The following is a 57,671-nucleotide window of genomic DNA, read 5'->3' as shown; positions in this document are numbered from 1 at the left end:
AAATACGGCATAGGTTAATCCGATCCACAGCCTTCTCACATCCGTCTCCCCCTCTGCTGAACCGTATTGATGATCCATAAGATGAGGAACGACAGCGTAAGGAGCATAACGGATACGGCTGCGGCCCCTGCCGGGTTGTCACTCTCGATTTCTCCGAAAATGAATACGGAGGCAATCAAGGTTCGTCCAGGGATATTTCCGGCTACCAATACGACTGCGCCGAACTCGGCAAGCGCTCTGGAAAATGCCAGCATCCCTCCGCTGATAATGCCGGGCAGCATAGAAGGCAGAATGACCTTGAAAAAGGTTGTAGTCTTGGATGCTCCCAGCGTATAGGCCGCCTCTTCCTCAAGCGGATCCAGCTCCTCCAGCAACGGCTGAACCGCCCGAATGACGAACGGAAACGTGACGAACAGCATGGCAATCACGATGGCCGGCTGATGAAACACGATCTCGAAACCCAGCTTCTCCGCTGCCTCGCCGATCAGACTTCCAGGTCCCAGTAAGAGCAATATCATAAGCCCTCCGACCGCGGTAGGAAGGGCAAAGGGCAAATCCACCAGACTATTGAGCAGCGTTCTTCCCGGAAAGCGGTATTTTGTCAGCACCCAGGCGATCATCGTTCCGATAAGCACGTTGATCAAGGTAGAGATCAAGCCAAGCTTGATCGTTAGAAGCACGGCCTTCCAGGCGATCGGCTCCACGATGCTCTCGGCGAAATGGCTCCAACCGGCAGAAAAAGACTGTACATATACGCCAAAAATCGGCAGCACGATCAGGGCAAAAAAATAAAGCAGTACCGTGCTCCGAAATCCCCAAGTCCATCCCTTATGGCGTATCCATGTTGTCACAATGCACCCCTCCCGCCTCCGGAACTTATTTCCGGTCGACTCGTACGCAGAATTCATCTTTATATTTCCTATTTGTATACTTGGTTTTTTTGCTTAAACATACTTTACCAAATGCGGAATCCGATCGTCAATCCATCTTTTGCAGTTTATAGGGTAAAATAATAATAAATATGGAAAAAGTTGAGGAGGTTCTTATTTTGCTGTTTACAGGGGAATTACGTACGCAGGGACGGGACGAGTTGAGGGATATCACCCGGGAGGTTGCTTCCTTCGTGAAGCAAAGCGGGGTTCAGCAAGGGACAGCGCTGATCTACTGCCCTCATACGACGGCAGGCATTGCCATTAATGAGAATGCCGATCCGGACGTGAGACGGGATGTGCTGATGTCGCTGGATGAGGTGTATCCGTGGGAGCACCCCAAATACCGTCATGCCGAAGGGAATACGGCTTCCCATCTGAAATCCATCACATGCGGCCCTTCCCAGACCGTCATTATTCATAACGGACATCTGCTGCTCGGACGCTGGCAGGGCATTTATTTCTGCGAATTTGACGGACCGCGGCAGCGGCAGTACCATGTGAAGATCATGGAAGGCTAATTAAGCTTTCGGAGTATGCCATCAGAAAAAAGACAGGCATCATGCTAGAGCGTGATGTCTGTCTTGATGTTACATCAGGTGATTGACGTTTCAACGCAACATCGTTGTAATCCATTGAAGCATCAAGCGAAAACGGTACGGCAAAAACGGGGACTAGACCCGGCTGTACAAGCTTCGGCATAGTACCTTGATATGGGTGAGTGCGGCGGGTTTGATCTCTTCAAAACCGATCCGGTCCTGAATGTAATACGATATAAAGCCATGCAGCGACAAAAATAAAGTCAGCGGAACGGTGCGCCGCTCCTCCTCGCTATAGTTCTCCTCAAGCAAATATTGACGGACAAGCGTAGCGAACATTTCAAAACAACGCCCCTGCTCAGAGCGACAGTAGGACAGCAGCTCCTCGTCCCGGATCATGAACATGATCTCGTATTGGTACGGATTGTCCAGACCAAAACGGACGAACTCCAGCATCAGCTGCTCCAGCTTCGAAACTCCGTCACAGGGAGGCTTTCCCGACACTTCCAACAGCAAATCATTCAGATCATTGAAATCCTTCACGACAATGGCGTAGAATAGCTCCGCCTTTTCCTTAAAATGATAGTACAAGGAGCCGTGGCTATAACCCAGATGCTGCCCGATGCTGCGCATCGAAATGGCCCTGTAGCCTTTTGTTATAAACAAATGCCTGGCTGCTTCCAATATCCGCTCCCTGGACAACTCGCGTTCAACTGCTCTTCTTGCCATATTATTTTATTCCCCTTCAATAAAATAAAGCCGCTCTCCCTCCGTGATCAAGGACTGCCCCTGCGTCAAATCAACCATCCAGGCGATAAAGCTCTCCGCCTCGCCGTCCAGCGGCAAGCAGGTCAATGTCACTGTATCGGCAAAGCCCGTCTCTCCCATGCGGACACCGCGGTTGCGGAGCTCGTTCTCTACCTTCCCGAGCCAAGTATAATCCAGTTCCACGAAAACCTCCCGGTGGAGTACTCTCGTAATCGGATCCCCCGACTCAATGGCGGCAACCGCTCCGTCCGTATAAGCCCGAATAAGTCCGCCCGCACCCAGCATGATGCCGCCGAAATACCGGGTGACGACGATCGCTATATTTTTCCGCCCCTGGCTGCGGATCACTTCCAGAATCGGCTTGCCGGCCGTACCGCTCGGTTCCCCGTCATCGGACTGCTTCTGGATTTCGTCCCGCTCGCCGATCATGTAGGCGGAGCAGTTATGCGTCGCGTTCCAATGCTTCTTCTTGATGTCTTCAATAAATGCGATGGCTTCCTCCTCGGTCTCAACCGGCATCACATGACCGATGAATCGGGATTTCTTGATGACGATTTCCTTGGAGCCTGCCTGACGCACCGTCTTGTAACGATCCAACATGAATGAATAACCACCCCTTACTATCGGGCTCTCTTCCCCGAAGCGGCATAACAATCAATGCCCGCATATGGATGCAAACTTCAGCGGGTGAACCCGAGAACGAACAAATTACCAAGAAAGCAGTTCCCGGCACAAAAAATATGCCGGCGAACTGCTTTCTTCAGCGTCTTGCGTTAAAATTCCATGATGTGTCAGGTTTATTCGGAAAGTCTCGCTTCCAATTCGGCTTTTTCCTTCTCATATCCCGGTTTGCCAAGCAGAGCGAACATATTCTTCTTGTAAGCCTCTACGCCCGGTTGGTCAAACGGGTTCACACCCAACAAGTAGCCGCTGATACCGCATGCCTTTTCGAAAAAGTATACCAGATATCCGAACGAATAGGGAGTGAAATCTGGAATTGTCACAATCAAGTTCGGAACTTGTCCGTCCGTATGGGCCAGCATCGTGCCCTGGAATGCTTTTTTGTTGACGAAATCCAGCGTTTTTCCGGTCAAGAAGTTAAGGCCGTCCAGATCTTCCGGATCCGATTCGATCGTAATGTGCTCGGAAACGTTCTCCACCTGAATGACGGTTTCGAAGATATTGCGGCTGCCTTCCTGAATGAATTGGCCCATGGAGTGCAGATCGGTCGAGAAATCCACCGATGCCGGATAAATGCCCTTGAAGTCCTTGCCTTCGCTCTCGCCGTACAGCTGCTTCCACCATTCGGATACGAAGTGCAGGGAAGGCTCGTAGTTAACCAGAATCTCGATAGCCTTGCCTTTGCGATACAACGCGTTCCGAACAGCGGCATACTGGTACGCTTCGTTCTCGGCAACGTTCGGGCTGCTGTATTCCTTCGCAGCATCAGCCGCGCCTTGCATCATCTCTTCGATGTTGATGCCAGCGGTTGCGATCGGAAGAAGTCCCACGGCCGTCAGTACCGAGTAGCGTCCGCCTACGTCGTCAGGGATCACGAAGGACTCGTAGCCTTCCTCATTGGCAAGCTTCTTGAGTGCGCCCTTCGCTTGGTCCGTTGTCGCGTAGATCCGCTTGCGCGCTTCCTCCTTGCCGTATTTCTTCTCGAGCTCGGCACGGAAGATCCGGAATGCGATGGCCGGCTCCGTCGTTGTGCCCGATTTGGAGATTACGTTGACGGAGAAGTCCTTGCCCTCAATCAGATCAAGCAGATGCTTCACATAAGTGGAGCTGATGTTGTTGCCTGCAAAATATATTTCAGGCGTCTTGCGCTTGTCCTTCGGCAGTTCATTATAGAACGAATGGGACAGCATCTCGATCGCAGCGCGGGCGCCGAGATAGGAGCCGCCGATGCCAATGACGATCAGCACGTCGGAATCGCTCTGGATTTTAGCCGCCGCTTTCTGGATTCGCGCAAATTCTTCTTTATCATAATTCGTTGGAAGGTCGATCCAGCCCAAATAATCGGAGCCGGCGCCTGTGCCTTTATGTAGCTGCTCATGAGCGGTGCGGATCGGCTCCGCGAAATAATCCACCTCGTGTTGATTGACGAAAGTTAGTGCTTTACTATAATCAAATTTGATTTTTTTAGACATGCCTCTAAACCTCCTGTGAATTTAGGAATAGGATACTGTAATTTGATAGGGACCGCAAGGTCCGCAAGCGAACCGTCATGCATTCTTCATCGTTCCTTCGAATCCGGCAATCCGGCGCTTCCTCCGGTGAAGACTGGCTTCGGTTCGGAAACACGTGCTAAGATAGAATGGATCAGGAATCCATAAGCGAAGGTGATAGCTATGAAGAAAATCGGCTTTATCGGGCTCGGCACCATGGGCGCACCCATGGCAGCCAACCTGCTTAAACAGAATTATGACGTTACCGTGTACAACCGGACCAGTGAAAAATGCCGTCCGCTCGCCGAACAGGGTGCTTCCGTTGCGGATACCCCGCGCGAAGCCGCAGAAGGACAAGATGTCGTTATCACGATGGTAAGCAATGATGAATCCATCCGGGACGTCTTCTATGGCGAGAACGGTCTGCTGGGCTCGCTAAGGGAGGGCATGACCGTCATCGACTGCAGCACGATCTCCCCAAGCCTCGTCAAAGAAATTGCGTCCGCCGTTTCCGGACTTGGCGCATCCTTCCTTGACGCGCCCGTAACCGGCAGCAAGCCTGCCGCGATTGACGGAACGCTGGTCTTCATGGTCGGCGGCGATGCTGAGGTCATAGCGGCTCAGTCGGACCTATTCGAGACGCTTGGCAAAAAGGTTATCCACATGGGCGCGAACGGAAGCGGCGCGGTGGCCAAGCTCGCGCATAATACCATCGTCGGCATCAATAATCTGGCGCTTGCCGAAGGGTTCGCCATTGCCGCCAAATCCGGCATTCCGGCAGATAACTTCCTCGAGCTGGTTCAGCTCGGCTCGGCGGGCAGCAAAGCGGCTGAGCTGAAAGGCCGCAAAATTATCGACGGCGACTTCAGCAATCAATTCTCCTTGGCGCTTATGCTTAAGGACTTGAAGCTGGCATCCTCGCTCACCGACAGTGCCGGCATGCCGTCCCCGATGCTGAATCTGGCGAAGAGCCTGTTCCAGGCCGGAGCCAGCGAAGGCTACGGCGAGGAGGACCTGTCCGCTGTCGTGAAATGCTACGAGGCATGGATCGGCCAGAAAATCGGAGGCAAGGAGCTGCAATAAGCTCAAAGCCGAAATCAAAGCCGAAATCAAAGCCGAGCTCTAAATCCTCAAGTCATGCAATCAGCAAGCTCTAAGCTCTAAGTAAGCTTTAAGACAAGCTCAAAAGCAAGCTGAGGCAAGCTCAACGTCAGATTGATGCAAGCTGACATATAACGTAATAGCTGGCATCCACATCGTAACGGCTCGTTTCCCTAAGTATCCGTCAATGACACGCGGACCGGGGAACGGGTCTTTTTTTGTGTGATCGACCCACTAGCAAGAATCAGTGATCCCCTGCTGATTTACCGAGCGCGGCAGTCGAAGCTTCGCGCCTTGGATCAGGACGCCGGATAAGAGCAGCAGTAATCGGTAACGGTGCGGATCTCCAGCTTAAAGCTCGAGTTGCCCGGCACGTCGAAGGTGGCGCTCCCCTGAATCTCCCGCCATTCCTGCTCACCCGGAAGAAGAACCCGTAGATCGCCCGACAAGATCTCCATAATTTCCGGGCCGTCCGTGCCAAATTCGTAGCTGCCCGGCAGCATGATGCCCAGCGTTACCTTTTGGCCATCCTCCAAGACCACCGTGCGGCTCGTCACGTTCCCCTCATAATAAATGTTGGCTGCCTTAGTAATCGTAGCATTCTTGAATTGCGACATCGTTCTGCTCCCCTCCAAAATATGTAAAGCAAGATATATGACGACACCCGCATGAAGCGGGTGCCGGTTGATCCTATGGAGTTCGTTCTAAATGAATTACAGCAGCGCTTTGACGCGGCTGACGACATTTTCAACGGTGAAGCCATACTCCGCAATGACACGGTCGCCAGGTGCGGAAGCACCGAAGATGGAGATGCCGAGAATGTCGCCTTTTTCGCCGACGTAACGCTCCCAGCCGAACGGATGGGCCATTTCAACGGCAAGGCGGGCTTTCACGTCCGGAAGCAGGACGGAATCTTTGTAAGCCTGATCCTGGCTGTCGAACAGATCCCAGCTTGGCATGCTGATGACGCGGACATGGATGCCCTCTTCAGCGAGCGCCTCTTGGGCTTTGACCGCAAGCTGCACCTCGGAGCCTGTCGCGATGATTTGCGCCTGCACCTTGCCGCCTTTGGCATCGGATACGACATAAGCGCCGCGTTTGATGCCTTCGCGGGCGTTGTCTACCGTGCCTGCAAGAATCGGCAGGTTCTGACGTGTCAGCACGAGAGCAACCGGACGGTCCGTATTTTCAACCGCATAAGCCCATGCAGCCGACGTTTCGTTGGCATCCGCCGGACGGATCACGGTCAGGCCTGGGATAATGCGCAGGGACGCGAGCTGTTCAATCGGCTCGTGGGTTGGGCCGTCTTCGCCAACCGCGATGCTGTCATGCGTCAGCACGTAAGTTACCGGCAGCTTCATCAGCGCAGCCAGACGAATAGCCGGACGCAGATAATCCGTAAACACGAAGAATGTGCCGCCGAAGATTTTCAATCCGCCATGAAGCGCAATCCCGTTCATCGCGCCGGCCATCGCAAATTCACGAACGCCGTAGTAGACGTTGCGGCCTTCATAGCTTTCAGGCGTAAAGGACGGCAGATCGTTAAGATGCGTCATTGTGGAGCTCTCCAGATCCGCAGAGCCGCCAAGCAGATGAGGCACGCCGGATGTCAGGCCGTTCAGCGCTTTGCCGGATGCAACGCGGGTGGAAACGGCTTTGTCCTCGGCGCTGTATTTCGGAAGATCCTTATCCCAGCCCTCAGCAAGCTTGCCGGATTCGCCGCGCTCGAACTGCGCTGCGAGTTCAGGGTAAGCTTCTTTATATTTCGCGAATTGATCGACCCAAGCTTGGTATGCGGCGATTCCGCGCTCCTTCACTTTGCCGAAATGCTCGCGGACTTCTTCAGGCACATAGAAATCCTCTTCGTATACCCACTTGTAGAATTCCTTGGTCAGCTTCGCTTCCTCGGTTCCGAGCGGGGAGCCGTGCGTACCGCCATGTCCGCCCTTGCCTTGCTTGTTCGGGCTTCCGTAGCCGATGATCGTCTTCACTTCGATCAGCGTCGGACGACCGGTTTCGGCTTTCGCTTCCTCGATCGCTTTCTCAATGGCAGGCAGATCGTTGCCGTCTTCGACGCGCAGCACCTGCCAGCCGTAAGCTTCAAAACGCTTCGCTACATTTTCGGAGAAGGCCAGGCTCAGCTCGCCGTCCAGGGAGATATCGTTGGAATCATACAGCATGATCAGCTTGCCAAGCTTCAGATGGCCAGCCAGGGAAGCCGCTTCGGAAGCAACGCCCTCCATCAGGTCACCGTCGCCGCAGATCGCGTACGTATAGTGGTCGACAACTTTGAAATCGTCCTTGTTGTAAGTCGCGCCCAGATGCGCTTCCGCCATCGCCATACCGACTGCCATCGCAACGCCTTGTCCAAGCGGTCCTGTCGTGGCGTCCACGCCTGCGGTATGACCGTATTCCGGATGGCCCGGCGTCTTGCTGCCCCATTGACGGAACTGCTTCAGATCCTCCAGCGAGAGATCATAACCGCTCAGGTGAAGCAAGCTGTACAGCAGCATGGAACCGTGGCCTGCCGACAGCACAAAGCGGTCGCGGTTAATCCAGCTCGGCTGATCCGGGTTATGGACCATAGTCTTCGCGAACAATTGATAGCCCATTGGCGCAGAGCCCATCGGCATGCCAGGGTGACCGGATTTCGCCTTCTCGATCGCATCGATCGCCAGCGTCCGAATCGTCGCGATGGACAGGTTGTCGATCGTTTGATTATGTTCAGTTGTCATGATTCGTCCTCCTCAAATCTTCTCCGTCGTAAGCTTCGAATATGAAGTCATCTTACGCCCCTTCGGCCCTGTTATGTAGCAATGAGGGCAGTTAGGAATGTTGAGAATATCATTTTGACTCTTATTGTATCACCAGACGTGATTCATTTCCATAACGTAATTTTCGTTGTTTTCCAAATTGACACAAAAGCCGCGAATGTCCCTCCTGCATTATTTCCTTTATTAGACGGGTTATAACCGTGAGAAGCGAATCTTAAACGAGCCGCTGGAAATAAGGCCCGGGAATCGTCCCCAGGAAAACATCATGACGTTCCAGACTCCCGAATACGCCTGCCGTTTTAGGCTCCGTCCATCCCCGGCTTCTCCCAAGCTGGCTTCCTTGTACGAAAAAAAAACCCCGGTCCAGACACAAATGGTCTGGCCGGAGCCTTCGGATTGGCATTCAAGCTCATCGGCGGGTTCCCCGCTTCTTGGCCTGGAGGAGGCGATCCATGGAGGAGCCTCCTCCCGCTGCCGGCCCGGTTCCCTCGGGCCGGCGCTCTCCGCCCCCCGGTGCCTTCGGCGGCGGGGGCGGCGGAGGCGGCGCGCTTCCGCGGCGCGCGCCTCCCCTGCGGCCGGCTTCGCCTTCGCCGGCCGCTCTTCCCGCAGCGGGGCAGCCCCCCGCTGCGGTGCGCGTGCCTCCGGCTGGGCCTTGCGGCCCCCAGCCGGAGCCGCGCCGGGCGCCGGGGCGGGGTTCCCGCCCCCGGCGAGTGCGCCCGCGCCGCTGCGCTCCTGCGCGGGCGGCGCCTTGGCCGGCGGCGATGCCTGGCCGCCGCCGTAGAAGGTGGCGGCGCGGGCTTTGCGCGCCGCCAGCCGCTCGAGGCCGGTGCGCTGCCCGGCCTCGCCGGCGGGAGCCGGCCGCCTGCGGAGCAGGGCGGCCAGGCGGGCGCCGAGGGCGGCCCATGGCAGCGCCAGGCGCCGCACGGCGATGTCCGCGACCCACAGCAGAAGGGCCGCAACTAACAGCGGGTAGCTCCAGTCATGCAGCTGCGTTCGGGAAGCCGCCTTCCCGTCAAATACCTCCTTGGGGTTATCCCAGGACAGCACGCGTCCGCCCGTAAGCTCAGCAAGACGGGTCAGCCCTTCCTCGCCGTCTCCGGAGGAGATCCGATATTCCGGCGAATAAGGGACGACAAAGCCCGTTCCCGGCGCTGCCGCTCTCGATCCATCTCCACTCGCATCCTCGAGCGAAAGGAGGAAAGCGCCCGGCTTCGTCACATTCACAAGCCCTGTATAACGGCCCGGCGCCTCCTGAACCAGCTCCACCTTCTGCTCGCCGGCTTCGTCATCTCCAATGACCGCATTCAGCTTCTCGGGCGGCTTCTCCCCGTTGGTCGTTACCTGCAGCCTCACCTGGTTCCCGGCCGTTTCCGTCGTAACCTCATAGGGTGAGGAGGTAAACTGCGGGAACGTCCATTTCACGATCTCCGTCAGCGTATCCGCAAAGGCGTTCCAGGACACCCATTCCTTCGACCATTTCCCGCTTAAATCGCTCGTCCATGCCACGCTCCGGCCCGAGCCGTACTGCCAGCGGGCGAGCACCGGATCCGGCTCCGGGCTGGCCAGCACCGTCTGAGCCGTCGACTTCGGCGTTGTCGCCACATAACCGTACAGCCCCGGGACGCCCTCTTGAAACAGGCTTGCCCAGTCTCCCGCCTGCTGAAGCGCGGGGACGAACGGCTTATCGACAATATAAGACTTGGCCATCATGACGGCCTCCCGACTGAAAATCGCCGGCAGCGTCGTTTCGTCCTCCACGAAGTAGAAGCGTCCCTTGGCGGCTTCCGCCAAGGTTTGCAGCAGGTTGACGTCTGCATCCATGCCGACCGCTACCGAGGACATCGTGATTTTATTCTTCACCATCGTATCGGTCAAATCCTGATATCCCGAATTGAAGGCCGACTGGCCGTCCGTCATCAGAATGATATGCCTGCGCTGGGATTTAATCTTCAGCATCTCATCCAAGGCGGCTGAAACCGCCGGATAAATATTCGTGCCGCCGTTGCTCGGAATCGACTGGATGCTGCTGATGATCTCTTCCTTATTTTCCAGCGTCTGAGGGGGCACCACCCACCAAGGCGCGTCGTCGAAAGCGACCACCCCGACCGTATCCTTCGGCCTGAGGAGCTCCACCGTGCGCATCGCGGATTCTTTCGCAAGCTCGATCTTTTCCCCGCTCATGCTTCCCGAGCGGTCAATGACCAGAATCAGCCCGAGCGATGGGATTTCCCGCTTGCCCTCAAGCTCCATGGACACAGGCAGCGCCTTCTCGATCGGCGTCTTGAAATAGCCGCCCATCCCGAAGCTGTCTTCGCCGCCGGCCATCATGAACCCGATGCCGAAGCTGCGGACCGCCTGTTCGATCAGCTCCATTTGTTTGCCTCCGACACGGCTGCCCGAAACATCGTTGAATATGATGCTGTCATAAGCGGCGTACTTCGCGGCATCGAGCGGCAGCAGCTCCGGCGGAATGACCTCGGTACCGATCATGCCGGACTCAAGAGCCGCCGTAATGTTGCCGGAGGTCCCAGGGGTGCCTTCAACGATCAGCACCCTCGGCGGTCCGTCGACCCGGGTAAAATCAAATGCGGCATTGTTGGCCGCAGATTCATCCCCGTCCATGAATATTTCGGCCCGGTACCTGTGAAGACCCGGGTTCTTGGCAAGTCCCTTGATCGCAAAACGGTTCTCCCCCGGCGATACCTCCACGCGTTCCCGTCCGATTTCCCGGTTGTCCTCATAAATGCGGAGCTCGCCGGCGGTTTTGAAGGTGCTGCGAATGAGCGCCTCCACATAGAAGGATTCCGCTTGATAGAGCTTCTCCGGCACCTTCAGCTCCTCGACGGCGACATCCCGGATCTCTTGCTTCGGAGCCGGGAGGACATCCACCGCGATGCCTCGATCCTTCAGCAGCCTTCCGGCGGCCGTCATGCTTCCGACATTCTCTTCCCCATCGGAGATCAGCACGATTCGGGAATCGCCGTTTCCGTCCAGAAGGCTTCCGGCAAGCTGCAAACCCGATTCCAGTCCCGTGAACCGCCCTTCAAGCAGCGCATTCAGCGACGCGCCGGCCGACTCGTCCGCCGAGAGTCGCCGCTCCACTGCGCCCTCAAGACCCGTTGAGACGATGGCGGTTGTATCCTCTTCCCCTTTGGCTGCAATGGACTCGCCGATCCAGCTTGTGATCCGTGACGGGTCTCCCATGCTGTCCGATCGGTCCGCCAAAAAGACGACCTGTTTATCCCGCAGCACGGTGAACCCATGCAGGCCCGACAGCATGAAGATGAGCAGCAAAATGACCAAGGTTCTGAGACCCAGCGCCAGCTTCCGCCGAAAGCCGCTTAACCGGAAATCCGACCGGTATGCATAATACAGAAAGATCCCTGCCGGGATCAGCAGCAGCAGCAACCATGGATGACTAAATTGAACGCCCACGCTGGTACACCCCCCATTCTGCAGCGATCACGGCCAGCGCCAGTGCAGCAAGCCAAGGCATAAGCGAACCGGCCTGGCTGGCCGCTCTGCGCTGCTCTGCAGCCGAAGCGCCGCTGCCTTGATCTCCTCCGCCGGACGCTGCGCCAGAGCCGGTCTGGCTCACCGCCGGACCTTGCGTCGTGCTCAGGTCCGCTTCGTACGGATCAGCCGTCACCGCAAGCCAGTACGACGTCGTCTCTCCCGCTTCGTTCTGTTGTTCGAACGCATACAGTCCCGGAACGTCCGGTACCGTCTGCACCGTTGAAATGCCGCTCTCGCTCCGCTGCACCTCGACGGTATCCGGTCCGTCCGCAAGAGCAAGCCCGCTCTTGGGTACCCACTTGGCGGATACCGCATCAGCCGCTACAGGAATATCCGCCTGGGCCCCGGCCAGGAATCGCCCAAGCCCGGTCCCTGAGCCGGAAGTCATCCAATCGAGTGCATTATTCACCAATACCGGGAATTCAGGCGACAGAGGCAGATCGCTGTCCTGCAGCAGGAACTGGAAGGACAATCTCGGGCGGCCTTCCGCCACACCGGCATATACGAGCGGCTGGTCCCCGAGCCGGATGACCGGTTCCCCCCATGCAGGGCGCTGATCGATCAGCTTGCCGAAATAAACGCCCGACATGGTCAGATAAGAAGTGAGCGGATGCTGGGCCAGCACGGGCCGCCCGCCCTGGCTCCCGACCTTCGGTCCATCTCCGCCGATGGTCCATAGCGGCGTTTGCCGGGCCAGCTCTGCCCATTTCCCCTGCGTAAAGCCCGCAGGAATGCTTCCGTCCATGACGAGCAGATCAAATTCGCCGTCGGGTACGGGCGGAATATCCGGTTCTGTGCGGTCATCCCCGCTTCCTTCGCTCAGACCGCCTTTCCCGCTTCCTTCCGAAGCTTGATCGCCTTGATTGCCTGCCGATCCGTTCACGGCGATCCGGGTCACTTCCGCTCCGCTAAGCTGCAGCGCCTTCTCCAGAAACAGATTGCCTGAGGTTAACAGCAGCACCCTTGCGGAGCTGCGGCCGGTTCCGAAGGCAAATGATTCATTATCGGCCGCATAGCCATCTTCGGATGCCAGCTCGAGCCGGTAGACCTCCGCAAACGGAAGATCGGAGAAGGATGCCGTCGCCTTCTTCTTGGGTTCGAGCTCAACGACTCTGCTCGCGAGCAGCTGGCTGTCTCCGTACAGATTTACCTCGACGGAGGAGGCCCCCTCCGCGTTCGAGCTGACCACCGCAACGCCTTCGTACGAAGATCCTGTCCCCCCCTTCGGAGAAACGCCGAACTGCTCGATCGATGCGTTGTGTTTTGCCGCCCCCTGGATCGTCTCCACCGATACCGGCACCTGGAAGGCTATCGGGACCGGATCCTGCCGCCAATGGCTGTCCGTAAATATGACAACCTCAGCATCGGGTTCCTCCCTTGTCAATGCCGCGGCAAGCGAGAGCGTCTCCCGATACGATGCCGTTCCGTAATAAGGATGCAGCGCTTCAATCGCTTCATCGATCGCGCCCCGGTCGCTTTCATGGGATACATGCGTTACAGGGCTGGATCCGGTCGACAGCAGCGTGATCTCGCTCCGTCTCCCCTGATCCCGAACGTAGGCCTTCAAGCGCTCCTTCATCTGTTCCAATCGGGAGGAGTCCTCTCCTTCCCCGCTGCCTTCAGTCTGCATCTGCGCGCTCATGCTGCCCGAGGTATCGGCAACGATGACGATATGGGCGCTGCCTCCGGACACCTGCATAAAGGGCTGCATCAGCGCGAAGACCATCAACGCGGCAGCCAGAAGCTGCAGCCACAGCAGAAGCCGGTTCTGCAGCTTCTGCCACGGCCTGTTGGCCTCCAGGTTTTTAAGCACCCGCTCCCACAACAGGTGGCTGGGAACCGTTGTATCCACATATTTTCGTTTGAACATATACATCAGCATGATGGCCGGCAGCGTTAGACCGAACCATAGGCTCATCCATGATTGAATCCCCACAAACACGTTCCCTCCTTACTCCCATACCGCAATCTTGTTCACGCGGCGCGGCCCGCGGGACCACTCACCTTGCTCGTACTCGCCACTAGCGTTACTCCATGGGCACAACTTGCCTGCTCGCACTCGCATCCTGTTGGCAGTCCACACAGAACCTGCCTGCTCGCACTCGCATCCTGTTGGCAGTCCACACAGAACCTGCCTGCTCGCGCTCGCTTCCTGGTGGCAGTCCACACAGAACTTGCCTGCTCGCGCTCGCTTCCTGGTGGCAGTCCACGGACAGAACTTGACTGCTCGCGCTCGCTTCCTGGTGGCAGTCCACGGACAGAACTTGACTGCTCGGACTCACTCCCTGGTGGCGGCCCGCGGGCACCACTTGCCTTGCTCGCACTCGCTCCCTGGTGGCAGCCCGCCTAGGACACTGTGCGTTTCTCCCTGTGCGCACGATGCATAAATTCGAGGCATACTTGGATCGCTCTTGAGGCTTGCCCGAAGCCTGCTGCCACCTTACCATCGCCCCTACTGCCGCAGCCCGGCAAGCCCTTCCGGGAAAGTGCGGGCGGTCCATAGTTTAGAACGAGCGGCCCGCTATGGCTCCACGGGTTGAAGCCTAGCTGGATGCAGCAGATGCTAGCTTGAAACCACTCCCGCACCCGCCAGCACGCCAAACATGGCATCCCGCAGCGGCATATCGGCCGGAATGAGCACGTAGGTCATCCCGCGCTCCGCACATACGCCGGACAGCATATGACGGTAACGCTCGAGCTCGGCTTTGTACGCATCCAGCACCTTGCCCGTCAATGCGACTTCCTTCCCGTTCTTGGTCTCGCTGTCAATCAGGCGAAGATCGCCGGCCAGCTTGGGATCGAGCTCCTCCCGGGACAAAATATGGACCAGCACAACCTCCTGCCCGCTTCCGGCAAGCAGGGACAACGCCCTGAGCAGCTCCTCCTCGCCGCCTTCGAGCCAAAAATCCGAAAACACCCAGGTCATGCCCGGATGCCTTGGAAGCGCACCGGGCTGTCCGAGGGCAGCGGCAAGGCTCCCTTCACCGCCGGTCTGCGCTCCCTGCAGGAATGAGAACAGGCGGTGCGCCGAGCCTTTGCCCCGCATCACGGGCAGACGGGCCGAGACGGTGCGGCTGTAACAGGCAATCTGAAGCCGATCGTAGGAGGAGAGCGCCATGTATCCGACGCTTGCCGCCAGCTGGCGGGCAAGCCGCCATTTCGGGCTGCCGTGGACCTCATGATCCTCCGCCCCTACAGGACGCTCCCCTTCCGCAGACGTTATCACCGCTCCCATCGATGCGGAGCAATCGACGAAGATGCTGACCGTCAGCTCCTGCTCATCCATGAACTGGCGGACAAACGCTTTACCGGTACGGGAATACACGCCCCAGTCGAACCGGCGCACATCGTCGCCGGGCGTATACAGGCGATAATCGGCGAATTCGAGCGAGGAGCCGAGGCGGCGGGACCGCCGTTTCCCCTGCTGGGTTCCCGCAACCCGCCGCTTTGCGGACAGTGTGAGCCGCTCAAGCCGCGGAAGCCATTCCGGCGGAAGCAAATGACCGGCGCCGCTCACGCGGATGCCTCCAGCGCCTGCAGTACCTCTTGAATGATCTGATCCGTCGTCATTCCGATCGCCTGTCCCTCAAAATTCAGGAACAGCCTGTGGCGCAGCGCTGGCAGCGCGACCGCCCGGATATCCCCGGTGGAAACATGCATCCGCCCGCTGCACAACGCCCGGACCTTGCTGACCGAGATGATGGACTGAATGCCGCGGGGACCGGAGCCGAACTGGACGTATTTTTTGACCGCCTCCGGCGCGGACGCCTCCTCAGGATGCGTCATCATGAGCAGTCGGACCGCATAATCCAATATTTCTTCCGCGACCAGCACTTCCTTCGCGCCCCGCTGGATCTCCAGCAGGTCATCGCCCGTCATTTGCCGCTCGACCTGGAACGTATGGGACGACGTTGTCCGCTTTACGATCTCCTTCAATTCGTCGGCACTTGGATAAGATACTTCAATCTTCAGGAGGAACCGGTCCAGCTGCGCCTCCGGCAGGGGATAGGTACCCTCGTTCTCGAGCGGGTTTTGCGTAGCCAATACGAAGAAGGGGCTCGGCAGACGGTGCGTTTCTCCACCTACCGTCACCGTCTTCTCCTGCATCGCTTCGAGCAGGGCGGACTGTGTTTTCGGCGTAGCCCGGTTAATCTCATCAGCCAGCACGATGCTGCTGAAGAGCGGCCCCTTTTGAAAGGTCATCCCCGTGCTTCCATGCTGCCCGAACGACAAAATATTCGTGCCCGTAATGTCGCTCGGCATTAAGTCCGGCGTGAATTGGATCCGGGAGAACGACAGGTCCAGCGCATCGGAGACGGTGCGGACGAGCATCGTTTTTCCAAGTCCCGGTATCCCCTCCAGAAGGGCGTGGCCTCCGGCAAAGATACACCAGAGCATTTGCTCCACAACCTCCTGCTGTCCGACAATGACCTTGCCGATATGTTCCCTCAGTCCAGAAATGCTCTCCATCCATTCTTGGGGTCTCACTGCAATATCCGACATGGATTAAACCTCCGTCTTCTAAATAAATTCAACGTTCGCTGCGGCCGGTTATTTAGCCGCTAAAGCCTCACGGATTCGGATTGATCTGGATGAAGTATTCCTCCACCAACCCTTGCATTTGATCAGGCAGCTGATTCCGGTCCAGCGTGTTTTTGGCTTTGGACTCATAATCCCGGTACACTTCCTCGTACGGACGCGACGTGCCGGGAATGGTCGGCGATATGCCGCCCTTCTGGATATCGCCGCCGGAGCCGTTAAGCTCTCCCGAATCGTTCTGGACGTTGCCGCCGCCCTTGTAATTTCGAGGAATCGTGACAAGCTCGCGCCCTCCGCTGCCGAGCCCTGCGCCGCTTCCTACCCCGCTGCCGGAACCCGCACCGGAGCCGCTGCCGCTGCCGGAGCCTGCTCCTGAACCCGAGCCGCTGCCAGAGCCCGAACCGCTGCCACTGCCTGCGCCTTGGCCGCCCCCCGAGCCCTGCTGGCCCGAACCCGCACCGGAATCGGAACCGCCGTTCTCACTCTGCTCGCCTGAGCTTTCCCCAAGGCCAGCCTGCGCCAGCGCTTCCGCGCTTCCGCCGTTTGCCCAAGCGTCCGACACCGACATGCCTCCTGCCTTCATCTGATCCGCCATGGCCAATCCCTGTGAAGCGAGGGATGAGGCCAAGGCCGCTGCCGCTTCCGACTGGCTCTCCGAAGCTGCCTTTGCCAGCGCCGTTTCTGCCAGTTCCTCAGCCAGCTTCTGCAGCTCTTCTTCCAGCTCTTTCGGCAGCTTGCCTTCTTTGAGGGCCTCAGACGCTTGGGAAAGCGCCTTTTCCAGTTCCTCATTTCCCTGCTGCTTCGCCGCTTCCTCCGCAAGCTTTTTCAGGGCATCCGATAAACGGTCTTTCTCTTCCTGCGGCATTTTCTTGACTTGCTCGGATACCTTCTTCATTTCCTGCTTGAGCTCTTCGGACTTTCCTTCCTCAAGCTTCTTGCCCGCTTCGGACAACGCCTTCTGCTGCTGCATTTGCTTGGCGAACTCGGATAAAGCTTTGGCCTTCTCCTCCTGCTGCTTCGCCAGCTTCTCCAGCTCCTCCATCGCCTTTTCAATCTTCTCCAGTGCCTGCTCGGGCTGCTTTTCTTTAGCCAGCGCTTGCCTCAGTTCGTCCAGCTTCTCTTTCAGCTTTTGACGGTCGACCGGGTCCAGCGTCTCCTTCTCCAGCTGTTCGGCGAGCTTTTCCGTTTTGGTGGCCTGCTCCTGAATCCACTTCTTCTGTTCCTTGGCCGCCTCCACCTTTTTATCCATCGGGTTCGGGATCAGCGCCAGGACGACAACGGCGACCAGACCAACGGCGCTGATCAGCAGCTGACGGTTACGGCGGGGGGAGGGAAGACGCTCAGGCAATTGCTCCGTGAATCGCTTGCCGTAAGCTTCCGCTTGCTCCCGCTGCCATCGGGCGGCCGCTGAATCTTCCTCCCGGAAAGACAACGCGGTCACCATCATATCGCTTCGTTCAGCGCCCCCGGATGCCTGATCCATTGCCGCCGCCGCGTCCATCGCCGGAATCCGGCTAAGCCATCCCCAGAGAAGGCCCCCAAGGAGGCCGGTCGCTGGAATGACAGCCGCCGCGATGTTCAACCACGATATCGGAACGAAACGCCCGATAATCAGCAGCAGCAGCGAAACCGCAAAGCCTGCCGCGAGTCCGTACAGGGCATAAGCGATGACCCGGAAGCGCTGCAGCCGCCGGCGTGCGGCCTCGATTGCGCGCATGATGTTGTCCACTTATTTCTCCTCCTTCAGATCCTTCAAATCTTTTCAGATCAGATCCGTTGCATAGCCTTCCTTACACACCGTTCCCGGACGGGCTGTCATCCTGTGGAAGCTGCTCGGCAGGCGCCTCTCCCTTTCTACGTCTTGCAACAGGCCGAATGTTCCGAATAGCAATCCAGAGCGCCAACACGATGACGACCGAGTACACAATGACAAACTCGAGCCACAGCTCAATCGGCGCTTTGCTGTTCAGATTGCCGCCATAGAGCAGGAATGCTTCCTTCGAGAACGAAGAGTCGAACAGGCTCATCATCGCTCCGGCCGGATTCAACCCCAGCAGGTAGCCGACCCAGGAGTAGGATCCCGCGACAGGAGGCTGACCTGTCACATACATATTCCGCTGCTCGATGCCCATAAAGAACAAATAGAGAAGACCCGTCACCAAGAAAATGATAAGTCCCACGCCATATGTCACGATGATGGCCACAATCGTCCGCTTGAAGAGCGTCGAGAACATGACGCCGAGCGCTCCAAGAAGCAGCATCACAAACAGATAGAATAGAAAGACCGATATGAGCTGCTTCGGCGATATGCCGCCATACAGAAACACGATACTGTACACCGGCAGCGTCGCCAGCACGATCAGCGCCATAAAGCTGAGCGCGGACACCAGCTTGCTGAGCACGATCGTTGACGAGCTTTGCTGGGTCGTCAGCAGCATGCTTAGTGTCTGCTTCTCGCGCTCACTGCTGATGACGCCGGCCGTCAATGCCGGGGCCATGAAGGCGATCAGCACCAGCTGGGCAAAGCTCAGCACATAGAACATCATCTGGCTTACCTGCGGATCGAACCGCTGCGGTCCCCGATTGCCCAAATACAAAAACAAATAGATGAAACCCATCGCAATGGTGCCGAGTGCCAGTATGTAAAACAATACCGACAGCATCGAACGGGTCGAACGCATCCGCAGCCGAAATTCCTTGTCGATTACCGGATTGATCAATCTTCTGCTCCAATTCATTCGCGGGGGCCTCCTTTCGTAATTTCGAGAAATACGTCCTCCAGATTGCTCTGTGCTTCCTGGAATGAGACAATCGGAATTTCCCAGGAGATCACCTTCCGCAGAAGCTCGCTCTGCTGTACATCATCGCCGCTGTAATGAACGTGAACCCCGGTGTTGTCCGTCAAGACGGACGTCACCAACGGCTCATCCCGCAGCTTTTCGGCCAGCTCCTCACCTCGCTCGAGCGTGCGGATATGGATGACTTTTTTAACCCGCAGACGGTTCTGGATATCGGATACCTTGCCCTGTGCCACCATTTCGCCGTGTTCAATGACGCCGATTTCATCCACCATTTCCGCCAGCTCCGGCAAAATATGCGACGAGATGATAATCGTCTTGCCCATCAGCTTCAATTCCTTCAGAATTTCCCGCATTTCGATTCGCGCCCGCGGGTCAAGTCCCGACGCCGGCTCATCCAGAATGAGGACCTCCGGATCATGCACAAGACAGCGGGCAAGGCATAATCGCTGCTTCATCCCCCGCGAGAGACTGTCTACGTACGTATCCGCCTTATCGGTCAGGTTCACCAGCTCCAGCAGCTGCGGAATGAGCTGCTCGCGCTCAGCACGGGGAATCCCGTAGCTCGCTCCGTAAAAATGCAAATACTCCGTAGCTTTCAACTGATCATAAACGCCGAAGAAATCCGGCATATAGCCGATCCGTTTGCGTACTTCCTTCGGATGCCGGGTAACGTCGTAGCCGCCTACCTTGGCGACACCGGAGGTTGGCAGCATCAGCGTTGCCAAAATCGACATCGTTGTCGATTTGCCTGCCCCGTTCGGTCCGACGAATCCGAATACGGTCCCCTCCTCAATGTAGAGACTGATATCCTTCAATGCATGGAATGTTCCGTATCGTTTGCTCAGATTCCGAATCTCGATCATGGCTTAACCTCCCCCTTTACAGACAGCTCCGGCATTTGGAAATTGGTTTGGTCGGCAGCATTCAGCATGAACCGGATGCGGTTGTTCAAAATATACCGTTCAGGGTTCTCCGTGACCTTCAGTTCATTTCCGGAACCATTGACCTGCTCCCACTCATTTTTCTGCGCATTCCAGATTTCCATCTTCACATTGTTGTTTGGCTTGATGCCCTTAATGGAGAATTCCGAATAGGCGACCTCCTGATCGGAAATCAGCGGGAATTCAGCAATGAGGGAACCTTGCCCAAGCTCGATGCCGTTTCCATATGAACTGAAAATCGGTGCGTTCACTTGTGAAATTTCCGGTGCGAGGAAGCCGTAAGGAACGTTAATCTTCCCGCTTTGTCCCCATGTCATGGCCACCGGCTGCACCCAGAAATTGAGCTGGTCGCTGCTTACCTCTTGCTTCTTGAGCGAGTAATTCGTCAGGTGATCGGAGCTCCATCCGAGAACAAACGCTTTGTCCGTATTGACCGTTCGATTCGAATAAGCATAGTTGGATATAATGTCCCGCTGTCTATATTTATCATCGTTCTGCGAGTACGGGTACAGCATTCCGGCAATATCCCCGCCCATGAAGTTCAAAATCTGCTTCGGATCCTGAGGGATCTGGGCGGATCCTCCTTTCGGAATATCGCCAAGCTTATAGCCTTTGCCCCCGATCACCAGCACCACTTCAGTAAGATCGCCGGTTGTATCGTTCATGACCGTTCCGCTCAGCTGCCCCTTGGCATCCAGCTTCAAATCCGTCTCCATCCGTCCGAGCTTCTCCGGCCTCTCGGATTCGGCCCACACCTTGGCGAGCGACCACTGGGACATATCGCGCAGCTCCACCGTCGTCGAGTCCGGGTTCTTTCGGACAAAGCTCTTGCTCTCGTCCATTCCTCCGCCGAAAGAGGAACGGGAGCCTGATGTTCTCAAATACATACCGCTCGGAAATTCCAGCTCATAATTGCCGCTGCGCGGGGTAAAGAACGCGGTGGCCGTCGTTTTAACCGCACTGCCTCGGCCATTCATCTCAATAATATTGATCGTATGCGCCAATTCCTTGGTCTTGTCCGCGGAACCGGCCATATACACCGCGCCGCTTGCGATGATCGCGATGACCGGGATCAGGAACCAGGCCCATTCCCGTTTGTCAAACTTTTTCAAGATAAAATAGAGCACAGGCGCCACGACGACGGCATAAATGATCAGCATCCACAGCAGCAGTGTAAACGAAGGCATCGATAAGGACGGGAAATAGTCCAGTACATAGTTCAGATTGTCGATCAACGGATTGTAGTACGTATTTTGCGATCCGACCGGCAAACTGCCTTGCAAGACGGATGTCCATACCACCGGATGACCGGCCCATGAGCTGACCGGCTCCATGGCGAGGTCGTACGCGGCATACTGCACCTTGCCCTGTCCATAGTCGTGGGATGCAAACAACGGTTCATTTGCGGCTTGGATACCGGTTTTCGCATCCTTTACCGGGGTGACAGTTGAGATCGTAAAGTCCCCGTCCAGCTTCAGCGGCTTGCCGCCAAGCTTTTCCAGCTCGGGCAGCTCATTGACCGCCGTCGTGCCGTCAGCCGTTACCGGCGCAATCTCGGCAAAAGGCGCTGCCGTCTTAGTGTATCCTGCTCCCCCTGCTAGAACGAGCGTGCCACCGCCGTCCACCCAGCCGACAATCGCTTGTCGCTGCGGCTCTGACAGCGTATCGGATGCAAAATTGTTGATAACCAGCACATCAAGCCCGCTCAGCAGCATGGCATCAACCGGGATGCTTGCCGCCTTCAACGGCAAAATGTTGATGCTCGTGCCCTTGCCGTTGAGCACATTCATGAAATTCATGGTGTCCGGATCATCCGACAGCACACCGATCAGGGCGCCGTTATAAGGGTTCGCCTGCACGTAATTTTTTCCGGATGCAAATGGGATCGGCTTTCCCTTCTTATAAGACTCCTCATAGAACAAGATTTGGTTGTTATCTTTGTTAAGCATCGTACCCGGCAGCCCAAGGAGGACTTCCTTTGGCGTATCCTTCGGCAGCTCGACGTGCTGCACGTAGGAGGTGTGAAAGCCCGCGCCGTTCTGGCTCAGCACTTGTACGACGATATCGCCGGAGATGTCCTGATCGCTCGTAAGCGTCAGCTTGAGCGGGTTCCATTTATCAAACTTTACTTTACCTTCATAACCGACTTCGCTCTTGATCGAAATGCCGGGCCCGTCGGCAAAGGCCAGCTGCGCCGGCAAGGCCAAAGACAGCATGGCCGTGATCAGCAGCGCAGCAAGCGGCAGCATCATTCGCATTCTTCGTGTATAAAACGACAACTGATGATTCCCCTCTCCCTAATGTTTAGTATTAATTGGATGTAATCCCCGTGTTCCTCTTAACCTCCAACTGCGAATATGCAGCATTCCGGAGCAGCCTAGAAGCAACCGATCTCGCGGTTCGAATATAAAGACGAGTCCATATTGGAAAAAGTTTGACCTTTTTTTCCCGTTACCGGGCACAAAAAATCGCGCTCCGCTCCACCCATACCATCTAACGATCCCATTTATGTAAAAAATCCCGCCCCAAAAAGGAGCGGGATCTTCAGTCAATCCATTGCAGCGTTAAAGTGTCAGGCTGCTCCATTGTAGTACTGTTGAGACTATATGGATGACTTCGCTAAGCTGAGTTTATTTTGTACGTTTAGTTAAATACAACCGTCTTGTTGTTATGCACCAAAATCCGATCCTCGACATGCCATTTCACGGCTCTTGCCAGCACAACGCGTTCAATCGTGCGGCCGATGCGCTTGAGCTCGTTGACGTCGTCGCGATGGCTCACCCGCTGAACGTCCTGCTCGATGATCGGACCGCCGTCAAGCTCTTCGGTTACGTAGTGGGCAGTCGCTCCGATAATTTTGACACCCCGGTTATAGGCCTGGGCATAAGGCTTACCGCCGACAAATGCAGGCAGGAAGGAATGGTGGATGTTGATGATCCGGTTGCGGTAATGCTCGATGAACATCGGCGAAATGATCTGCATGTAGCGCGCCAAAATGATGACGTCGATATCGTCGCCGATCGTCTCCAGCTGCCGCTTCTCGGCCTCCTGCTTCGTCTCCGGCGTAACCGGAATATGGTGATACGGAATACCGAAGGATTCCACATACTCCCTCATATCCGGGTGATTGCTCACGACCAGGGCGATATCGGCATCGAGGTCTCCCGCCTGCCATTGCCAGAGAAGCTCTACGAGGCAGTGGTCCTCTTTGGAAACGAAAATCGCAAGGCGCTTTTTGCGCGCGGCGTGGTAAATTTTCCATTCCATGCTGAATTGGTCCGCAATCTCGCGGAACGATTCCTCCAGCTGCGGCAGCTTGGCCGTGAGATCCTCCAGGTCAAACTCAACACGGATAAAGAACATTCCGCCGTCCGGATCCATGGTGTACTGGTCCGACTGCACGATGTTCGCGCCATGCTGATACAAAAACTGGGAGACCGCCGCTACAATCCCTGGTCCGTCCGGGCAGGAGATGAGCATACGGGCTCGGTTAGGATATTGGTCCGCAGGGGATGGCCGGTCTTTCTTGATGTGAATTTCCATAAGTCTTGGTGATCCTCCTCTATATCTAATACATCATTCTAAATAGGGGTAATACATAATCTTTCGTTATAACAGCTTCATTCATCCGGGGATGCACATCTGTCGGTTATCCATGCTCATTCATACGAGGGATGCACATCACTCGGCCATGCTCAATCTGTCGAGGAATGCATCGCATCATCGCTTCAGTTAGTACATGCTCATCCTTACGGGGAATGCATCATGATTTCCGCATTCATCATCCATCATTCAGCTCGTGCATCCGCGAGACCCGGAAGCTCTTCCAGCGGAGGATTCGTGTCATCCACTGTGTTGGCGCTCCCGGACCGCACTGGATGCCGGTATTAGCCATACTGTTCCCGTACCATTGGCCAGCCGCCCAGCTTGCTGCTGTAAATTCGATTTCAGGCGATTAAGCCGTAAGGGAAGCTCCGGACAAATAGGCGATCAGCCGCTGGTTGACCTGCTCTTCCGAAAGCTCAGGGAACAGCTCGGCGGACATCACCATATCGTATAAGCGTTCCATCGGCTCGCGAGGATCGGCTTTTTTGGCCTTTGCATCGCTTTTCAGCAGATTCCAGGTGTCCAATACGAACGAACGGGATTCGATGCCTTCCTTCGCAAAAAATTCATGCAGCTGTTCGACCTGCTGAATGAATGCTTGTCCAAAGCGTTGCTCCACATCACCGCGCAGCAGCGCGATTTCGATCTCATACATAGGACGCTGCGTCTTCGGATCCTTCCCGATCCACGGCGTCTCAAGGATGAACGGACGGCCTTGGAGCTTCTCATGATGGACGATCCGGTGAATCGCATCGTATCCGATCCAGCCTGTTCCGATCGGGGTGTGGCGGTCTTTGGCCGCGCCGCGCGGGTTTTTGCTGTCGTTAATGTGAACGACCGTCAACCGGTCGAGGCCAATCACTTGATCAAACTTCTCCAGGACACCGTCCAGATCGTCGACGATGTCATAGCCTGCATCGTGAATGTGACATGTATCCAGGCAGATCGCCAGCCGGTCGTTATATTTTACCTTATCGATAATTGAAGCAATCTCTTCGAAGGAGCGCCCCATCTCGGTGCCTTTGCCGGCCATCGTCTCCAAAGCGATATGCACTTCCGTCTCATCGGTACCGCCAAGAACCTCATTCAGGCCTTCGGCGATCCGGTCAATGCCGTATTCTGCATCCTTATCGGTGTATGCTCCCGGGTGAAGCACGATGTTCTTCACGCCAACGGCATGGGTGCGCCGGATCTCCTCTTGAAGGAAGCTCACTGCAAGCTCATACGTGTTCGGCTTGTACGAGCCGAGATTGATAATATAAGGCGCATGCACCACAATCTCCTCAATGCCGCATTCCTGCATGGCCAGCTTGCCTTCCTCGATAAACATCGATTCAATCGGCTTGCGCCGTGTATTTTGCGGAGCGCCGGTATATATCATGAACGAACTGGAGCCGTAAGATTTAGCCTCTGTCGCTGCAGTCAGCAATCCCTTGTCCGAAAAGGACACATGGGACCCGATTTTCAACATAAAATTTCCCCCTTTGTGACACACAATTACACCTATTTTAGCTTGTATATCGAAATAAATCTAGAAATGCGTTATAATTCTCATGAAACTGTCATGTGACAAAAATCGTTCGAGGTGATATACAAGATGAAGAGCACAGGGGCCGTCTTGGGGTATTTGTCGTCCAGCGCGCCGCCGTCATGGTTCATGAATACCATCGCGTTCTGGGGATGGGTCATGCTCGGACTGATGGGCATCGGTGGATTTTTCATGTTCCGCAAGTTCCTGAAGGTGCTGCCGAAGGCCGACGGCAAGTCCAAGCTGGATTGGCAAAATTACTGGGTGGAACGGAGCCGCCCGCTGTGGACGGATGAATCCAAGGCCTTTTTGGACGAGCTGGTTCAGCCGGTTCCCGGTCCATTCCGCGATATCGCCAAGCACTCGATTGCAGCCGAGATCGGCAAGATCGCCGTCGAATCCGGGGCAACCGAAGTAACCCGCGACCACTGCATTAAAGGCTACATCGTAGCCACGCCGAAGCGCGACTACAAATTCTTGATGAATTTCCTTCAGAAGAAAAATATCGATTATACACCGTATCAGCATCTCATTAATAAGTAACGCATATGAAAAAAACGGCTCGGGCACACATCCTCGATGAATGCGCTCGAGCCGTTTTGCTGTTGGACGGTAATCAAATGGATTCTCTTCAATGCTTTTCAGATTTCTGGGTCCCCGAATTCAAAGTTGGACCGTCTTATTGAGGACATCGATTACATTCCCTTTTGCCTGTCGTTTGATTGACTTTTTAATTCCATTCCTCTTGTAAAGAATACAACTCCAAGGGCAGCAAATGTAACGTAATTGCTTATTCTCGCTATAACTGCCTCATCATCCTCATAATTAATCCAATACAACAGCGCAAATGGCGAAATGACCAATAAGATCTTCATAGCTAACATAAAAACATAGCGGACCTTTTCTTTTCGCGGATTCCTTTCTGCTGCAGCTAACGCCAGGGCAACCTTGGAAGAGTCATAGATTGTTATTAATAATGCGATGATACTTGTGTAAGCAGTAATTTTTACGCCGATGTCAATCCACGGAATAAAGGATACGATTGCAATGCCTATGTATATTCCTGCAGCCAAGTAGAATAGGTTGGTTTTAATTTTTCTGCGCAAAATTCTCGTTCCTCTCATGATAGACCTTATAAGCGAATAGGTGTATTTTACCATATTCACGAAGAAATCAAAGATCATAAATCCTAGCAGCGTTACCGAAGGTGAATGAAGGTCTACATTCAGAATGGATTTTGGGTGTAGATTCACGATGCTAGATTCAAAATTAACAAAGAGCCAGCACACCTTAAAAGGTATGCTGGCTCTTATAAAGTTTATTAAAAAAAATTTACTTAAAAGAGCGTTCAGAAACGTGCATAGAGCCACCGGATCCATCCAAACTGCTCCTGAACGTGAAGGACCAGCCGGCAATGATAAATGCGTTCCCTTCTGCTATCGCATATTCTTTATAAGGAACCATGGCTTCACCTTCTAGTACCGTACCGTTTCTTGATCCTAAGTCCTTGAGCACATACCCTTCAGCTCCGCGCGACAGCTCCGCATGAGCCCGTGATGTACCTACACCCAGAGCCACATATTGCGCCACCTCGGCAGACCGGCCGATAATGAAGTGAGGCTGGTTAATTTCGACCCGCTCTGGCACACCGCCTTCAGGGGAGCGGACCTCCAAATAGGCATGTCGTTGCGGATGCTTCCCGGGAACAAAACCCTGACTTAACAGAACCGTTCCGCCATCCCCTGACGAGGATAAGATCTCGGTATGCTCGCTTAAATGCGCGTAGTAATCCTCCTCACCAGCTGCTGCTTCGGCGTTTCCGTATCCTTGAGAAGAAGAGCTTGCTCCTGGTTGGGAATACATTTCTAAAATTTTGTATGCTTCCTTGTTGCGGCCTGCCATAGACTGTCCCTGGTCATTGGTCGGACTTTGGGATTGTCCAGCAGGGCTGCTGCCTGGTTCTATCCCCCTGTCCGTGAAACCACTGGCCCCTATTCCACCCCGCAGCGAGGCTCCACCATGGAAAGGAGTTTCCACGTTTTGATTTGATCCTTCATCGGCTTCAGTATCCGTTCTTGGAGATTTCCATCGCCATTTCTCTTTTGAATCAAGTGTCTTCCGATCATCCAGGCGATCCTCCCGATGGATATGCTCTCCTCTTAGCAGTCCGGATAACGGGTCCGCCTGAAATCGAGGAGGCGCCTTCCATGCGGAGGGGCCGTAATGTTCAAGCTCGGTGGACTCCATCGCCGGCAGCGCACCTGACCATGGGTCCGTCCTGCGGAATAATGTCTGCAGCTTCCCCTGCCATCCCAGCCATGCTGCCGCGGCCAGCAGAATCGTAATACCTGCGGATAATCCGAGGGTGAGCAGAGATGGCTGGCTCAAATACAGCAATCGCCAGACTGCTGCAGCAGCCAGCATGCATGCTAATAATATATAGGTCCGAAGCGGGGAAGACTGCTCAGGGTCTTCAGGCTCCGCGCTTTCCTCATTCCGATCCGGGAGCCATGAGGCAGCCCCGAAGCGCGGGCGAATCGGCTTATCGATCCGTTCCGGTCGCTCCATTCCTGAATGGCCCGCTGAATGAATACTGCGGATAAGATTGCTCCGGTCAACGGGCGCTTCCTGCCCGGTCCTTGACCAGGCTCCAGCCTGATCATTCCCGGAATTCGGGCTTGTGCTGCCGGAGTTCAGCACGCTTGACCGAACAGCACGGATACCCGGCTCGCTTACGCTTAATTCCGGCCGGGTATCCGTCCGTCCAGAGATAACACCATCATCTTCACCAGCAAGCAGCTCGAGGATCAGCCTCTTCAAGCCGGGGAGACTAAAGCTCTGTTCCCCGCAAAATGACATTAAAGCCTGAACGCCTCTTCCCTTTAACTCCGTTACGGAAGCAAGAAGTCTTGTCATGCATTCTTTCAGGGATGACCTCAGCTGGCCGCTTTCATCCGTAGTCTCGAGCGGAAGGTAGGTTAAATACAGCGTCCCCAGCCGCAAGGATCCAGCAATAAATATGTAATCTTCGTGCAGAATGAAGTTTTCGGCCTTAAGCATATACAGACTGCTGTCATGCAATGCCGTCACAATCTGAAGCAGCAATCCGTAATACTCGGTCAGAGACATGCGCTCGGCTTTCAATGCTTGGGAGAGCATTTTCTTGCCGGTAATGTCATATTCCATCGTGATTTTGTAATCTACTTCCTTGATATGCAGCTTCAGAAAGTGGGGAATGCTTGACGAACGAATCATGCCTAACTGTACTTCATTGAGTTCATCGGCACGGATTCCCTGCTCCCGGTCGAGGATCATCATGGTCCTGTCGTTCTGAACAAAATCCGTTTTCAACCCTAACACGAATCGCACCTCCTACATATGGAGCATTATATACGCGCTGATGACCCCCGGAAGCACCGCGATCATGAACGGAAACCGCAGCTGCTCCTCCTGGCTGCTCCGCCATGGCGCAAGGCTTTTGAACATGAGTACTCCCATCATACTGCCGATAACTTTTCGCAATCTGAGAAATGTCTCCCGCCGCCATAATAAGATGGCGAGTGCAATCACCCCCGCAAACAGAACCGAGTACATGATCGACTGTAACGTGAACCACAGTCCGGTCCAGGCCCCGATTCCTCCAAACAGCTTGACGTCCCCGGCACCCACCGCTCCAATTACATACATGACCAGCAGGATGGAAAAACCTGTGCCAAGTCCCTGCAGCGAGAACAGCAGCCCTTCGCCCCCTGACAGGACACCGTGGTAGGTAAGCCCTAGAACCATGGAGGCAACCGTAAGCAGGTTAGGAATTTTCATAGAGCGAAGATCCGTTATAAAAGCAGCAATCAAATACATGGCACAAATACCATAAGCCATTCCCAAATGAAGTCATCTCCTTTCAGGGCAGGATACCGCACCGAAACGAACAGGGCCACACCCAGCCTCCATGAATGCGACTTTGTCCGTCCGCCTTGATGAATCGCTCAAGCTACTGAATATGCAGTGCCCGGTGAGTTCGAAAAACGGCAGGATCTCTGCCTGCTCACGGCCTAGCCACCACGGTAAACATCACTTCAAGTCGTTCTCCATTCCGCGTCTCCACTACGAACAGCCAAGTGCCGGGCGTTGTGTTGAAGCCGACATTCCATTCCCATTCGATATAGCCGTGCGCGTCCGCCGTTTTCCAGCCCAAATACTTGGCCGTGCTCTGCCCGCTTTTGTAATAAACGGACAGATTCGCATCCATTCCGGGCTCCACCTTCACCTTTACGGTCGCTTGCCGGCTTGCTACCGCAGGATTCGGCTTCTCGAGCAGCTGAATCGTCCCGCCGGGCGCACTGCCATCCCCGCCCGTTCCTTCCCCGCCCTCTCCTGTATCCCCGATCCACAGCCTTTCTTGGGCCTTCGCCTGCAGAACGATGCTTTTGTTCAGGAAAGGCACCCGAATCGGCAGATCATAATTGAGCTCGATTCCAAAGTACGGACTTTGTCCGCTTTTTTGATTCGGCACGCGCACATTGGATACATGAATCCTGTCGACATCCAGAAGGCCGCTTTGCGTGAACGGCTGCAGCAAAGGTTTAATCACAGGATCCAATACCGCTTCGACGGTCTGGTTCTTCAGCTGCTGCAGCGGCTCCTCACCCGTGGCAACAGCCTGAACAATCCAATCGTTGACAGGTGAAGGCAGCGAATCACTGTACTGTGAGGCCCAGTCGCTTAAGGAAAGCCTCGGAATTTCCCAATGGTTTGTGCTCTCCGACTCTACCGCTTCCCCACCTGCCGAATTCTGCTGAACGGCAAGCGACACCGGATACATGTGGGAGGCGACCATCTTGACTGCGTCCGCAGCCGTACTATGGAGTGCGGTTGAAATCAATGTCATCTGCACCATATAAATAAGAAAGATCACAAAAAACATGAACATCGGCAGCACTAGCGCTGCCTCGACAACGATGCTGCCCCGTTCTCCTCCAGCTCCGCCTCTACGGCCGCCTTTTGCCCAATCTGCAGATCGTTTCATTCCATGAGCTCCTGACCTAATAAGAAAAATCCGCTGTCCGCGTTACGATATAACGGTTGCCCTGAACCTCGTCCGCGCTGCCGAATACCTGACCCAGCGCTTTCGATAACCCGGGGAGAAACCATATTCGCATTGCCGTCTTCACTTCACCGGAAGCATACGTCATCCGCTCAGCCGGATTGACTCCGGTGTTAAGCCGGATTAAAGCCAGCATGCGGGACAGCTTCTTCTCGTTGTTGCTGTGAATAAACATAAATATTCTTAAATGATCGCGATACGTCAGCTTGACCGGAGCGTACCTGGACAGCTCAATCTCACCCGTTTTGCACAGCTCGATCATATCCGCGATTGCCTTTTCAATTCCGTACAGGAGAGCAGCAGCCAATATGGCTAGCGGGTTTCCCAGCTTACTGTTGACGACGAAGCCTTCCATCGTACGAATCGCGAGCCGGGAGGCAAATATTTCAGCATACGCGGCAGAAATATTTCCGGCGGGATTGTGAAAGCCGTAAAGGATGTATTCCACCTCCTGATTGGCAATCGCAAACTCCCCCGCCAGCTCGTCTACGGAGGATGAGCCGCTAATGATCCCGGACAGCTTCGACGGGTCGAAATGCTGAAAATAATGAACGGCATATTCATTCTGAAACAGCTCGTCCCTTACCCCGCCAAGAGCCTCTCCCATGAAGCCAAACATTCCGTCCATATTATCCATCGCAGCTTTGCCCGCGTCATACGGATCATCATCCATGGATCTGCCCGAAGCTCCATCGTTTCGTTCTTGATTAAATTGAAGACTCTCATCGTAATAGGCTTGCAGTTTTCGAAACTCGTCCTGGATTGCCTGACTTTGGCCATCAAGCCCGTTAATCGCGCTAATGACCCGGGAAGCCTCCTTCAATTTCCCGTTTGCCTGCTTCTCCATTGCCTTCCGCTCCTTGTCCGAAGAGCGATACTGCTCCAGCTTCGCCTGATTACGGTCTACAACATTGGACGGCCCTGAAGTTCCGTAGCTCGAAATATATTCTCTGACAACTCGGCTCGCCTCCAGCACAGCTCCCTTTGCTCCAACGCCTCCTAATGAGGAACGAAGCGATGAAACGGACCGCTGCACCGACTGCTCCTGCAGCTGCTGGGATCTTATGTCCTCCTTCAGACCATGTAACAACTCTTCGCCATGGATCAATTGACCGGCCTGCTTCCGGATGGCCTGGATCGTCTCGGCGTCCGTGCCCTCCGAGGCAGATGCGCCAGGCGTGTTGTCACGTGTAACCAGATCGTAACCGGCGTTAGAGGAGCGGTTCTCGGATTCCTGAATCACTTGCTTCATCTCTTCGTTCAGGGTTCGGGCTTTCTCCCACAGCCTCAAAGCCTCGGTCAGCAGCTGGTCGTTCTCCCGCTGCAAACGGCTCGCCTCGGCTGATATTCGCGAACCGATTGACGAAACGCCTGCTTCGTAAGCCATAATGGAAAGGGTATACAGCTTCTCCTTGGGCGGCCTGTCGGCATCCTCCCCCTTCTTCGTCCAGTAATCCTCATATTGCGATGCTGCATCCGCCGCGGTTCGAATACTACCACCCAATGAAGCATCCTCGATAGATGTGCCGGGAGGATCCATGATAAGCCTCGATAGCACTTCCGCATTCTTTCCCGCCTTGCGCTGCTTGTCCAGCATCTCATCAAGCGCAGCTTCACGCTTGTCATACAGCTTCCTAAGCTTCCGGAGCACATCCACCGTGTTGGAAGCTTCCTTCATAGATTGGGAGAGGGGTTTGAACTTGGAGACAAGCTCCAGCGTGAAATCGATCGGAGCTTTGTATTTCATATCCTCCAAAATCTGTCGGTTAAAGATTTCATACTCTCCGAGGGGACGCTGCAGATGCAGACTGGAGCTGTCGACCTCCATGGAGAGCAGGTGAAAAGCATCGCTCCGCTCCCCGGGATTCAGGCTTTCGTTAAGCACCTTTCCCATGATCAGATCCCCGCTGGTGTCCCCTGAGGCATAAAGACCGTACTCCTGCATGAGCCCGGGATCATAAGCGGACATCACGGACCGGACGGCGGCTCGGGTCAGCCTCTCGCTCTGTACCTTCATCGCAGCGATCCGGGAATAATCAATGAATACTGCCACAAACATAAATACCACGGCTAACGCAATAATCAGAAAAATGGAAACCGATCCGTCGGTGGACAATCTCTTGCTTCTCCCGGCCTTGCCTGTTCTTCTTAGCTTCCCCATGACTATCTCGCACCTCCGAACTTCCGTAATACATCCTTGGCGGCTGACGGGTCCGTCCGATTCCTCCCGCCCTGAAACTTGGAGCCGTAGTATCTCATGACATCAACCGTTCGAATAAATTCAACCGGATCAACCACGACCGATTGCGCGCTAACCTGGATCCGTCCCCCATCTTCCAATAAACGGTTTAGCGGCGTAAACGATACCTGTTGATGCATAGAGGTCGTTACTTTGCGAATAAGCAGCTGGTTGCTGTACTGCATCTCCCCGCTCATTCCGGCCGGTACGGCCGTGCTCCCTTTGGACATCTTAAGTTCAGGAAGATTTCCGTCCCGGTTCTCTCCCTGAGGGATCGATATGCTCTTGGGTGCTTCCCCGCCTGACAAACCAAACAGGGTCCCGAGCAGTTGATCATCCGTTAGCCGCCAATACAATGAATCATGCAATCCTTGCTCCACGGATCCGGAGGGTGCCGTTTTATGGCTGTTGTCCCAGATATATGCCGTGCGCTCGGACGCCGCAGCCGAAGCTTGAGCCAGCATGGATTTCTGGTAAATATATAGGCAGAGGAACAGAAGCAGCGCGGTTACAACCAATACGATCGGAAGAACGAGGGAAGCCTCGATCGTGAAGCTTCCCGACTCGTCCCTCCATTTTCCAGGCTGCCGCCTACTCAAGGAACTCCTCAGACTTCGAGTTTACAGATCTGAACAGTTTGTCTACCAGCTCCGTAATTTCATCTTTGAATATTAGAGCGATAATTAAAATAACAACCAGAATGAGGATCATCTCCAACGTACCGATCCCGCTCTCATCCTTCCATAACTGCTTCATTCTGTTCTTTAGTATGGTCAGCATCATTGCATCCACCGATCCCTTCTACATGTTCATCATCATAAACGCAGGCGCGCCGAGCAATATTATGACAATCATAAAAATAACAACCATCGGAAACACCAGCTTCGAGGATGCCTGCTCCCCTCGGGTTCTGCCGATGGCCTTCCGTTTCTCCCACAGCACCCGGGATAAATCACGGAGGGCAAGCGCAAAGTCGTTTCCTCCCCGCCGGAAGTTCAGCAGCACTGTCGTCGTGAATATCGAAACCTCCTGGACGCCGCAGCGCTTATTAAACTGCTCGAAAGCCTGCTGGAACGGATGGCCTCCTTCCCATTCCAAGAGCATCCTCCCCAATTCGTTATAGAGGGGATGATTCTTGTCCTTGCTCCGCTCCACGCAATGCACGATCGACCGTTGAACCGTCTCGCCTGCACCCACCAGCAGAACGATTTTGCTGAGGAGCTCCGGGAGCTCGATTACGATCTCTTGTTCACGCAGCAGCACTTTCTTTTGCATATCTCTGATCAATGCGATCGGCAGCAGTACACCTAGGCCAAATCCCGCGATCATTCCCATGGGTTCGCCCGTAAGCAATGACCAAATGCAGCCCCCGATCCAAATCAGCCAAGTATAAGCAAGCACATCAGCCATGAACAGCAGCGTCATTTCCGGACTGCGCCGTAATCCGTGCAGTTTTTGGACCGAGCCTTGAATCCGGTAGAACCATATCGGAAATCTCATGGGAACTTTGCTTCGCTCCAGCAAATACACCAGCGGCGGCGTCAGCTTCTGCAGACGTAGTCCCTCCATGGGCAGCCTGCTCAGCTGCCGGTACCGTTCACCGCCGATCCGGTTCAGCACCACCCAACCACCCCCGAGCAGAACCATCAGCAGCGCGGATATCCATACCACCACGCTTCCCTCACCTCCTTATACCTTGATGTTCATCATCCTGGTAATCCACCAAAAGCAGCCGACCAAAGCAATCAGAGCAGCGGTAGATATAAAGATCCCAGCCCCGCTGTGCATAGGCTCCATATAGTCCGGCGAAGTCATATTCATAAACAGCACCAATAAAAACGGAGCAGCCAGCAGCGCCTTGGATTCGAAGCGCTTCTGGGCGATCATGACGGAGATCTCCTGCTGTATATCCAGCTTCTCGCCAATAATGGAAGAGGTTCTTCGAACGACCTCGACCAGATCCCCGCCGGTTCGTTTACAAGTCGCAAACACATCGGCGAAATTCGTAATATCCTCCATACTGGCTCTTCGCGCAAAATCCTGGAGAGCAGCCTCGATCGCCTCTCCATATTCCAGCCGGGATCCGATGACTTTTAGCTCAAAGATCATGTCGCTCTCCCCGCCCGGATCCAGCAGGAGCATATCCTGTACGGCATCCTTAAACCCGTTCTCCACCGATCGTCCGGCCGACAACGAAGAGGACAAGGAGTACAAAGTCTGCTTGAAATGAAGATTCAAGGTTCTCCGTCTTTGCTCCAGCCTGTGACGACGCCAAAACTTCGGAACGGCAAATCCCGCTACCCCAAGAAGAAGTGACAAAATCACATGATGATAGAACAGATATCCGATCGCGAAGAATAACACCGCGCCGAGCAGTATACATAGCACCTTCTCTCGCTTGGACAATACGTACACGCTGTAGTCGGGCAGCCGGCTGCTGCTGTCGGTCCGCTGGCGCTGAGGCTCTGTCCGATCCTTTGGTCTCTTCGGCTTCACTCCCGCTTTATCAGCTTTCACGGATCTCATGAGGCTGCTGGCCTTCATAAGAGTCACCTCCATACCCTTGCAGGGGCCAGGCGGTAATGCCGGCCATCCGCAGCTTCTCCGTCCCTCGCAGCGGATTGCCGCAGGCTTCGAGACGGCCAAGCACCTTGCCGTCAGCCTCCCCGGTTTCTTGAAAGCGGTACAACGGGTTTAACTGCACTTCCCCGCCGCTCATCCCGACCACCTCACTGACCTCCGTCACACGGCGCGAACGGTCTCTAAGCCGTGTTAAATGAATGAAGATGTCGACAGCCGAACTGATTTGCTGACGGACAACGCTGATTGGCAGCTCTGAGCCGCTCAGCACCATCGTCTCCAATCGGCTGATCATATCCCTCACGCTATTAGCGTGGCCAGTCGAAAGGCTGCCTTCATGCCCTGTGTTCATTGCCTGCAGCATATCCAGCGCCTCGCTGCCGCGGACCTCGCCGACAACGATGCGATTCGGGCGCATCCGCAGCGACGAACGGATCAAGTCACGGATCGTAATCTCGCCCCGTCCCTCCGTATTGGCATTCCGCGTCTCCAGTGATACCAGATTCGGCACCGTAACAATCTTCAGCTCGGCGGAGTCCTCAATCGTGATGACCCGTTCATCGGGCGGGATGAACTGGGAAAGTGCGTTCAAGAATGTGGTCTTCCCCGAGCCGGTCCCCCCGCCGATGAAAATGTTGTACTTGCCCCTGACCAGGATTCGAAGCAGCTCTGCCGCCTCCGGGCATAATGCGTCCCGTCCCACCAAATCCTCCATCGTCATCGGCGCATCCGGAAACTTTCGGATCGTCATGGTCGGCCCCTTAAGCGCGATAGGCGGAAGCACGATATTCACCCTGGACCCATCCTTCAGCCGGGCGTCCACGATGGGCACAGACTCGTTCACGACCCGATTGACACTCCCCACGATACTCTGGATAATGTCCTCCAGCCTTCCCTGCGATTCGAACTGCAGCGGCACCTGCTTCACCTCTCCGTCCTGCTCGATGAAGATCTCCCGGTGGCTGTTAATCATAATCTCCGTAATTCGGGGATTGTCGACGAGCGGCTGCAGCACATCCAGCCCGCGAAAGGAATCGTACACTCTGCGAACCAAAGTCCGTTTCTCCATGGCCGTCAGTCCTGCAAGCTCCTGTCTCCTCCACACCAAGTCCTCTATGCGCGCCATGAATTCGGAATTATGGACGCTGCCGGTCATATCCAGCTCCGACCGAATCTGATCCCTAACCGAACGGAACTGCTCCTCATGCATAGAGTTCCCCCCTGTTTTCGCCGGACAGCCCGAAATCTCCACCCCCAAGGAGCTGCCGGCACAGCTTCAGAACTTCCCTTTGGTATATCGGTGACATCAGCAGCAGCTCCTGCTGGTGAAGCTGCTTCCAGGAGGGGATATAAGGCAGCATGCAATCGATCCGGATGTCTTGCCGAGGAGGCCTGTTCACAAGCTGTCCGGTATAACGGTTGACAACAAACCTGCTCCGCTTCATCAAGCCGCCCGAGAAGCTCTCGCCCGACTGCAGCAGCTGGTCGATCCGGGTTCCGCTTTTAAACATGCTGATCGGATCGTCCAGCAGGACCCAGATCAGCGCACCGGCATGCTCAAGCACCGCTTGCAGCCTCTCCTCCCGGACCCCCGACGCTCCATCCGTATCCACAACGATGACATCGTACTGGCCGGTAGATCCAAGCGATCGAAGGAGCAGCTCCGTGTCGGACCTCGTCATCTCCATGATCTCTTTCACGTGCAGGCTCGGCTCGAACGTGTCGCATTTCAGCCCCTGATGCCTGAGTCGGTACGGCATAACCTGAAGAACATTATCAGACCCGTCTTCCTGAGCGGCCTTAATATCGTACAGAAGCCGGGAGAAGCTTCCCTCCATTCCGTCGCAGCCTGAAGGAAACAGCACGCTGCTGTTGACGCTCTCCAAATTGAGGTAAAACACCCGCAGTCCCAATACGGCAAACTGCTTGGCCATATTCATTGCCAGCGTGCTCTTGCCGCACCCGCTCAAGGGAGAAACAACTCCGATGACGGCAGCCGTGCCGGTCTGAAGTCCCGTACCGCCGCTGATTCCATTGCTGCCTCCCGATAAGGTACTGTTTCCGTGGCAGCGGGCGGATATCGCTTCCAGCAGCTTCGGCAGCGGCTGGTACTTGGCTGTATGGGATCCTCCAGGCGGACAAGAAGCAGGTATCTCAGCGCCGTCGTTAAGCAGCAGCCAAGGCACAGCCGGGTCGCCAAGCTGGAACCATGCCATCAGCATCGTTGCATCTCCAACCACGAGAGCTGGGGGTTCTCTCGACTCCATATATTGAAGAAACGCATCCTGTTGTGTGAAGGCGGTTACCTGCATCGACGAGCTATAGGAGCTTCCGTTTACGTAGTTCAGCAGCGGTTCTATATACCTGGAATCCTGTACGGCCAGCACGAATCGTACCGGTAGCATTGCATATCCCCTCTTCCTTTCCCTGACAACGCAAAAAAGCACCATTCATGCCGCAACCCTGCGGTTCATGAACGGTGCTTCCGTTGACTTGTTATAATTTGACATTAGAATAGCATAGCCGCCAGCAGACGGCAAGCATTATTTTTCTGCAGGATATATGCCTTTACCGCTATTGCCAAAACAAGGATATATGCAATACTATAAAAGCTTGGAGCAAATATTTTGTATATAGAACTTCCTTATATAGGATGGGTTAATAGAGTCTCCTAATCCCTACCCATACATATCATACAGCCTAGTCAGGAGAGTGACATCACGTGAAGAAACGAATCTTAACCGCACTGTTAACCGGTCTGCTGCTGTTGTCCGGCTGCAGCCAGCCGCTAGCGCCACCTGCTTCGAACGAGAAGACAGCTGCTGCCCCCCAAACGGAACAGACAACGTCCACGAAGGCGGCACAAAGCCAAAGTCCGAACGGGAAGCAAGCCTCTTATCCTACTGACGACCTGAATCTGCCCCGGGTACCCGTCGAGCTCGTCAAAGCGGTGGACGGGGACACGATCAGCGTTATGTTTGAAGGCAAGAAGGAGAACGTCCGGATGCTGCTGATTGACACGCCCGAGACAAGCCATCCCAAGCTGGGAGTCCAGCCTTTCGGACCGGAGGCCAAAGCTTTCACGAAGGAGCTCGTTGAGCAAGCCGACAAGCTCGAATTGGAATTCGATATCGGTCCGAACCGGGATAAGTACTCCCGGCTGCTTGCGTACGTTTATGTAGACGGAAAAATGGTCCAAGAAGCGCTGCTCGAGCAGGGGCTGGCGCGGGTAGCCTATATTTATCCGCCGAACGTCCGTTACGTTGATAAATTCAATGATCTTCAGCGCATCAGCAGGGAAAAGGCGCTCGGCATCTGGAGCGTCGAGAATTACGCGCAAGAGGACGGCTTCCACCCTGAAGAACAGGACAGGGACGCTCAATCCAAATCCACCGCCGCATCCGGGGAATCCCCGGAACCGGCAGAGACAGTAGCATCTGCTGCAGGCAGCGCCAAGTCCGGCTGCAGCATCAAAGGGAACATCAACTCGAAAGGCGAAAAGATCTACCACACACCCGAATCGCCATACTACGAGCGGACAAAGGAGGAGCAATGGTTCTGCACCGAGGAGGAGGCCGTCGCGGCCGGGTTCCGGGCTCCCCGCTCGTAGGGGCCATTCGCATTCCGGGAATTTATGAGAGGAACCGGCGCCGGATATCCGGCGTCGGTATCATGCATGCCTCGGAGCGGCCGAACCAGCGGTAACGGTTCTTGGCCACGATGCGGTACGCACGGTCCCGGATCGGACGAGGCACGATGATCATCGCATAGGCGAGCGGCCACGGAAAGCGGAGCCGCCGGGCAATGCGCAGCGCCCCCTGCGACCGGGTGTAGTACTTTCCTTTTTCAATCAGCACCATCGTATCCCCGCCATCCGGCGTCAGTCCTCCCTGCTCCAGCAGTGACTGCCCGATCTCCGATTGGAGCGATGCGAACCGGAAATGGCCGGCTGGATCCCGCTGGATAATAAATCGGGTCAAGCCCTGGCACAAGTGACACACCCCGTCAATCAACACGATGGCGTATTCTTCGTTATCCTTGCCCGCCTTCTTCATAATCAACCTGCCCTCCTTTGGTTACGATGCGACCCTAAAACTCGCCCAATAAGAAAAAACGCAGGAAAATTCCCGCGCTTCATCATGCGTCGCCTTATTCAGATTCGACCGCTTTGCTCAACCACTCGCCGTCTCTCATCTGCTGATCGAAATCATCTGAAAATTTATCCATGCATTTACAAATGAAATCCTTGCGGCATACTGGGCATGGCACTTTCCCAAGCCGGCTCAGCGCCGTCATCTTCCACTCAGGAAACCGGTTGTAGAACACGCGGCAATCCGTTCCGTCAGCCAAATGGATAATGAATTCGTACAACCCTTCCTTCTCATTGCTCCCAGCTTTGGTTACATCTGTAATCTGCGGTTTGTATGGCATGTCATCACCCGTTTATATTGATTTGTAATTGCTTATGACTGGTTGTACTTTCTGGTACTTAGTCATATTAAAGAATTTTAAAGGCGATGTCAACCGAAGAACACATCGAGGATTGAGCCGATTTGGCCGCGCTTTTTCCCCTCCAAAATATCCGGATTAAACACTTCCACATACCCGCAGTGGGTGCAGGATACAAACAGGAAATGATTGTGTTGAATATCGAACAGCTTGCTGAGCCCCGCTCCCGACATGGATACTTCCTTCGTCTCGCACTGAGTTCCGCGGCATTTGCTGCAGACAAACCGTTCAGCGATCATCTCTTCAATACGCATAGTATGCGCTCCTTTCAAGCTGCCTTTTAATAACGGAATACGGCGAAGTATGGAAAAAGTTCCATATTGTTATGCAATAAAAAGGGGATTATCCCTCATGGAGGACAATCCCCTTCTATTCAATCGTCAGATTACGTTCAGCTCCACATCGATGTTTCCTCGCGTCGCTTTGGAATACGGACAGAACGCATGCGCCTTTTTTGCAAGCTCCTCGGCCTGGCTCCGCTCGATTCCCGGCATCTCAATCTTCAGCTTCACGGCCAGCTTAAAGCCATCGTCCGTTTCATCCTTGCCGATCATCACCTGAGAATGGATGGTCACGTCTTTGAGCGTTACCCCTTCCTTGCGGGCGATATTGGCCAGCGCGCTTTCGTAGCAAGCCCCATATCCCGCTGCGAACAATTGCTCCGGATTGGTTCCTTCCCCTCCGGGTCCGCCAAGCTCCTTCGGCATGCTAAGCTTATGATTAAGAGCTCCGTCGGACGACTGGATCGAGCCCTCGCGTCCACCAACAACCTTCACGTCAGCCGTGTACAATGGTTTCATAACTCGCCTCACTCCTTCATGCCCTATTATGAACGCTACAATAAGACTTTAAACTTGTGGCACAAATTGAAACGGTATGTAAAGGCTTTGTCGGCACAGGAAAGAGTCAAACCGGGGCGTTCGAGACAACAAAAAAAGCCGATGCCCAAGCTTACGCTTGAACAACAGCTTCTTATGCCGATTCAATCATAATGCGGTAGAGAGGACTCGAACCTCCACGGGTATACACCCACTACCCCCTCAAGATAGCGTGTCTGCCATTCCACCACTACCGCATATAATAAAGAAGTTCTTCAGCAGAACATTCCCTATTATATAGCCATAATCCACAATTGTAAAGATCCAATTATTTCCCGCACGCCATAGCCTTGACGCTAAGTCTTCTCGTTTCGCTTATCCCTGCGGTAAGCCGAAAACTCAAGGTACTCCCGGATGAACTCCTTCTCGCGCTCTTCGAGACCCGACAGCGCGGATAGCGCCGTTTCCGCCTCATATTCCTCTCTCGTTTCATTCACCCGGGTGGTGGGCTTGCCCTTCCCGATAATCAACCAGTCCAGGCTAACGGAGAAAAATGCTGCTATTTCAATTAATTTATTCGTACTCGGCGTTGTTTTCCCTCGCTTCCAGTCACCAAAATTCCCTGTGCTGATCCCGAGGGTTTCACAGAACGCCTTCTTCGTCATACCCCGGCTTTCTATCAGATGTTCGATTCGTTGGTAAATAGACTGCATCAAACAACCGCCTTCCTGATTCTCTTTCCAAGAAAAATTACTTAAATACGTATTTTCCTCTTGCAAAACAACTTAAATACGTGTATAATCTATCTATGTTGCCTAAATTATACCATAGGACCCATGGATCGTTGTACCTTTTACCCATGAGTCTATTTCGTAAGAGGAGCGAACCCTTTTGCCCTACGATACCATGAGCACAGCTTGGAACTATGCCGTCCATGCCTTGAACAGAGGCTTAATGATCATTACGCCCGACGGCATGATCGATAAGATAAACGATCCGCTTGTAACGATGTCCGTAAGATATGGTGTCTCGCCTGATTTTCAATGGCAGGGGGCATCATTTTTTGATATTATGCCCTGGTGCTTTGGGGAGGTCGATTTCGGCAGCTTGGACGGTGAACATTATTTATCCTCGGTCAGAGCCGTTCTGGAAGGAAGCCGGCCGGATTGCGTCCTGGAGTATTCGGTCTCCCGGAACCGTAAAGTATTCTGGGTGCTATGCGAGGTCCAGCCGCTGTCCGAAAGCAGCGATAATTTCATTCACGGCGCCATCCTTTCCTTTACCGACATTACAAAGTATAAAGAGCGGCAAATCCTGCTCGAGCAGACGCTTGCCCGCAGCCTTCCGCTCCCGGAGCACATCCCCATCTGCGCCGTATGCAAGCATGTCAGCCAGGAAGAGACATGGGAACCGGTTGAAAGCTATCTTGAGAGACGCCTTCCCGTCGAATTTACGCACGATATTTGTCCCGAATGCATCCGCAGGCTCTATCCGAAATATTCCTCCGCGCTGGACGATGACCATGCCGGAGAAACGGAGGAATAACCACGCTCATCGTTCTCCTCGCTTTTCGTACATTCGCCATTCCCGAAGTTCGCCACCCTGGCGGCCTGCAGCCTATGCGGGCGGATTCAAATACGAGCACATTATAAAAAAGCAGTATAGGATCCATCGGGTCCCATACTGCTTTTGTTTTGTTATAACTGGTTATATCTGCGTTGCTTCCTATTATGAACTGATCAGACGGAGAAGCGGGCTTACCAGGGACGGCAGCACGGATACATGGCCCTCCCCTTCGATTTCATGAAGCTCGGCGTGCAGCAAATGCCGGTGCTCTCGCAGCTTTGCATACAAATCCCTTGCGTCTTGGACCATGGCGGGCTTTTCTTCGGTACCGACAAAAATGCTCAGCTCCCGCTGCAAGTCGAACGGCTGAAGGAATGGCTTGGAGACCTCCCATGTCTTATACAGCACATGCTGCTTCCACCAGACTGATGGGCTCGCTGCAATATACCGCCGAAAGATGTGGGGCCTCGTGAACAGCGCATAGAGCACAAAGAAACCGCCCAAAGAATGGCCGAACACCGACTGCTTCTCGGGATTCACCGGATATCGCGACGCAATGCGGGGGATCAGCTGAAGCTCGATAAAATCCAGGAAGTCTTCGGCGCCGCCGGTTTCCGGCCACGGCATTCCGTTCGGACGGACGGGGAGCTCGTGTGCCGCTGCAGGCACGGTATAATCGTAAAACCGCTCATCCGTCACGATCGGACTGTCGCTGTCGTAGCCGATCCCGACGATGATGGAAGGCGTTATGCCGCGCGGTGTACGGGATTGCAGCCTCACCGCCTCCGCCAGCGTCCCGAAGGATGCATTGGCATCAAGCGAATACAGCACCGGATAGCCGCCTTCAGGCGGCGGTCCCATCGGCTCGGCCACGGATATTCGGTATACGCGCCCAGTCGACTCCGACTGCATGTTCCATGTAACCGTGCCTGATATGCGATAAGCGGGCCCAGCCGTCTCCGGGATGCCGCGTATTCCTTCCGCCGTAACGGCTTGGCCCTCTGTCCTTGCATCCTGCTCCATCGCTGCTCGGGCCTCCACAGCAGCCCCGCTGCCATCTTCGTCAAACAGCCACGACACCGCATCCGGGAATCTCCTGGACATAAAGATCGGATCATGGGTTCCATCCGGATCCATGTGGAGCCTAACCCTGGAATCCGCTCCTTCTTCCCCCGTCCAAATGCGGTATGCCTCCAGATTGCTCGGGGTCATGAACTGCTGGATTCCTTGCTTGTAGGCCCCTTCGTATTGACCGACCGACATATAGACCCGGAGGCCCGGCGGCAGCTTCTCATGGCCACGGATGAACTCCATGACGCCTTCATACCATAATGAGGCCGATAGCATGCCGATCCGGCCGAACGTATCCGGCCGCCAATACCCTGCGAACATGGAGATCAGCCCGCCGAACGAGGCGCCGACGATCCCCGTATGCTCCGGCTCCGGCAGCGTCCGGTAACGACCGTCAATGTAAGGCTTGATGCGATCGGCGACTTCATCGACGTACTCTCTTCCCCGTCCCCCAAAAGGAGGACGGCCTTCAAGCAGCGACTTCGCCGGCCATGGCGTATATTCATCGTTCCGCTTCTCCGTCGCGATCCCGACCAGGATCAGCTCTCCGAGCCTTCCGTCCTTGAACAGATGCTCTAAATAATTCAAGCAATCCATGAAGGAATCGCCGCCGTCCTGAACATAAGCTACAGGATAGCAGCGGTCCGAATGGTGATAAGAGGGGGGCAAATACAGGGTTAGTTCTCGGTCCAAGGCCGAAAGCTTCTGATATCGGTTCATAGTTCCTCCCCGGATGATCAAGATTTTCTCATGCGAAACAATAAATAAACGAAATAAGGAACGCCGATCACCGAGACGACGATGCCTGCGGCAAGCTCTGCGGGAGCAAAGATCGTTCGTCCGATGAGATCCCCGATCATGATGATCGCCATGCCGGCAAGGCCGCTGACCGGCAGCATATACCGATGCTTCAGCCCGACAAGCTGTCTGGCCAAGTGCGGAGCGATCAGGCCGACAAAGCCGATGCTGCCCGATACGGCGACGCTTGCGCTAACCAATCCGATGCTGCAGAGCAGAAGAACCCTTTTCTCGCGTTCCACCGATACGCCAACGCTTTTCACGCTCTCCTCGCTGAGCTGGAACAGATCAAGCACGTGGGCACGGCTCCAAATAATGACCGGCAGAACTAGCAGCCAGGGAATCATCGTCACCACGAACTTCCAGTTGGCGCTGTGAAGGCTTCCTGCCAGCCAGGCAACCGCCATCTCGTAATCCTTGGGATTCATTTTGAGTGCAAAATACATCGTCACCGCCCCGAAACCGGAAGCTATTGCAATCCCGACCAGAATGAGCCGCTGCGGATCGAGCCTTCCACCTTCCCTTGCAAACATATAGATGGCTCCGGTAGCGGCCAAACCGCCCGCCACGCCGAACATCGGCATCATCATGACACCGGTCCAGCCTGTCATCGTCAGCTGTCCTTGGAAAAGGAACATGAACAGCACAACCGCCATGCCTGCTCCGGCATTGATGCCGAGGATGCCCGGATCCGCAAGCCCGTTGCGGGTAACGCCTTGAATCACTCCTCCTGCCGTGCCGAGCCCGAAGCCGACGAGCGCGCCAAGGACGATTCGCGGCAGCCGGAATTCGAAGACGACGAGATCGAATTCGTGGCTTGAATCGATGCGCAGCAGCGTGCGAACGACTTCCGCGACGGACATATCAAACGTTCCGCTCGTCAAGCTGAAATAAAAAGCGGCCAGCACCAGTACAATCCCTGCGCCGAACACGAGGCCGAACCGGCCGGTAGCATTACGCACGCTGCGCCCCTCCCCTCGTTTTGATTAAGTACAGGAAGAAGGGAACGCCGATGATGGACGTGATCACGCCGACCGGCGTCTCGAACGGGTAATTGACGAAGCGCGCCAGAATATCGCACAGAGCCAGGAATAGGCCGCCAAGCACCCCGGAGACGGGAACGATCCAGCGATAATCCGAGCCGGACAAATACCTCGCAATATGAGGGATGATCAACCCGACAAAAGCCACTTTCCCCGCAAGCGCAACCGACACGCCGGTCAGAATGACAACCGCAAGCATCGCCAAGGCTTTAATGATCCATGGCCGCACGCCGAGACCTTTAGCCGTATCGTCTCCGAGCGAAAGGAGCGTTACCGATTTGGAAAGCGTTAAGGCAAGCGCCAAGCCGGCCACAGCGAAAGGGATGCTCAGCTTGATCAGCTCCGGATCCATCGCATGCAGACGGGCATTGTACCAGAGGCTGACCGTCTGTGAGATTTGAAAATAAGCCGCGATCGCCTCCGCCGTACCGCTGAGAAACGTTCCGATTACGGTGCCGAGTATGGCGAGCTGAACCGGACGCATGCCGCCCGGTATAAGCCAAGCCAAGCCGAATACGACGGCGGCCCCGATCGCGGAGCCGACTAGCGAGCTGACAATATACAGGCCGGAGGAGGCATTCGGCATCAGCACCATAAACAGCGTGACCGCGAACACCGAGCCGTCCGACACCCCCATAATCGAAGGGGACGCAAGATAGTTCCTCGTCATGCCCTGCATCAGCGCTCCCGAAACCGCAAGAAAAGCGCCGATCAGCATGGCCCCGATGACCCGGGGGAGCCGGGAGCTCCGAATGATCTGATGATCCACGCTGTTCGGATCGAAGGCAACGATGGCATCCCAGACGGTATTCATCGTAATATTTTTGGCCCCATACAGGATGGAAGCCCCCATCAGCAATAAGCATACTGCCGGGGCCATCACCAGGATGACAGCCGGCAGCGATTTCTTGAATCCCATGAACAACAATCCTTATCCGTTTGTGCCGTGATTTTTATTTCGCCAGATGCTCCACAGCCGCCTTCAGAAACTCGATCTTGCTGTACGCCGTTCCGCCCTGAGCAAGCGGATCCACGACGTTCACGAATGCCTTGCCGTTCTTGAAGGCGTTCAAATTGCTCATGATCGGATCGTTCTGCAGCTCCTCCAGCGCATTCGGTGTATCCTTGTTCTCGTCAGGAGAGAACTGGATAAATACATAATCCGGGTTCATCTCGGCGAACTTCTCTTTCGAGATCAGCTCCTGCGCCTCTACAGCCGCTACCTCAGCCGGTACCGCTATCCCCAATTCCTCATACAACACCGGATTGAAAAATACGCCAGCCGGATAAATGTACATCTCTCCCGCACGGATTCGGAGCGCGACGACCTTCTTGTCCTTCAGGCTATCGCCCAAACTCGCTTTGGCCGCCTCCAGATCCGCTTGATATTGGCTGATGGCCTGCTCGGCCTGTTCCTCTTTCCCGCTTAGCTCCCCAAGCAATCTCAGATTCGCTTCCCAGTTGGTCGACACATGGGAATACGGAATCGTCGGCGCGATTTTATTCAACTGCTCGACAACCTCCGGCTTGAATTTCGTCGAACCGAGGATCACGTCCGGTTTCAGGGACAAAATGGTCTCAAAGTTAGGCTCCGTTTTCTCTCCGATCGACTGCGCGTTTTTCGTTATCGATTGAAACATTGGGGGAAACTCGCCGGAGAACGAGATGGCTCCAACCGGATTCACATCCAGCACGATGGAATCCTCCATTGCCTCGACAGCACCTGTAATCACGATCCGCTCGGTATTTGCCGGAAGCGTGTACTCCTGATCCAAGTATTTGACAACCTTCGTTTCGGACGATGCCGGTGCCGTTTCTTCTTTCTCTTTGGTTCCGGCATCCGCATTCGCTGCTCCAGCTGGTTCCGAACCGCCGGTTGCCGCGATGCCTGCATCCTCCGATTTATTCGTTCCGCCGCCGCAAGCGGACAGCACCAGGGCTGCCGTAAGCAACAGCCCCAAGATCCATTTCGTTCTCTTCATCTCTCTCCTGCTTCCCCTTTCAAATCTCCATAGTTGATAATGATTATCATTATTGATTATGTTAAGGGATAGCGATTCATTTCGCCATGGACGAAATGCGGATTGCCCATGGATCATTTCCGGATACGGGCAGTTTCGGTAAAGAGCCTGCAGGCCTCCTCCGTCATTCGTTCCATCGCGACAGGAGAATACTCCCGCCATGGGAAAGAGGGCAGCTGGTGCACACGACCCTCCCTTACGGCAGGAATCATCAGCCACTCCGGCGACGCCTGCACCTGCTTCCAAAAAGCGAGTGTTTCCGAATCCTGACGAACAAGGAGAAGGATATGATCCGCTCCGCATTCCTTAATCGCCGTTACGCTCAAATCCTCAAGACCATGACGGTCAGCTTCAAGGAGGGATTCAAGCGCCGGCTGCAATTTCAGACGATCGTACAATAGTTCCTTCATACCGGGATGACTGTAAGCCGTAAGCTCGCGCTGATGGATGCGAAGCGTCAGGACCGTCTTCTCCTCATTCGGAAGATTCTCAATTGCGCTGCAGCAATTCGCCGTCTTCTCCTGATACGATTCGATCCAGCTGTCCGCTTCCGGCCTCCTGCCCAGCTTGTCCGCTAAAGCAAGCAGTTGAACGCGCCATCCCTCCCGGTCCCCCGGCATCACGTATATAGGCGCAATCTTCTCCAGCAGCTCCCGTTCCCAAAGCTCGACCTCTTGTGCGCATATAATCAGCTCCGGGCTTGCTGTGGCCAGCCTTTCCAGATTCGCGGATTTGTTGTGGTTCTGTCTGTAAGCGTCAAGATGCACGGGGATTTCAGAGCCAAGGGCATGATAATAGTAAGGGGACCACTTGGGGTGGACCGGCGCGGCATAAGGGACGAATTGGAGCGGCATCGCATATCCGAGGAGCGAGGTCGAGCCGTACAAGGCGATTTTGTTTTTTCGTTTTTTTCTGTATTCGGATGGAGAGAGGCCGAAGCTTTTCTTGAACTTGCGGCTAAAATAAAACTCATCCTTATATCCCACCTGATGCGCAACCTCCCGAAGCAAAGGCTCGGACCGCAATAGCAGTAGCTTCGCCTTATTCATGCGGATGCCCGATAGATAATCCATCGGGGTGTGGCCGTAGGTGTTCTTGAACACTTCGGCAAAATATTTCGGGCTAAAGCCCGCCAGATCTGCCAATTGATCCAGCGTCAGCTCTTCGTCATAATGCTCATGCATATAGTCTTTGGCCCGCTCCAGCGCCTGCCGCTTACCCTCGGATTGACCTGAAACAGATTCCGTAATCATCGTGTACAGCAGCTCCTGAAAGTCAAGCTGTGCCCGCCACTTCTTCATCCTGTCTCCGCTGTGAAAATATTCATAGAGCGAGCTGCAGGAGCTGTACAGCGATTCCGGCAGGCCGGCTTCGCAAAACTCTCCGCAAGGAATCAATACGGAGTCATCCGCCTCACGAAGGTGCCCGCTCCCCGGCAGCCCTTCATAGAAAGCAAAATAAAGAATGGCGATGACGGCATGCGCCTGCTTCTTCCTCTCTTCACGACCGGCCTTGGTCAGACAGAAGGTAGAACCTGCCCGGCAGATCTTAACGCTGCCTTTGCGCATATGCAGGCTCTGCTCCCCCGTATGGAGGAACGATTCCCCTCCCATCTGCAGAATAAGTGCCGATTGCATCGTAAGCTGGTAATCGAGCGGCAAATCCTGCTCCCGGAATATTTCAATATTCCACAACCAGGCCGTCAGGCCCCCAAATTCCTTAATTCCGTTCAGTACCTGGCTATTCCCGGCCACATCCATATGTAAAAAACCCCTATCATAAATGAGAATGGTTATCATTATCATATATTCACATAAGGATCCTTGTCCAGCGAATTTCGCTCAAAATATGTATGCCGATTTCAAACTATGCCGCCTTATCTTAATCACCGCCTTTAAGGCTTAATGCATGAGGGGGAGCTGGAAACGCTGGAAACGTGCTGCCCCATCCTATAGACACAAATAAAGCAGCTGCGTATCCAGTATGGATTCGCAGCTGCCTCGGTTGTTAAACGTCGATTTGCAGGCTTATCTACGCGGTCCCGCATGCATGGAGCATTTGGCGGGGCTTTGGAATGGGCGCTAGCACCAAACCTAATGGCTGCTAAGCCTGCCTTTTCCGAACGATTCGGCGATAATGTTAATCACCGCGGCGCTGGCGTGCTCTTGCCTCGCCGCCTTTCCGCCCTGCTTCCTCACGGCTCATCTTGCCGTCATTGCCGTCGCTGTCATTTCGGGCTTGTCCACCCTTCTGCCCGATCTCCTGGTAGAACTCACGGTCATGGGAATCGGAGGTTGCTTCGCCGCCTTTGCGTCCGATCTCCTCATAGAACTCTCGTCCATGAGACTCCGCGGTGGCTTCGCCGCCCTTCTGGCCAATTTCTTGGTAGAACTCCTTGTCATGGGATTCGGCAGTGGCTTCGCCGCCCTTCTTCCCGATCTCCTGATAAAACTCCTTATCATGAGACTCCGCAGTGGCTTCGCCGCCTTTGCGTCCAATCTCTTGATAGAACTCTTTGTCATGATTATTTGCTGTAGCTTCCCCACCTAAACGTCCTGCTTCTTCACGGCTCATCTTACCATTATTGTTGTTAGCCATTCTGAATCACTCCTTATAGGTTTTTAGAAGTTGTACTCGTCTACGGTATGATATTAACCTCTTCTGCAAATATGAAACATTATCTCTTGCGTATATGTGTAATAAAAAGTCGGGTGCATCCTCCGCATAAAGTTCATAAATACGAAAGAAACCCTGCACTGTACCGTACAGGGTTTCTCATTTCCATTCATGTATGCGGTAGAGAGGACTCGAACCTCCACGGGTATACACCCACTACCCCCTCAAGATAGCGTGTCTGCCATTCCACCACTACCGCATAATATAAAGATGAAGCGAATCGATCACTTTATCGAAAAAACTGGTGAGCCATGAAGGACTCGAACCTTCGACACCCTGATTAAAAGTCAGGTGCTCTACCAACTGAGCTAATGGCTCTCGATGACAATCATGCAGCTGCCATAAAGACTTCCCAACCATCCGGATTATGATCCGTGATGCGATGATGAAAGTGGTGACCCGTAGGGGATTCGAACCCCTGTTACCTCCGTGAAAGGGAGGTGTCTTAACCCCTTGACCAACGGGCCACTTTAAGCACGTCGCCGTGACGACAAGATTGAGTATAGCATAAATTCAAAAAAGATGACAAGCCCTTTTTTTCATTTTTTTATATTTTTTTTGCAGACACCATAAAAGGCCATTAACCCAGCCATTTCACCTGGAGTTCATGCTCTTTCACCGTATCCCCGGATCGCTCTACGCGGTATGCTTTCGCGTCGGGCCTCGAGCTGACGACACCGTGCAGGCGCCCGTCGATGAAATGCAATGCGGCTCCATCGTCTGCGGCATAACCAGGCCGAACCTCTCCTTGAAGGATCAGTTCATGGTAAGCGGGCCTCCGCTTGCTCTCTCCGTCATAATGCGGGCAATGGCTCCCCGCGAGCAAACCAAGGCCGTTCAGTTTATACAGCGGGCCGTTTAGCGGATCGGTAACGCCTTCTTCAAACCAGCAGATCGACCCTGCGCTGAGTCCGGTTAAAACGGCTCCACGCTCATAGGCTTCCTGCAGGATTCGATCAAGGCCCCACTCTTTCCACAGCACCAGCATGTTTCGGGTATTGCCGCCTCCAACATAAAGGATGTCCTGCTCAAGCACATAGGTTCTCAGATCTGTGAAATTGGGCTGGAAAAAGGATAAGTGGCACGGCGTGCAGGGCAGCGAACGAAATGCAGTATAGAACCGCTCCACATAGTTGTCCGCATCTCCGCTCGCCGTCGGAATAAAGCATACCTTCGGTGACTCTTTCGAAGCTTGCGCCAGTACATACCGGTCAAGCAGCAGGTTGTCCGGCTCCATGGAGAACCCCCCGCCGCCCATGGCAATTATCTGTTTCATCTCTTCTCCCTCCAGATGTCTATTTCCCTGATACTGCGGAATGACCTGCCCAATTAGTTGGTTGTTCGCTATCCATACAATAAAGCTTCCGGTCCATATCATCCCTACGCAAGAAAGCCCCCGGTCACTGATGTGACGGGAGCTTCCCATGGTGTGTATCTGAACGGAGAGAGAGGGATTCGAACCCTCGCACCGCTTACGCAGTCTAACCCCTTAGCAGAGGGTCCCCTTATAGCCACTTGGGTATCTCTCCATGAAATGGCTCCCCGAACAGGACTCGAACCTGTGACAACTCGATTAACAGTCGAGTGCTCTACCAACTGAGCTATCGGGGAACGTCAAGTCGATTAGCTAGTAATAATTTATCATGACTTCTTGGGGGAGTCAAGCTGTAGAAGCGTCAAACGTCCGCTGCAGCGACCGCACCGGTAACGCGCCGGGTTCATTTTGCGCTTACGCAAATATTCGGTTCCGCATGCCCCGCATCGCAGCTTGTATCGATAAGGCTCCGGCTTCCTGCCCGCCGGCTTTGCCGCCGGCAGCGACTTGCAAAACCGGCTGCCTCCCACCGCCTGCAGCAGCTGTTTAAAGTCGGGATCCCGGTGACGGTAGCCCCTCCCCGCCAGGTGAAGATGGTAATGGCACAGCTCGTGCTTAATGATCTTCTCCACCTCTTCCGGTCCATTCGCGGCCAGCTGGTGAGGGTTGATTTCGATGTGATGGCTTTTCAGAAAATACCGGCCTCCGGTGGAGGATAAACGGCGGTTAAACGTTGCTTTATGCCTAAAGGGTACCCCGAAGCTCTTCAACGAGACGCTTTCAACCCAGGCCTGCAGTTCCTCGTTGCTCATTTCCTTCATGGTTCCTGCCTGTTCCTTTCCTAGGCTTGTAAATGCTACTTGAATTTTAACTTCCCTCTGGGCTACACTGTCAAGTAGAAAGTCATGGAGGGAGAACCTGCGAACATGCCAACGATGCGTTACGTAATCCTACAGCGGCAGCATGAGCTGGAATTTGTGGAAATGCCCAGCGACTATGCGTATCAGCTCAGCGCGCTGAACCTGCGCCTGAATAAAGAGATCGACAAACTGACCGCTCCCGGCAAGCCGCGGCTGCCGATTGCCATAGCCGAGTGTGACAGCCTGGATTTGCTTCAGGAATCCATGAGCATCCGGAACGGACTGGAGTACATAAATGAACTTGAGCAATCCTTTGCTTCCCTGAATGAGAGCGAATATCCGCTCATTGCGTTGCTGACCGAAATCCGTGCACTTCAAGCTCAGCTTGAGCAGTGGTATGAGGAAGAAGGGCAATAAATCCATGTAGACCTGCACGCTTTGGGCCTTTTCCCCATATGCTATCCATACAGATGGAATTAGCAAGAGGAGGAGATACCCTTGCCGCAATGGCTCTGCAATCAATTGACGCGCGCCTTCCGCAAAAAGGACAGACGTCAGATCAAGCTGCTGAACGAATGCTGGTTCTTTTACCGGAACTCCCCGGGCGAGAAATCGAATGTCAGATAAGACGCGCCGCTCATGATCAATAGCCAAGGTATGTATGAACGACAAGCCGGACATCTTTCGTCCGGCTTGTTTTTGCATGCATGGATAATAGCTGTCCTCGTCGCTTCTTGAACAGCGGCTACGAGAAATGGCGCTTGGCCGGCCACGAGCCCTGCATCTTCCGCAGCATAATCAACTGTCCGATATGGTAGGCGTCATGGGTAATTAAGCTAACAAACCGCTGCGGCGATTCCTCAAGCTCCTCCTCCGGCAGCTGCTCGATCTTCTGCCTTAACGCTGCATGAACGTCCTTCAGCTGCTCTTGAGCAAACTGCCATGCTTCCTCGCTCCGCTCTTGAACGATGAAGGTCTCATCATTATCCGCCGCCTCATGGCGCAGCGTTGTCCCTTCAAGCCGGGCAAGCAGCCGCTGTTTGTAATACAGCAGATGCAGCACGTTCTCCCAAATGGAGTTGACCGGGCTCCCTTCAGGCTTCCACAACGCTTGCTCCGCTGTCACATCCTTTAATGCATCGAGCGCAGGCGGGTACCAATCCTCCTGATCCATCACATAATCCCAATTCTGAAGCAGCACGTCCCGTAAACTCATCCTCATCGCCCTCCCCATGATATTAGCGATCAAAGCATGTAACTATCAAATGATGTTTAGACCGTTACAACCAACTTATCATACCTTCACTCTATTTTCAAGTAACTGGCAAATCTCATGTTTGATTGTTACAATAGGAAGCAGCCAAGAAAGGATGTATCACCATGCTATGGGATGATTTTTTGAATAGCGAGTGGCGCGACTGGCGGGGCAGCGGCCGCTCTGAGGATCGGCTGGAACGTAAGGATTGGGTAGAGGAGCTGATCCGCAATCACCGCCTCCGCGTGTCCGCGTTGCCGACCGCTCAAGAGATGGATAAGCTTCGATCGTTCCGCTCCTTTCTTCTGGGTGTTGTACGGTCCATCGCTACTGGAGAAGCCCTGCACGAGAGCCAGGTCAAGGAGCTAAACCGCTGGATGGAAGGCGGTCCGCTCGTCCGGCGGCTTCATGCCGGCATGGATGGGCCGATGGCGATCGGCTACAGGCCGCTCGAATCCGGATGGCAAGGCGCCATCGCCGAAATTGCAGGCTCCTTCGCCGTTACGCTGGCGGAAGGCGAAGCCTCCCGGATTCGGATCTGCACCAACCCGGACTGCCTGTGGGTCTATTACGACGATACCCGCAACCGCTCCAAGCGCTATTGTGACGAGAAGGCGTGCGGCAATCTGATGAAGGTTCGGCGTTTCCGCGCAAAAAAGAAACAGAACGACTCGAGCGACAAGCAGGACGAGCCGAAGTAACTCGAAGCATAAGCTTAACCGGGACGCCGAGGGCACCCAGAACGGCACGAAGCACAAGCTTATCCGGAATACCAAGGCCGCCCAGAACAGCTCGAAGCACAAAGCTTATCTGGAATACCGAGGTCACCAGAGCGACTTGAAGACAAGCTTATCCAGAGTACCGAGGCCACCCGGAATGACTCGAAGACAAGCTTATCCGATGCACCGAGGCCATCCTTGCCGATTAATACTTATGCTGCGTAGGCACAAGCCAATGCTCTTTGGCCTAGAATTCGCTGGATTATACTAGTTGTCCGCATTTCCCCAAAGGCTTCCTATTTGGACTAATAAACCGGAAGGCTGACCGCCGGAGAACAACACATTACGATTTCGCCCGATTTCGATTAGGCCTTGCCTTGAATCTACGCACCCCAAAAAAAGAGGCGTATCCCCATAACAGGAGATACGCCTCTTGCCTCGACGTCAGTTCCATTTCCGCCGTATTAATTACTGATCCTTCGGCTTTCGCATCGTCAGTCCGACGCGGCCTTTCTTCAAATCCACATTCAGCACCCAGACCGTCACGTTGTCACCGACCGAAACGACATCCATCGGATGCTTGACATATCCATCGCTAAGCTGGGAAATATGAACGAGGCCGTCGCTCTTGATGCCGATATCGACAAAAGCGCCGAAATCGATCACGTTGCGAACCGTGCCTTGAAGCTCCATTCCCGGCACCAGGTCCTCGATCTTCAGAACATCGTGCCGGAAGATCGGCTGCGGCAGCTCCTCCCGCGGATCCCGTCCCGGACGCTGCAAGCTGTCCAGGATATCACGAAGGGTCGGCACCCCGACATCCAGCTTCACCGCGAGCTGTTCGGGCTGCTGGGCATCCAGCAGCTCGGCCAGCTCCTTGCTGCCGAGCTTGTCCAGCCCTACCTGGAGCTCCTGGAACAGCCGGTCCACCACCGGATACGATTCCGGATGGATCGGCGTCCGGTCCAGAATGTTCTCGCCGTCAGAAATTCGCATGAAGCCCACGCATTGCTCGAACGTCTTGGCTCCAAGGCGAGGCACCTTCTGCAGCTGCTTGCGGCTCACGAATTTCCCGTTCTCCTCGCGGTATTTCACGATATTCTTCGCAATCGTGGCATTGATGCCCGATACATAAGAGAGCAGCGAAGGGGAGGCCGTATTCACGTCCACGCCGACATGGTTAACCGCCGACTCGACGACCGCCTTCAAGCTTTCCTCCAGATGCTTCTGCGTCACGTCATGCTGATACTGCCCGACGCCGATCGATTTCGGATCGATCTTCACCAGCTCGGCCAGCGGGTCCTGAACCCGTCTTGCAATCGAAGCCGCGCTGCGTTCCGCCACATCCAGATCCGGGAATTCCTCCTGCGCCAGCTTGGAGGCGGAATAGACGCTGGCTCCGGCCTCGTTCACGATCAGGTAAGCAAGCTCAGGATCTCCGATGTCTGCGATCACGTCTTCGGCGACGAACTGCTCCGTCTCGCGTGAAGCTGTGCCGTTGCCGATGACGATGAGCTTAATGCCATACTTGGCAATCAGCTCCTTGAATTTCGCGGCAGCCTCCCGCTTCTTGTTGTTCGGCGGCGTCGGATACGTAACCGCCACCTCCAGCAGCTTACCGGTCTCGTCAACGACGGCCAGCTTGCAGCCCGTCCGGTAGGCCGGATCCACACCCAGCACGCAGCGCCCCTTCACCGGCGGTTGCAGCAGCAGGCTGCGCAGGTTGCCGGCGAAGATCGAGATAGCCTGGTTCTCCCCCTTCTCGGTGAGCTCCCCGCGCACCTCGCGCTCGATCGACGGCGCGATCAGGCGCTTGTAGGAATCCTCAATGACGGCCGTTAAGATATCGGTGACAACAGATGTGCCCTTCAGCACCTGCTTGCCGATATAAGCATGAATGGACTCATATGGAACCTCGAGCCCGACCTTCAGTATATTCTCACGCTCTCCCCGATTAATGGCCAGAATCCGATGCGGCGGCATTTTCTTCGCCAATTCCCGGTAGCTGTAATAATTCTCGTACACCGATTCCGCTTCCGCATCCTTGGCTTCCGAGGTCAGAATGCCGTGGTCCAAGCTGAAGCGCCGTACCCAGGCGCGAATCTTGGCATCGTCCGCAATGTTTTCGGCCAAAATATCCATGGCGCCTTGAAGCGCCTCCTCCGGAGAAGCCACTCCTTTTTCCTCGTTGACATATTTTGCAGCCTCGGCCAGGGCATCGCCCTGCTTCGGCTGGGACCAGATCCATTCCGATAACGGCTCAAGGCCTTTCTCCTTCGCCACGCTGGCCCGGGTCTTGCGCTTTTGCTTATAAGGGCGATACAGATCTTCTACTTCCTGAAGCTTGACGGCGGCTGTAATCGATGCCTTCAGCTCTTCGGTCAGCTTGCCCTGCTCCTCAATAATGCGAATAACTTCCCGCTTTCGGACCTCGAGATTGCGCAAATAGCCTGTCCGTTCCTCGATGCTGCGCAATTGGTTCTCATCCAGCTCGCCTGTCATTTCCTTACGGTATCGCGCAATAAACGGTATCGTATTGCCTTCATCCAGAAGCTCTACGGTCGTACGCACCTGTTTCTCGGACAATTGCAGCTCCCTGGAGATCTGCTTAATGATCCGTTTCAGCTCTTCTTTTCGAATTTGTTCCTCATTCGCTTCCATTACGGCTTCCAAATCAGACAATGATATCCCTCTTTCTATCTTCAACGTAACTTGTACAGCTATTATCCCAAATCTCCGCTGGCATTTCCACCTTACGTCCGTAAAGCAGGCAGCTTTAAGCTTCGTTTCATGTCTTTTTCATCTGTTTTTAAGATTCGCTTTATATTCTATAAATACCTTAACGATCAATTAGCATTTGAGGCAGCTTTAGCGGACAGATCTTCGATCGCTGCCAAGGCTAAGGGTATACCCCGTGCTCATGAAGCGTCGTCCGGGTCATGCTTGAAATAATCCAGAGGGCGGCAGGACTCCCCCGCCATATACCGGACTCACCAACTTCAACCACATGTAGGAGGACATCACGATGAAGATCAACGAAGCATGGACATGGTCCTTAATATGCCTGTTGTTTATTGCAGCCGCTGTTACCACCGCCTATTTTCTCATACCGGCGCCCGGGGCATAATCTTTAAGCCTTGCCCTGCCAAAAGCCATGAGCTATAACCTCTAAGCCTCACCCAGCCAAAAGCCATGAGCTGTAACCTCTAAGCCTCACCCAGCCAAAAGCCATGAGCTGCATGTCTTTTGCTCCTGCTAAGGGGTCTGACCTGCCGCCGGCATCGCGCTCCTGCTCCTGGCTTGTCTCTGTCGCCGGGGGCCCTCAACAACGACACGTCATGAACGATACATATGCTGTACCCGGTTACTCAACGCGCCGCAAAAAACCTCAAGGACACTCTCCTTGAGGTTTTTTGCACATACCTATATGATCTAAACGCATATATACTTGTTCGGTTCGCTAGAAATCGATCAAGCCCAGACTGATCTGCAAGGAATCATCCACCTTGCTCATCATTTCGTCGTCAAGATGGGTGATTTTATCGGTTAGCCGCTGCTTGTCAATCGTACGAATCTGCTCTAGCAAGATAACGGAATCCCGGTCAAATCCATGCGACGCCGCGTCGATTTCGACATGGGTCGGCAGCTTGGCTTTTTGAATTTGTGCCGTAATGGCTGCAACAATTACCGTCGGACTAAACCGGTTGCCGATATCGTTCTGAATGACAAGGACCGGCCTTACGCCTCCCTGCTCCGAACCGACAACGGGTGATAAATCCGCAAAAAATACGTCGCCCCGTTTAACGATCACTGTCTACACCCCGCTTACTAAGCGGTCTAGAGTGTTGTCTGCATCTTCCTCCGCGTGAAACGCCTCGGAAGCC

Annotated in this window: 53 protein-coding genes and 6 tRNA genes (2 of these 59 only partly in view); 8 read left to right on the top strand and 51 right to left on the bottom strand. The window is 54.6% G+C overall.

Features of this window, described 5'->3' with window-relative positions:
* Both MKX76_RS29010 and cysT read right to left on the bottom strand, forming a co-directional pair.
* Positions 1-39 carry the start of a sulfate ABC transporter permease subunit gene (locus MKX76_RS29010; protein WP_007127186.1) on the bottom strand. Its footprint begins 759 nt before the window's first position, so 39 of the gene's 798 nt are visible here — the first part of the coding sequence; it begins with the start codon at positions 37-39; its stop codon lies beyond the left edge, outside the window.
* The gene (cysT, locus tag MKX76_RS29005; protein ID WP_040737777.1) at positions 36-851 is read right to left on the bottom strand and encodes a sulfate ABC transporter permease subunit CysT; all 816 of its coding nucleotides are present in this window, start codon (positions 849-851) and stop codon (positions 36-38) included. Before cysT ends, MKX76_RS29010 begins: the two co-directional genes overlap by 4 nt.
* 197 nt (positions 852-1,048) lie before the next feature.
* On the opposite strand from cysT, the gene MKX76_RS29000 reads away from it, so the two are divergent.
* Positions 1,049-1,450, top strand: coding sequence for a secondary thiamine-phosphate synthase enzyme YjbQ (locus MKX76_RS29000; RefSeq protein WP_028403717.1), 402 nt, complete (start codon positions 1,049-1,051; stop codon positions 1,448-1,450).
* 153 nt (positions 1,451-1,603) lie between these two features.
* Here MKX76_RS29000 and MKX76_RS28995 read toward each other — a convergent pair whose 3' ends face one another.
* From MKX76_RS28995 to MKX76_RS28985, 3 genes are all read right to left on the bottom strand, one after another.
* Positions 1,604-2,197: a TetR/AcrR family transcriptional regulator gene (locus MKX76_RS28995; RefSeq protein WP_007127183.1), complete on the bottom strand. Its 594-nt coding sequence runs from the start codon at positions 2,195-2,197 to the stop codon at positions 1,604-1,606.
* 6 nt (positions 2,198-2,203) lie between these two features.
* Complete coding sequence (locus MKX76_RS28990; RefSeq protein ID WP_251535541.1) at positions 2,204-2,836, bottom strand: YigZ family protein; 633 nt, start codon at positions 2,834-2,836, stop codon at positions 2,204-2,206.
* Positions 2,837-3,033: 197 nt separating this feature from the next.
* The gene (locus tag MKX76_RS28985; protein WP_077567930.1) at positions 3,034-4,389 is read right to left on the bottom strand and encodes a glucose-6-phosphate isomerase; all 1,356 of its coding nucleotides are present in this window, start codon (positions 4,387-4,389) and stop codon (positions 3,034-3,036) included.
* A 201-nt stretch (positions 4,390-4,590) separates the two neighbouring features.
* On the opposite strand from MKX76_RS28985, the gene MKX76_RS28980 reads away from it, so the two are divergent.
* Entirely contained in the window at positions 4,591-5,490 is a 900-nt protein-coding gene (locus tag MKX76_RS28980) for an NAD(P)-dependent oxidoreductase (protein ID WP_341034985.1), read from the top strand.
* A 317-nt stretch (positions 5,491-5,807) separates the two neighbouring features.
* Here the strand turns inward: MKX76_RS28980 and ppnP are convergent, their stop codons facing one another.
* The 12 genes from ppnP to MKX76_RS28920 form a co-directional block, all read right to left on the bottom strand.
* Positions 5,808-6,125: a pyrimidine/purine nucleoside phosphorylase gene (gene ppnP / locus MKX76_RS28975; protein ID WP_007127179.1), complete on the bottom strand. Its 318-nt coding sequence runs from the start codon at positions 6,123-6,125 to the stop codon at positions 5,808-5,810.
* Positions 6,126-6,221: 96 nt separating this feature from the next.
* Positions 6,222-8,243, bottom strand: coding sequence for a transketolase (gene tkt / locus MKX76_RS28970; protein WP_007127178.1), 2,022 nt, complete (start codon positions 8,241-8,243; stop codon positions 6,222-6,224).
* 231 nt (positions 8,244-8,474) lie between these two features.
* Positions 8,475-11,717: a VWA domain-containing protein gene (locus MKX76_RS28965; RefSeq protein WP_341034984.1), complete on the bottom strand. Its 3,243-nt coding sequence runs from the start codon at positions 11,715-11,717 to the stop codon at positions 8,475-8,477.
* Positions 11,701-13,734 (bottom strand): vWA domain-containing protein, encoded by a 2,034-nt coding sequence (locus MKX76_RS28960; RefSeq protein ID WP_341034982.1) that lies wholly within the window; start codon positions 13,732-13,734, stop codon positions 11,701-11,703. Before MKX76_RS28960 ends, MKX76_RS28965 begins: the two co-directional genes overlap by 17 nt.
* 627 nt (positions 13,735-14,361) lie before the next feature.
* Entirely contained in the window at positions 14,362-15,315 is a 954-nt protein-coding gene (locus MKX76_RS28955) for a DUF58 domain-containing protein (protein ID WP_077567935.1), read from the bottom strand.
* Entirely contained in the window at positions 15,312-16,301 is a 990-nt protein-coding gene (locus MKX76_RS28950; RefSeq protein WP_341034981.1) for an AAA family ATPase, read from the bottom strand. The genes MKX76_RS28955 and MKX76_RS28950 overlap by 4 nt, the downstream gene beginning before the upstream one ends.
* 67 nt (positions 16,302-16,368) lie before the next feature.
* On the bottom strand, positions 16,369-18,066 hold the full coding sequence (locus MKX76_RS28945; protein WP_341034980.1) for a phage tail tape measure protein: 1,698 nt from the start codon (positions 18,064-18,066) through the stop codon (positions 16,369-16,371).
* Between the two features lie 61 nt (positions 18,067-18,127).
* A complete protein-coding gene (locus MKX76_RS28940) occupies positions 18,128-19,075 on the bottom strand; it encodes an ABC transporter permease (RefSeq protein ID WP_341034979.1) in 948 nt (315 codons plus the stop codon).
* Entirely contained in the window at positions 19,072-20,001 is a 930-nt protein-coding gene (locus MKX76_RS28935; RefSeq protein ID WP_341034978.1) for an ABC transporter ATP-binding protein, read from the bottom strand. The genes MKX76_RS28940 and MKX76_RS28935 overlap by 4 nt, the downstream gene beginning before the upstream one ends.
* Positions 19,998-22,358 (bottom strand): hypothetical protein, encoded by a 2,361-nt coding sequence (locus MKX76_RS28930; RefSeq protein WP_077567940.1) that lies wholly within the window; start codon positions 22,356-22,358, stop codon positions 19,998-20,000. The genes MKX76_RS28935 and MKX76_RS28930 overlap by 4 nt, the downstream gene beginning before the upstream one ends.
* Before the next feature lie 364 nt (positions 22,359-22,722).
* The gene (gene purU / locus MKX76_RS28925) at positions 22,723-23,622 is read right to left on the bottom strand and encodes a formyltetrahydrofolate deformylase (protein ID WP_341034977.1); all 900 of its coding nucleotides are present in this window, start codon (positions 23,620-23,622) and stop codon (positions 22,723-22,725) included.
* 412 nt (positions 23,623-24,034) lie between these two features.
* A complete protein-coding gene (locus MKX76_RS28920) occupies positions 24,035-25,156 on the bottom strand; it encodes a deoxyribonuclease IV (protein WP_341034976.1) in 1,122 nt (373 codons plus the stop codon).
* Between the two features lie 126 nt (positions 25,157-25,282).
* Here MKX76_RS28920 and MKX76_RS28915 point away from each other — a divergent pair, with 126 nt between their 5' ends.
* Positions 25,283-25,756: a DUF2621 domain-containing protein gene (locus MKX76_RS28915; protein WP_007132414.1), complete on the top strand. Its 474-nt coding sequence runs from the start codon at positions 25,283-25,285 to the stop codon at positions 25,754-25,756.
* A 152-nt stretch (positions 25,757-25,908) separates the two neighbouring features.
* On the opposite strand, the gene MKX76_RS28910 is transcribed toward MKX76_RS28915, so the two are convergent.
* From MKX76_RS28910 to MKX76_RS28860, 11 genes are all read right to left on the bottom strand, one after another.
* The gene (locus MKX76_RS28910) at positions 25,909-26,337 is read right to left on the bottom strand and encodes a hypothetical protein (RefSeq protein WP_341034975.1); all 429 of its coding nucleotides are present in this window, start codon (positions 26,335-26,337) and stop codon (positions 25,909-25,911) included.
* Positions 26,338-26,545: 208 nt separating this feature from the next.
* Positions 26,546-28,573 (bottom strand): DUF6382 domain-containing protein, encoded by a 2,028-nt coding sequence (locus MKX76_RS28905; RefSeq protein WP_341034974.1) that lies wholly within the window; start codon positions 28,571-28,573, stop codon positions 26,546-26,548.
* Between the two features lie 12 nt (positions 28,574-28,585).
* Positions 28,586-29,098, bottom strand: a complete 513-nt coding sequence (locus MKX76_RS28900; RefSeq protein ID WP_213613791.1) for an A24 family peptidase — start codon at positions 29,096-29,098, stop codon at positions 28,586-28,588.
* 160 nt (positions 29,099-29,258) lie between these two features.
* Positions 29,259-30,239, bottom strand: a complete 981-nt coding sequence (locus MKX76_RS28895) for a TadE/TadG family type IV pilus assembly protein (protein WP_341034973.1) — start codon at positions 30,237-30,239, stop codon at positions 29,259-29,261.
* Positions 30,240-30,255: 16 nt separating this feature from the next.
* Complete coding sequence (locus MKX76_RS28890; RefSeq protein ID WP_341034972.1) at positions 30,256-32,478, bottom strand: TadE/TadG family type IV pilus assembly protein; 2,223 nt, start codon at positions 32,476-32,478, stop codon at positions 30,256-30,258.
* 2 nt (positions 32,479-32,480) lie between these two features.
* On the bottom strand, positions 32,481-33,155 hold the full coding sequence (locus tag MKX76_RS28885; RefSeq protein ID WP_210094465.1) for a TadE family protein: 675 nt from the start codon (positions 33,153-33,155) through the stop codon (positions 32,481-32,483).
* Positions 33,148-33,339 carry a Flp1 family type IVb pilin gene (locus tag MKX76_RS28880; protein ID WP_210094582.1) on the bottom strand — a complete coding sequence of 64 codons (192 nt, stop codon included), beginning with the start codon at positions 33,337-33,339 and terminating at the stop codon, positions 33,148-33,150. Before MKX76_RS28880 ends, MKX76_RS28885 begins: the two co-directional genes overlap by 8 nt.
* Before the next feature lie 18 nt (positions 33,340-33,357).
* Entirely contained in the window at positions 33,358-34,203 is an 846-nt protein-coding gene (locus MKX76_RS28875; RefSeq protein ID WP_245255908.1) for a type II secretion system F family protein, read from the bottom strand.
* A gap of 42 nt (positions 34,204-34,245) precedes the next feature.
* Positions 34,246-35,100 (bottom strand): type II secretion system F family protein, encoded by an 855-nt coding sequence (locus MKX76_RS28870; RefSeq protein ID WP_341034971.1) that lies wholly within the window; start codon positions 35,098-35,100, stop codon positions 34,246-34,248.
* Positions 35,063-36,346: a CpaF family protein gene (locus MKX76_RS28865; protein ID WP_210094467.1), complete on the bottom strand. Its 1,284-nt coding sequence runs from the start codon at positions 36,344-36,346 to the stop codon at positions 35,063-35,065. The genes MKX76_RS28870 and MKX76_RS28865 overlap by 38 nt, the downstream gene beginning before the upstream one ends.
* Positions 36,339-37,541, bottom strand: a complete 1,203-nt coding sequence (locus MKX76_RS28860; protein WP_210094468.1) for a nucleotide-binding protein — start codon at positions 37,539-37,541, stop codon at positions 36,339-36,341. The genes MKX76_RS28865 and MKX76_RS28860 overlap by 8 nt, the downstream gene beginning before the upstream one ends.
* A gap of 317 nt (positions 37,542-37,858) precedes the next feature.
* Between MKX76_RS28860 and MKX76_RS28855 the strand changes: the two genes are divergently transcribed.
* Complete coding sequence (locus MKX76_RS28855; protein WP_210094469.1) at positions 37,859-38,746, top strand: thermonuclease family protein; 888 nt, start codon at positions 37,859-37,861, stop codon at positions 38,744-38,746.
* Between the two features lie 22 nt (positions 38,747-38,768).
* Here the strand turns inward: MKX76_RS28855 and MKX76_RS28850 are convergent, their stop codons facing one another.
* The 6 genes from MKX76_RS28850 to MKX76_RS28825 all read right to left on the bottom strand — a co-directional run bounded on the left by MKX76_RS28850 (position 38,769) and on the right by MKX76_RS28825 (position 41,176).
* A complete protein-coding gene (locus tag MKX76_RS28850) occupies positions 38,769-39,191 on the bottom strand; it encodes a thiol-disulfide oxidoreductase DCC family protein (RefSeq protein ID WP_210094584.1) in 423 nt (140 codons plus the stop codon).
* 94 nt (positions 39,192-39,285) lie between these two features.
* Positions 39,286-39,567 carry a hypothetical protein gene (locus tag MKX76_RS28845; protein ID WP_210094470.1) on the bottom strand — a complete coding sequence of 94 codons (282 nt, stop codon included), beginning with the start codon at positions 39,565-39,567 and terminating at the stop codon, positions 39,286-39,288.
* A gap of 89 nt (positions 39,568-39,656) precedes the next feature.
* The gene (locus MKX76_RS28840; protein ID WP_077567953.1) at positions 39,657-39,899 is read right to left on the bottom strand and encodes a zinc ribbon domain-containing protein; all 243 of its coding nucleotides are present in this window, start codon (positions 39,897-39,899) and stop codon (positions 39,657-39,659) included.
* Between the two features lie 126 nt (positions 39,900-40,025).
* The gene (locus MKX76_RS28835) at positions 40,026-40,445 is read right to left on the bottom strand and encodes an organic hydroperoxide resistance protein (RefSeq protein ID WP_251535571.1); all 420 of its coding nucleotides are present in this window, start codon (positions 40,443-40,445) and stop codon (positions 40,026-40,028) included.
* A 192-nt stretch (positions 40,446-40,637) separates the two neighbouring features.
* Positions 40,638-40,720: transfer RNA gene (locus tag MKX76_RS28830), tRNA-Leu, on the bottom strand.
* A gap of 99 nt (positions 40,721-40,819) precedes the next feature.
* Positions 40,820-41,176, bottom strand: a complete 357-nt coding sequence (locus tag MKX76_RS28825; RefSeq protein WP_210094585.1) for a helix-turn-helix domain-containing protein — start codon at positions 41,174-41,176, stop codon at positions 40,820-40,822.
* A gap of 178 nt (positions 41,177-41,354) precedes the next feature.
* On the opposite strand from MKX76_RS28825, the gene MKX76_RS28820 reads away from it, so the two are divergent.
* Positions 41,355-42,008 carry a PAS domain-containing protein gene (locus MKX76_RS28820; RefSeq protein WP_210094472.1) on the top strand — a complete coding sequence of 218 codons (654 nt, stop codon included), beginning with the start codon at positions 41,355-41,357 and terminating at the stop codon, positions 42,006-42,008.
* A gap of 183 nt (positions 42,009-42,191) precedes the next feature.
* Here the strand turns inward: MKX76_RS28820 and MKX76_RS28815 are convergent, their stop codons facing one another.
* From MKX76_RS28815 to MKX76_RS28755, 13 genes are all read right to left on the bottom strand, one after another.
* Positions 42,192-43,820: an alpha/beta hydrolase gene (locus MKX76_RS28815; RefSeq protein WP_210094473.1), complete on the bottom strand. Its 1,629-nt coding sequence runs from the start codon at positions 43,818-43,820 to the stop codon at positions 42,192-42,194.
* A gap of 17 nt (positions 43,821-43,837) precedes the next feature.
* Positions 43,838-44,860, bottom strand: coding sequence for a FecCD family ABC transporter permease (locus MKX76_RS28810; RefSeq protein ID WP_210094474.1), 1,023 nt, complete (start codon positions 44,858-44,860; stop codon positions 43,838-43,840).
* On the bottom strand, positions 44,853-45,860 hold the full coding sequence (locus tag MKX76_RS28805) for a FecCD family ABC transporter permease (protein WP_210094475.1): 1,008 nt from the start codon (positions 45,858-45,860) through the stop codon (positions 44,853-44,855). The genes MKX76_RS28810 and MKX76_RS28805 overlap by 8 nt, the downstream gene beginning before the upstream one ends.
* Before the next feature lie 34 nt (positions 45,861-45,894).
* Entirely contained in the window at positions 45,895-46,923 is a 1,029-nt protein-coding gene (locus MKX76_RS28800) for an ABC transporter substrate-binding protein (protein ID WP_210094476.1), read from the bottom strand.
* A 113-nt stretch (positions 46,924-47,036) separates the two neighbouring features.
* On the bottom strand, positions 47,037-48,722 hold the full coding sequence (locus MKX76_RS28795; RefSeq protein WP_213613812.1) for an AraC family transcriptional regulator: 1,686 nt from the start codon (positions 48,720-48,722) through the stop codon (positions 47,037-47,039).
* Positions 48,723-49,101: 379 nt separating this feature from the next.
* Positions 49,102-49,560: a KGG domain-containing protein gene (locus MKX76_RS28790; protein ID WP_210094478.1), complete on the bottom strand. Its 459-nt coding sequence runs from the start codon at positions 49,558-49,560 to the stop codon at positions 49,102-49,104.
* A gap of 194 nt (positions 49,561-49,754) precedes the next feature.
* Positions 49,755-49,837 (bottom strand) — tRNA-Leu (locus MKX76_RS28785).
* Positions 49,838-49,880: 43 nt separating this feature from the next.
* Positions 49,881-49,956, bottom strand: a tRNA-Lys gene (locus tag MKX76_RS28780).
* Between the two features lie 74 nt (positions 49,957-50,030).
* A tRNA-Glu gene (locus MKX76_RS28775) sits at positions 50,031-50,105 on the bottom strand.
* A 113-nt stretch (positions 50,106-50,218) separates the two neighbouring features.
* On the bottom strand, positions 50,219-50,914 hold the full coding sequence (locus MKX76_RS28770) for a Type 1 glutamine amidotransferase-like domain-containing protein (RefSeq protein WP_210094479.1): 696 nt from the start codon (positions 50,912-50,914) through the stop codon (positions 50,219-50,221).
* Between the two features lie 164 nt (positions 50,915-51,078).
* Positions 51,079-51,167: transfer RNA gene (locus MKX76_RS28765), tRNA-Ser, on the bottom strand.
* Positions 51,168-51,173: 6 nt separating this feature from the next.
* A tRNA-Asn gene (locus MKX76_RS28760) sits at positions 51,174-51,249 on the bottom strand.
* Positions 51,250-51,279: 30 nt separating this feature from the next.
* Positions 51,280-51,765: a SprT family protein gene (locus tag MKX76_RS28755; RefSeq protein WP_007132386.1), complete on the bottom strand. Its 486-nt coding sequence runs from the start codon at positions 51,763-51,765 to the stop codon at positions 51,280-51,282.
* A 114-nt stretch (positions 51,766-51,879) separates the two neighbouring features.
* Here MKX76_RS28755 and MKX76_RS28750 point away from each other — a divergent pair, with 114 nt between their 5' ends.
* The gene (locus MKX76_RS28750; protein ID WP_077567965.1) at positions 51,880-52,230 is read left to right on the top strand and encodes a hydrolase/acyltransferase; all 351 of its coding nucleotides are present in this window, start codon (positions 51,880-51,882) and stop codon (positions 52,228-52,230) included.
* An 81-nt stretch (positions 52,231-52,311) separates the two neighbouring features.
* A complete protein-coding gene (cmpA, locus tag MKX76_RS28745; RefSeq protein ID WP_007132384.1) occupies positions 52,312-52,440 on the top strand; it encodes a cortex morphogenetic protein CmpA in 129 nt (42 codons plus the stop codon).
* 118 nt (positions 52,441-52,558) lie between these two features.
* Here the strand turns inward: cmpA and MKX76_RS28740 are convergent, their stop codons facing one another.
* Positions 52,559-53,029 carry a DinB family protein gene (locus tag MKX76_RS28740; protein WP_210094480.1) on the bottom strand — a complete coding sequence of 157 codons (471 nt, stop codon included), beginning with the start codon at positions 53,027-53,029 and terminating at the stop codon, positions 52,559-52,561.
* 164 nt (positions 53,030-53,193) lie between these two features.
* On the opposite strand from MKX76_RS28740, the gene MKX76_RS28735 reads away from it, so the two are divergent.
* Positions 53,194-53,769 carry a CGNR zinc finger domain-containing protein gene (locus MKX76_RS28735; protein ID WP_210094481.1) on the top strand — a complete coding sequence of 192 codons (576 nt, stop codon included), beginning with the start codon at positions 53,194-53,196 and terminating at the stop codon, positions 53,767-53,769.
* A 486-nt stretch (positions 53,770-54,255) separates the two neighbouring features.
* Here MKX76_RS28735 and MKX76_RS28730 read toward each other — a convergent pair whose 3' ends face one another.
* The 3 genes from MKX76_RS28730 to MKX76_RS28720 all read right to left on the bottom strand — a co-directional run.
* Positions 54,256-56,448, bottom strand: coding sequence for a Tex family protein (locus MKX76_RS28730; RefSeq protein WP_210094586.1), 2,193 nt, complete (start codon positions 56,446-56,448; stop codon positions 54,256-54,258).
* A gap of 799 nt (positions 56,449-57,247) precedes the next feature.
* The gene (locus MKX76_RS28725; RefSeq protein WP_006212388.1) at positions 57,248-57,598 is read right to left on the bottom strand and encodes a type II toxin-antitoxin system PemK/MazF family toxin; all 351 of its coding nucleotides are present in this window, start codon (positions 57,596-57,598) and stop codon (positions 57,248-57,250) included.
* Between the two features lie 3 nt (positions 57,599-57,601).
* Positions 57,602-57,671, bottom strand: partial view of a CopG family ribbon-helix-helix protein gene (locus MKX76_RS28720; RefSeq protein WP_028406492.1) — the 3' end only. The gene runs 212 nt beyond the window's last position; the window shows 70 of its 282 coding nt (coding positions 213-282); its start codon lies off the right edge, out of view; its stop codon occupies positions 57,602-57,604.

Origin of the sequence: Paenibacillus sp. FSL R5-0810, assembly GCF_038002285.1 — a bacterium.
Lineage (GTDB): Bacteria > Bacillota > Bacilli > Paenibacillales > Paenibacillaceae > Paenibacillus_AQ > Paenibacillus_AQ lactis.
Note: the sequence above shows the minus strand (reverse complement) of the source record. Positions and strands in the feature narration are given on the sequence as shown.

Excerpts from the sequence above, each read along its gene's own strand:
- MKX76_RS28995 (WP_007127183.1), bottom strand. The coding sequence starts at position 2,197 with ATGGCAAGAAGAGCAGTTGAACGCGAGTTGTCCAGGGAGCGGATATTG.
- MKX76_RS28990 (WP_251535541.1), bottom strand. The coding sequence starts at position 2,836 with ATGTTGGATCGTTACAAGACGGTGCGTCAGGCAGGCTCCAAGGAAATC.
- MKX76_RS28985 (WP_077567930.1), bottom strand. The coding sequence starts at position 4,389 with ATGTCTAAAAAAATCAAATTTGATTATAGTAAAGCACTAACTTTCGTC.
- MKX76_RS28980 (WP_341034985.1), top strand. The coding sequence starts at position 4,591 with ATGAAGAAAATCGGCTTTATCGGGCTCGGCACCATGGGCGCACCCATG.
- ppnP (WP_007127179.1), bottom strand. The coding sequence starts at position 6,125 with ATGTCGCAATTCAAGAATGCTACGATTACTAAGGCAGCCAACATTTAT.
- tkt (WP_007127178.1), bottom strand. The coding sequence starts at position 8,243 with ATGACAACTGAACATAATCAAACGATCGACAACCTGTCCATCGCGACG.
- MKX76_RS28950 (WP_341034981.1), bottom strand. The coding sequence starts at position 16,301 with ATGTCGGATATTGCAGTGAGACCCCAAGAATGGATGGAGAGCATTTCT.
- MKX76_RS28940 (WP_341034979.1), bottom strand. The coding sequence starts at position 19,075 with ATGAATTGGAGCAGAAGATTGATCAATCCGGTAATCGACAAGGAATTT.
- MKX76_RS28935 (WP_341034978.1), bottom strand. The coding sequence starts at position 20,001 with ATGATCGAGATTCGGAATCTGAGCAAACGATACGGAACATTCCATGCA.
- purU (WP_341034977.1), bottom strand. The coding sequence starts at position 23,622 with ATGGAAATTCACATCAAGAAAGACCGGCCATCCCCTGCGGACCAATAT.
- MKX76_RS28920 (WP_341034976.1), bottom strand. The coding sequence starts at position 25,156 with ATGTTGAAAATCGGGTCCCATGTGTCCTTTTCGGACAAGGGATTGCTG.
- MKX76_RS28915 (WP_007132414.1), top strand. The coding sequence starts at position 25,283 with ATGAAGAGCACAGGGGCCGTCTTGGGGTATTTGTCGTCCAGCGCGCCG.
- MKX76_RS28910 (WP_341034975.1), bottom strand. The coding sequence starts at position 26,337 with ATGAGAGGAACGAGAATTTTGCGCAGAAAAATTAAAACCAACCTATTC.
- MKX76_RS28895 (WP_341034973.1), bottom strand. The coding sequence starts at position 30,239 with ATGAAACGATCTGCAGATTGGGCAAAAGGCGGCCGTAGAGGCGGAGCT.
- MKX76_RS28890 (WP_341034972.1), bottom strand. The coding sequence starts at position 32,478 with ATGGGGAAGCTAAGAAGAACAGGCAAGGCCGGGAGAAGCAAGAGATTG.
- MKX76_RS28880 (WP_210094582.1), bottom strand. The coding sequence starts at position 33,339 with ATGATGCTGACCATACTAAAGAACAGAATGAAGCAGTTATGGAAGGAT.
- MKX76_RS28875 (WP_245255908.1), bottom strand. The coding sequence starts at position 34,203 with ATGGTTCTGCTCGGGGGTGGTTGGGTGGTGCTGAACCGGATCGGCGGT.
- MKX76_RS28870 (WP_341034971.1), bottom strand. The coding sequence starts at position 35,100 with ATGAAGGCCAGCAGCCTCATGAGATCCGTGAAAGCTGATAAAGCGGGA.
- MKX76_RS28865 (WP_210094467.1), bottom strand. The coding sequence starts at position 36,346 with ATGCATGAGGAGCAGTTCCGTTCGGTTAGGGATCAGATTCGGTCGGAG.
- MKX76_RS28860 (WP_210094468.1), bottom strand. The coding sequence starts at position 37,541 with ATGCTACCGGTACGATTCGTGCTGGCCGTACAGGATTCCAGGTATATA.
- MKX76_RS28850 (WP_210094584.1), bottom strand. The coding sequence starts at position 39,191 with ATGAAGAAGGCGGGCAAGGATAACGAAGAATACGCCATCGTGTTGATT.
- MKX76_RS28845 (WP_210094470.1), bottom strand. The coding sequence starts at position 39,567 with ATGCCATACAAACCGCAGATTACAGATGTAACCAAAGCTGGGAGCAAT.
- MKX76_RS28840 (WP_077567953.1), bottom strand. The coding sequence starts at position 39,899 with ATGCGTATTGAAGAGATGATCGCTGAACGGTTTGTCTGCAGCAAATGC.
- MKX76_RS28835 (WP_251535571.1), bottom strand. The coding sequence starts at position 40,445 with ATGAAACCATTGTACACGGCTGACGTGAAGGTTGTTGGTGGACGCGAG.
- MKX76_RS28825 (WP_210094585.1), bottom strand. The coding sequence starts at position 41,176 with ATGCAGTCTATTTACCAACGAATCGAACATCTGATAGAAAGCCGGGGT.
- MKX76_RS28815 (WP_210094473.1), bottom strand. The coding sequence starts at position 43,820 with ATGAACCGATATCAGAAGCTTTCGGCCTTGGACCGAGAACTAACCCTG.
- MKX76_RS28805 (WP_210094475.1), bottom strand. The coding sequence starts at position 45,860 with ATGGGATTCAAGAAATCGCTGCCGGCTGTCATCCTGGTGATGGCCCCG.
- MKX76_RS28800 (WP_210094476.1), bottom strand. The coding sequence starts at position 46,923 with ATGAAGAGAACGAAATGGATCTTGGGGCTGTTGCTTACGGCAGCCCTG.
- MKX76_RS28795 (WP_213613812.1), bottom strand. The coding sequence starts at position 48,722 with ATGGATGTGGCCGGGAATAGCCAGGTACTGAACGGAATTAAGGAATTT.
- MKX76_RS28790 (WP_210094478.1), bottom strand. The coding sequence starts at position 49,560 with ATGGCTAACAACAATAATGGTAAGATGAGCCGTGAAGAAGCAGGACGT.
- MKX76_RS28770 (WP_210094479.1), bottom strand. The coding sequence starts at position 50,914 with ATGAAACAGATAATTGCCATGGGCGGCGGGGGGTTCTCCATGGAGCCG.
- MKX76_RS28755 (WP_007132386.1), bottom strand. The coding sequence starts at position 51,765 with ATGAGCAACGAGGAACTGCAGGCCTGGGTTGAAAGCGTCTCGTTGAAG.
- MKX76_RS28750 (WP_077567965.1), top strand. The coding sequence starts at position 51,880 with ATGCCAACGATGCGTTACGTAATCCTACAGCGGCAGCATGAGCTGGAA.
- MKX76_RS28740 (WP_210094480.1), bottom strand. The coding sequence starts at position 53,029 with ATGAGTTTACGGGACGTGCTGCTTCAGAATTGGGATTATGTGATGGAT.
- MKX76_RS28735 (WP_210094481.1), top strand. The coding sequence starts at position 53,194 with ATGCTATGGGATGATTTTTTGAATAGCGAGTGGCGCGACTGGCGGGGC.
- MKX76_RS28730 (WP_210094586.1), bottom strand. The coding sequence starts at position 56,448 with ATGGAAGCGAATGAGGAACAAATTCGAAAAGAAGAGCTGAAACGGATC.